A 55,992-nucleotide genomic window follows, 5' to 3' on the forward strand; every position below is an offset into this window, starting at 1 on the left:
GATGCGCTGCAGCGGGTCACCAAAGAGATCGTGGCGCCGAACCTGCCGGCCTTCAAGGCCGAGCGCACGTACAGCTACGCCCTGTGCGCCACCGACCAGGACCAGGCCGGGCAAACACGCACCGATGTTCAGGGCGTTGAGACCTACACCAGGTTCGACGGGCTGAATCGGGTTGTGGACGAGAAGCGCCAGGACAACGACTTCTCGGCCGGCACTGTGCGACAGCTCTATACCACGCTCTACGATGCATTCGGGCAGTTGCTGCAAGACGTAAAGACTGACTGGTTGACTGCGAATACCACCGAAGACCTGACGATGACGACTCAGTACGAGTACGACGACTGGGGCACTCAACGTGTGACGGTGAGCCCGGATGGCGTGCGTAGGGTGAGCGAAACCGATCCGATTGGGACCGCCCGTCACAGGGGCGTCATCATCACGCAGTGGAGCGAGCCACGCAGTGGCAGCCTCAAGACGGGTAGAACCATCGTTGACCAGGACCTGTTTGGCAATCCGGTGCAGATCGAACGCAAAAGAAGCGACGGCACCACCCGTGAGAGCGTGCAGGTGAGCGTGCATGATGGTCTCGGCCGTCTGACCATGAAAACACTGGGCATTGGCTCGCAGGCGCGAATCACTGAATACGGGTACGACGCCTTCGACCGTGTGGTGAAAGAGGTGCTGCCTGACAAGTCCGAGGTCATGCGCGAGTATGCTGCGCACAGCCGCGAGGATCTGCCCGTGAGTATCAAGGTCAAGGATGTGCTCAGTGGCTCGACCTTCGAGCTGGGTACGCAAACGTTCGACGGTCTGGGGCGGATGTCGGAAAGTGTCACTGGCGGGCGCAAGCAGGTCTTCAATTACCAGCCCGGGATGAGCAAGCCTCAGACGGTCACCGTGCACAGTGGCGAAGTGATCACTTATGCATACGAGCCTCGTCACACCGACCAGCCAGTCTCGCGTTTGTTGAGCGGGGATGAAAAACGGCGTGCGCAAGGTGTCAGTTATGAGTACCACGGCCAGACTGCACGCTTGTCCTCCTGCAAGGTCGGCGATGAAGCGCTGCTCGTGCGTGAGTACTACACCAACGGCACGATCAAGAGGGAGGAACGGCCCCAATCCGGACTACCCGCTGTACAGTACGGATACAGCCACCTCGGGCTGTTGACGAGCTTCACCACGGTGCTCGGCCAGGTTCAGACCCATGAGTACGACCTCAGCTCGGGGCAGTTGAAAAAGACCACGATAGGTGGGCTGACAACGACCTTCCTTTACGACCTGCTTGGCCGTCTGCTTTCATTCACGACAGCCGAAGCTGGCCAGTCACTGAGAACGGCCCTGACATACGATGATTTTGGGCGTGAGATCACCCGTACGTTCACTTACGGGGGGGTAACCCAGACGCTGACCCAGACGTATTACGATGACGATGCCCTCAATGCCCGGGAGCTCAAGCAATCTACCACGCCATTGCGCAGCGAGACCTTCGTGTATGACCGGCGCCAGCGCTTGACCGACTACACGTGCACTGGCAGTGAACGCCCGCAGGATCAGTATGGTAATTCGATGAAGAGCCAGAAGTTCGAGTTCGATGGCCTGGACAACTTGCGCAAGGTCACCACCGTTCATGATGCCGGTACGAACGTGGCCGAATATGCATTCGCCGCTGATGGTGGCAAGGAAGGCGACCCAGTACAGCTCATGCTGATCACCAACAGCACTTATCCGGACAGGTCGATTGCGCTGGAATATGACCGCAACGGCAACCTGATCCGCGACGAACAGGGCCGGGTGCTCGAATATGATGGTCTCAATCGGCTGCTGAGCGTTAGCGACCCATCGACCAGGCAGGTACTGGCCAGCTATAGCTACGATCCGCTGGATATCCTCACAGCGACGGAGCAGGGGGCAGACAGCGAGCAGCGCTTCTATCAGGGGAATGAGCTGATCAACAGCGTCGGGAGCGCCGGCAAGCGGACCTTCTTCAAGGCGGGTGCGCAGGTACTTGCCGAGCAGCAAGATCAGTAGCGGGGCAGGCAAGCTGCGGCCTGTGCCATGCGGGCCGCAGCATCCTTGTCAATGACGGGTGTCGGGGGCGCCGCCGTTCAGTAGTTGCTTCTCCAGATGCCAGTCGAATGGCTCGTCATTCTGCTCCGCTTCATAACGTCGCTCTTCCAACTGCTGGTACATCGCCAGTTCCTCGTCGGGCATGAAATGCAGGCAGTCGCCGGCGAAGAACCACAGCAGGTCACGCGGCACCAGGTGCGCGATCTGCGGGTAGCGCTGGATCACCTGGCAGATCAGGTCCTGGCCCAGGTACTGGCTTTCCAGCGGGTCCTGCGGCAGCAGGGTCAGCAGTTCGTCGAAGCGTTCAAGGAACAGGGCGTGGCTTTCCTCCGGTACCTGCTCGGCTTCACCCAGGGCGACCAGGATGGTGCGCAAGTGGTTGAGCAGTTGCAGGTGGTATTCCAGGTGGGGGTTGGCCATGGTGGCGGTCCTCGATGAAGTTGAAACGGGCGCGGAGTATACGCGGTATCAGCGCACCTTGCCTTGCTCGGGGAGCAGTTGCTCCTTGTCGAAGGCATCCACATCGATCACCGCCCGCCGAGCCTTTTCTGCCTCGTGCAGCCGCTGGCCTTCCCCTGGCTGCAGCACGCCGATCTCGACCGCCGCATCGATGGCCGACTGCCCGGGCGCTGGTTGCACCTTGCCGTCCTTGATGGCCTGGTGCAGCGCCTTGTGTAGCGGCACTGCTTCGTCCAGCAAATCGCTGGCCCGTTGCAGCGCCGCCACCGGGTCGCCTTCGGCCTGGGGCCTGAAGCAGCCTGCAAGCAGTTCCTCCAGCGCTGGGTCGCCCTTGCTGCGGCCGATCAGCTGCGCCACCTCGGCATCCAGTTCGTCGCTCGGCCCGGTGTGGCGGCGGCCGAAGGGGAATACCAGTACCCGCAGGGCACAGCCGACGAAGCGATTGGGGAAATTGTCGAGCAGGCGGTCCAGGGCGTTTTCCGCCTGGCCCAGGCTTTCTTCCATGGCCCAACGCAGCAAGGGCTGCATGTGCTCCGGCGAGCCCAGGTCGTGATAACGCTTGAGTGCGGCGGAGGACAGGTACAGGTAACTCAGCACATCCCCCAGGCGCGCGCTCAGTCGTTCGCGGCGCTTGAGGGCGCCACCGAGCAGCATCATCGACAGGTCCGCCAGCAGGGCAAAGGCTGCCGCCTGGCGGTTGAGGGCGCGGAAGTAGCCCTGGCTCAGGGCATCACCCGGCACTTTCTCCAGGTGGCCGAGCCCCAGCCCATACACCAGCGTGCTGGCAGCGTTGCCGGCGGCGAACATGATGTGCTTCATCAGCAGGTCATCGAATTCCTTCAGTGCCTGGTCATGGTCCTCGCGCCCGGCCAGGGCCATTTCCTTGAGCACGAACGGGTGGCAGCGGATCGCGCCCTGGCCAAAGATCATCAGGTTGCGCGAAAGGATGTTGGCGCCTTCAACGGTAATGAAGATCGGCGCACCTTGCCAATTGCGGCCCAGGTAGTTGTTCGGGCCCATGATGATGCCTTTGCCGCCATGCACGTCCATGGCGTGCTGGATGCACTCGCGGCCCCGCTCGGTCAGGTGGTACTTGAGGATCGCCGACAGCACCGAGGGTTTTTCGCCCAGGTCCACGGCCTTGGCGGTCAACAGGCGGGCGCTGTCCATCAGCCAGGCATTGCCGCCGATGCGTGCCAGTGATTCCTGGATACCCTCGAAGGCGGCCAGTGGCACGTTGAACTGCTCGCGTATGTTGGCGTACTGGCCGGTGACCAGGCTGGTGTACTTGGCGGCGCCGGTGCCTACGGCGGGCAAGGAGATGGAGCGGCCCACCGACAGGCAGTTCATCAGCATCATCCAGCCCTTGCCGAGCATCGCCTGGCCGCCGATCAGGAAGTCCAGCGGCACGAACACGTCCTTGCCGCTGTTGGGGCCGTTCATGAAGGCTGCGCCCAGCGGCAGGTGGCGCTTGCCGATATCGACGCCCGGGGTGTCGGTGGGGATCAGCGCAAGGCTGATGCCCAGTTCTTCTTCATCGCCCAGCAGGTGGTCGGGGTCGTAGGCCTTGAACGCCAGGCCCAGCAAGGTGGCGACCGGGCCCAGGGTGATGTAGCGCTTCTCCCAGTTCAGACGCAGGCCGACGACCTCTTCGCCGTTCCACTGGCCTTTGCAGATGACCCCGGTATCGGGCATCGCCCCGGCGTCGGAGCCGGCCAGCGGGCCGGTGAGGGCGAAGCAGGGGATGTCATCACCGCGGGCCAGGCGCGGCAGGTAGTGGTTGCGCTGTTCGTCGGTGCCGTAGTGCAGCAGCAGTTCGGCGGGGCCCAGGGAGTTGGGCACCATGACGGTGGAGGCCAGGTCGCCGCTGCGGGTGGCCAGCTTCATCGCCACCTGGGAGTGAGCGTAGGCGGAGAAACCCTTGCCGCCGTATTCCTTGGGAATGATCAGGGCGAAGAAACCATTCTGTTTGATATGGGCCCAGGCTTCGGGCGGCAGGTCGAGGTCCTGGCCGATCTGCCAGTCACTGACCATGGCACACAGCGCTTCTGTGGGGCCATCAATGAAGGCCTGCTCTTCATCGCTAAGCTTTGGCGCCGGGTAGGCGAGCAGCGTGTGCCAGGCCGGGCGGCCGCTGAACAGCTCACCGTCCCACCAGACGGTGCCAGCGTCGATTGCCTCGCGCTCGGTCTGCGACATCGGTGGCAGGGTGCGCTGGAACCATTTGAACACCGGGCCGGTGAGCACCTTGCGGCGCCATTCCGGCAGCGCCACCAGGGCAACCTTGATTGCCAGCACGGCCCAGATCACAGCCAGCAGCCAGCCAGGGGCGCTGCTGAAAATACCCATCAGCAGCACGTAGGCCGCCATGATGCCCAGAATCTGCAAGGGCGCCAGGCGCCGGTGCGTGAGGTATGCCGCGCCAATCACCAGCACCACCAACCACAACAGCAACATAATCGGTCCTCCTTGGAACCAGGGGCTTGAGCCATCCCACAGAGCTTAGACGCAACGCGTTGAACGGCAGTGTCAGAACAGTGACAGGGTGTGGCGGCAGGAGTTTCAGGCCATTGTTGCCTGCACCGGTTGCTTCGCTGTGGAGTAGACTGTCCACCCTCCGCATTCATAAGGACGTTGCCATGCTGAAGATCTGGGGCCGCAAGAATTCGAGCAATGTGCGCAAGGCATTGTGGGTCGCCCATGAACTGGGCCTGGATTTCGAGTCCATCGACGCCGGTGGCGCCTTCGGCGTGGTCAACGAGCCGCACTATCGCGCGCGCAATCCCAATGGCCTGGTGCCGATGCTCGAAGATGGCGACCTGACCCTGTGGGAATCCAACACCATCGTCCGCTACCTCTGCGCCGAATACGGCCAGGAGCAGGGCTGGTACCTGGACGACCCGCGCCAGCGTGCCCTGGCCGACAAGTGGATGGACTGGACCACGTCGTCCTTCGCCACCCCGTTCCGCCCGTTGTTCTGGGGCCTGCTGCGCACGCCTGAAGACCAGCGCGACTGGGTGGCGATCAACGCCGCGCACAAGCAGTGCGCGCAGTTGCTGGCAATCGCCGATGAAACCCTGGCGCATCAGCCGTACCTGTCCGGTGACCAGATCGGCATGGGCGACATCCCATTGGGTAGCTTCGTCTATGCCTGGTTCGAGATGCCCATCGAACGCCCGGCCATGTACCACCTCGAGGCCTGGTACGAGCGCCTCAAGGCCCGCCCGGCCTACCAGGCGGCGGTGATGACCGCGCTGACCTGATCGCTATTTCGGTTATTTCGAACCGTCATTAATAGCCACTATCAATACACATGACTGTACTTGTGCGGCCAGGCCTTGCACCATTGGCCGCACTCACTGCGCCAGTGACCTGCCCTGGCGTGTCCTGCACCTTTTTCTTCGGTAAGTGACCCGCTATGAGTTCCGCCCTGTCCATCCGGCAGCTGACCAAGACCTACGGCAACGGCTTCCAGGCCCTCAAAGGCATCGACCTCGATGTCGCCGAAGGTGACTTCTTTGCCTTGCTCGGCCCCAATGGCGCCGGCAAATCCACCACCATCGGCATTCTCTCGACCCTGGTCAACAAGACCAGCGGCACGGTGAACGTGTTCGGCCACGACCTCGACCGCGAACCTTCGGCGCTCAAGCGCTGCCTGGGCGTGGTGCCGCAGGAATTCAACTTCAACCAGTTCGAGAAAACCTTCGATATCGTCGTCACCCAGGCCGGCTACTACGGTATCCCGCCCAAGCTGGCCAAGGAGCGCGCCGAGCAGTACCTGACCCAACTGGGGCTGTGGGACAAGCGCGACGTGCAGTCGCGTTCGCTGTCCGGCGGCATGAAGCGCCGGCTGATGATTGCTCGGGCGTTGATCCACGAGCCGCGTCTGCTGATCCTCGATGAGCCGACCGCCGGGGTGGACATCGAACTGCGCCGCTCGATGTGGAGCTTTCTCACCGAGCTGAACCAGAAGGGCATCACCATCATCCTGACTACGCACTACCTCGAAGAGGCCGAGCAACTGTGCCGCAACATCGGCATCATCGATCACGGCACCATCGTCGAGAACACCAGCATGCGCCAGCTGCTGGGCAAGCTGCATGTCGAAACGTTTGTTCTTGACCTCAAGCAGGACCTGCCGGCGGCGCCGGTGCTGCAGGGCTACCCGTGCCGGCTGATCACCCCTCACACCCTGGAAGTGCAGGTGGACAAGGACATCGGCATCACCGCGCTGTTCGGCCAACTGGCGTTGCAGAACATCGAAGTGCAGAGCCTGCGCAACAAGACCAACCGACTCGAGGAGCTGTTCGTGTCCCTGGTGGAAAAAAACCTGTCGAAGGTGGCCGTATGAGTGTGGAACTGCGCACCAACTGGGTCGCCCTGAATACCATCGTCTACCGTGAAGTGCGGCGCTTCTTGCGGATCTGGCCGCAGACCCTGCTGCCACCGGCCATCACCATGGTCCTGTACTTCGTCATCTTCGGTAATCTGATTGGCCGGCAGATCGGCGACATGGGTGGTTTCACCTACATGGAGTACATCGTCCCCGGGCTGATCATGATGTCGGTGATCACCAACTCCTACGGCAACGTGGTGTCGAGCTTCTTCGGTAGCAAGTTCCAGCGTTCGATCGAAGAGCTGATGGTGTCGCCGGTTTCGCCGCACATCATTCTCGTGGGTTATGTGCTGGGCGGTGTGCTGCGTGGCCTGGCGGTGGGCGTGATCGTGACCATCCTGTCGCTGTTCTTCACCCACTTGCAGGTGCATCACCTGGGCGTGACCATCGTCGTGGTGCTGTTGACCGCGACCATTTTCTCGCTGCTGGGCTTCGTTAATGCGGTATTTGCCCGCAATTTTGACGATATCTCGATCATCCCGACCTTCGTGCTGACGCCGCTGACCTACCTCGGTGGGGTGTTCTACTCGATCAACCTGCTGCCGCCGTTCTGGCAGACCGTGTCGCTGGCCAACCCGGTGCTGCACATGGTCAACTCGTTCCGCTATGGCATCCTAGGGGTGTCGGACATCAGCATCGGTACGGCGATCACCTTCATGCTGGTTGCCACCGCAGTGCTCTACACCCTGTGCGTTCGCCTGCTGGTCAGCGGCCGCGGCATGCGTGCCTGAGCACTTCTGTGAACACTTGAGCTTGCGCCGGCGCCACTGTCGGCCAATCCACCAGCGCCAGTACAGCAGGGTGGTGAAGTAGGCTGCGATGCCCAGCACGACACCGCAGACCACCGAGCCCAGTAGGAACGGTTGCCACACGGTCGACAGCTGGTCGGTGATCCATTCGAAGGTGAGGTTGTCGGGTAGCGTGCGGGCCGGCGTCTGCAATAGCCACGCGCCGGTCATGTAGGTGACGAAAAACACCGGTGGCATGGTCAGCGGGTTGGTCAGCCAGACCAGGCTGACGGCGATCGGCAGGTTGCCACGCACCGGGATCGCCAATGCTGCCGCCAGCAGCATCTGCATGGGGATGGGGATCAGCGCAGCGAACAGGCCCACGCCCATGGCCCGCGCCACCGAATGGCGGTTGAGGTGCCAGAGGTTCGGGTCGTGCAGCAGCTTGCCGAAGAAGCGCAGCGACTTGTGTTCCCGAATGCTGGTCGGGTCCGGCATGTAGCGTTTGAAAAGGCGGCGCGGCATGTAGGCTCCCGGAGCGTTGATCGAGGCAGTATGCCTTGATTCCCTCTCAGCCTTGTTCAGAGTTTGTGACAATTGTTGAGCGAGCCTGGGCGGCTTTTCGGCTATGCCTGAATAAGCGATTCCGCTTCTGGAGCTCTACCTCATGCGCACAGGGATGTTTGCGCTCGCGCTCGGGCTGTTGTGCCTGGGCTTCTTTCCGTCATTGCCATCGGTCGGATGGCTGTTGCTGCTGCTTGTGGGCGGGCTGGCTTGCCTGTGCACGCGGCTGTGGCCGATCGGCTGCTTCGCGCTGGGGCTGTGCTGGGCCTGCGGGTCGGCGCAGCAGGCCCTGGACGACCGGCTGGCCCCTGGCCTGGATGGCCGCACCGTATGGCTGGAGGGCCGCGTGGTCGGGTTGCCGACCGCCACCGCGCACGGTGTGCGCTTCACGCTCGAACAGCCGCAATCGCGCCGGGCCGAGTTGCCGCAACGTCTGCTGTTGACCTGGTTCGATGGCCCGCCGGTGCGAGCCGGTGAGCGCTGGCGCCTGGCAGTCACGTTGCAGCGCCCGGCCGGGTTGCTCAACCCCCATGGGCCGGACCGTGAGGCGCAATTGCTGGCGCGGCGGGTCGGCGCGACCGGCACGGTCAAGGCAGGTCATGTGCTGGAAGCGTTCAGCCCGGGCTGGCGGGACGCGCTGCGCCAGCGCCTGCTGGCCGTCGACGCCAATGGCCGAGAGGCAGCACTGGTGGCGCTGGTGCTCGGCGATGGCGCCGGCCTTGCCCGCGAGGACTGGCAGGTGCTGCAGGCCACCGGCACGGTGCACCTGTTGGTGATCTCGGGGCAGCACATCGGCCTGGTTGCCGGTTTGCTCTATGCCCTGGTCGCAGGCCTTGCGCGCTGGGGCTTGTGGCCACCCAGGGTGGCCTGGCTGCCGTGGGCCTGTGGCCTGGCGCTGGCGGCAGCACTGGCCTACGGTTGGCTGGCCGGTGCTGGCGTGCCCGTGCAGCGTGCCTGCCTGATGCTGGCGGTGGTGCTGGCCTGGCGCCTGCGCTTTCGTCATCTGGGGGCAGCATTCCCTTTGTTGCTGGCACTCGATGGGGTGCTCATCATCGAGCCTCTGGCGCCATTGCTGCCAGGTTTCTGGTTGTCGTTTGCCGCGGTGGCGATCCTTGTCTACTGCTTCAGCGCGCGCCTTGGCCGGTGGCGGCCCTGGCAGGCATGGACCCGCGCCCAGTGGGTGATAGCCATCGGCTTGTTGCCGGTGCTGCTGGCCACGGGCTTGCCGATCAGCCTGAGTGCTCCCTTGGCCAACCTGCTGGCGGTGCCGTGGATCAGCCTGGCGGTGTTGCCGCTGGCCTTGCTCGGTACGTTGCTGTTGCCACTGGGCGGCGTGGGGGAGGCGCTGTTATGGCTGGCGGGTGGTTTGCTGGAGGTCCTGTTCCAGCTGCTGGCCCTGGTTGCCGGCTGGCGGCCAGCGTGGTTGCCGCCTGCGCTGCCGGGCTGGGCGTGGCTGCTGGTCGGCTTTGGCGCGCTGCTGGTGTTGCTGCCTGCCGGTGTGCCGCTGCGGGCGCTGGGCGCGGTCATGCTGCTGGCGTTGTGGGTGCCGAGGGCGCTTGTGCCGCAAGGGCAGGTGGAAGTCTGGCAATTGGATGTAGGGCAAGGCCTGGCGCTGTTGTTGCGCACGCCCAATCACAGCCTGCTGTACGACGCCGGGCCGGCGCGGGGCGACAGTGACCTGGGCGAACGGGTGGTGTTGCCGGCGCTGCACAAGCTGGGCGTGCGCCAACTGGACTTGATGCTGATCAGCCATGCCCATGCCGACCATGCGGGCGGAGCGCTTGCGGTTTTTCGCGGGTTACGGGTCGACCGGGTGCTCAGCGGTGAGCCGCAGGACTTGCCGGCGGGCCTGGATGCCCGGCCCTGCACCAGCGGCGAGAGCTGGGAGTGGGATGGCGTGCGCTTTTCACTGTGGCGATGGGCCGAAGGACAGAGCAGCAATGATCGCTCCTGTGTATTGCTGGTCGAGGCAAAGGGTGAGCGGCTGCTGCTGGCCGCAGACCTGGAGGCGGGCGCCGAACGGGCCTGGCTGGCGGCGAACGAGGCGCCGGCGGTCGATTGGTTGCAGGCGCCGCATCACGGCAGCCGTACCTCGTCGACCGAGGCGTTCATCCGTGCGACGGCGCCACGTGGCGTATTGATTTCCCGAGGGCGCAACAATGGCTTTGGTCACCCGCATGCGCAGGTCATCGAGCGTTATCGGCGCCATGCCCTGGCGATCCACGATACGGCGGTGGAAGGGGCGTTGCGGTTGATGCTGGGCAGCCATGGCGAGGTCGAGGGGCTGCGGCTGCAGCGTAAGTTCTGGCGTGACCCTGCACCAGAATCCGGCGATGGCTGAACAATTCCCTGACCTTCGGCAGATGAGCACCCTGCGCGCCTATGTTAGAGTGGCGGCCTTTTTCCAAAGGGGCGTTTACTGTGTGGGAATTGGTCAAGTCCGGTGGTTGGATGATGCTGCCAATCATTCTGAGTTCCATCGCTGCCATGGCTATCGTCGTCGAGCGCCTGTGGACCCTGCGCGCCAGCCGCGTTACCCCGCCGCATCTGCTGGGGCAGGTGTGGATGTGGATCAAGGACAAGCAACTCACCAGTGACAAGCTTAAGGCTTTGCGCGCCGATTCGCCGTTGGGCGAGATCCTTGCGGCAGGCCTTGCCAACTCGCGCCATGGTCGCGAGATCATGAAAGAGTGCATCGAGGAGGCTGCTTCGCGGGTCATCCACGAACTCGAGCGTTACATCAGCACCCTCGGCACCATCGCCGCCATGGCGCCGCTGCTCGGCCTGCTCGGCACCGTGCTGGGCATGATCGACATCTTCAGCGCCTTCATGGGCTCGCAAATGACCGCCAACGCCTCGGTGCTGGCCGGTGGTATCTCCAAGGCGCTGGTCACCACTGCGGCCGGCCTGATGGTCGGCATTCCTGCGGTGTTCTTCCACCGCTTCCTGCTGCGCCGCATCGATGAGCTGGTGGTGGGCATGGAGCAGGAGGCGATCAAGCTGGTGGAAGTGATCCAGGGCGACCGCGAAGTCGAAGTGGCTGGAGACAAGGCGTGAAGTTCCGGCGCAACCGCCAGCGTGAGAACGTCGACATCAACCTGGCGTCGCTGATCGACGTGGTGTTCGTGCTGCTGCTGTTCTTCGTGGTTACCACCACCTTCACCCGCGAGACCCAGCTGCGCGTCGAGCTGCCCGAGGCGGCCAGCGCCGAGCAGCCTTCGGCGGACCAGGACAAGCTGGTGGAGGTCACCATCAGCGCCGACGGTGTGTATTCGGTGAACAACCACCTGCTGCCAAAGAGCGACCTGGCCACCCTGACCGAAGCGATCGAGCGCGAATCCGGCGGTGACAACAAACTGCCGCTGGCGATCAGTGCCGACGGCAAAACCCCGCACCAGGCCGTGATCACTGCGATGGATGCCGCCGGCAAGCTCGGTTTCAGCCACCTGCGCATGACCACCGTCGAGGCTGCCCAGGGGACACCTTGATGGCGCTCGCCGATCGCTTGCTAGCCGCCTGGTACGCCGGGCACCCGGCCTTGGCGCTGCTGCGCCCGCTCGAAGCACTCTACCGCCGCGTGGTGGTGCGCAAGCGCGCGCGTTTTCTCAGTGGCGAGAGTGCCAGCTACCGTGCCCCGGTGCCGGTCATCGTGGTGGGCAACATCACCGTCGGCGGTACCGGCAAGACACCGATGATCCTCTGGCTGATCGAGCATTGTCGGCGCCAGGGGCTGAAGGTCGGTGTAGTCAGCCGGGGTTATGGCGCCAAGCCGCCGCAATTGCCCTGGCGGGTCGAGGCGCAGCACAACGCCGAACAGGCCGGTGACGAGCCCTTGCTGATCGTCCAGCGCACGGGGGTGGCGCTGATGATCGACCCGGATCGCTCCCGTGCTGTTCGGGCCCTGCTGGCCAGTGAGTCGCTGGACCTGATCCTGTGCGACGACGGCATGCAGCACTACCGCCTGGCACGCGACCTTGAACTGGTGCTGATCGATGCGGCACGTGGCCTGGGCAACGGCCGTTGCCTGCCGGCTGGGCCGCTGCGTGAGCCGGCCGAGCGCCTGCAGGCGGCTGACGCGGTGCTGTTCAACGGCGCCAGCGCTGATTGCCCCGAAGGCTTCGGCTTCCGCCTGCAGCCCAGCGCCCTGGTCAACGTGCGCAGCGGTGAGCGCCGCGCGCTCGACCATTTCCCAGCGGGCCAACGCCTGCACGCGGTCGCCGGCATCGGCAACCCGCAACGTTTCTTCAATACCCTGCTAGGGCTAAACTGGCAGCCGATACCGCATCCGTTCGCCGACCACGCGCAGTTCAGCGCGCAAAGCCTGGCTTTCAGCCCGCCGCTGCCGTTGGTGATGACCGAGAAGGATGCGGTGAAATGCCGGGCCTTCGCCGCCGACGACTGGTGGTACCTGGCCGTCGAAGCGCAGCCTACGCCGGCCTTCAGTGACTGGTTCGACAGCCAGCTGCAACGCTTGCTGCCGGGGCATTACAAGCCCTGAGCCCCTTTCCAATTTCTGGCCACCTGGCCTCAAGGACGCTTTCATGGACACCAAACTGCTCGATATCCTCGCTTGCCCGATCACCAAGGGCCCGCTCAAGCTCAGCGCTGACAAGACCGAGCTGATCAGCAAGGGCGCGGGCCTGGCTTACCCGATCCGCGACGGCATCCCGGTGATGCTCGAAAGCGAGGCGCGTACCCTGACCGACGACGAGCGTCTGGACAAATGAGCCTGAACTTCACCGTGGTGATTCCCGCTCGGCTGCGCTCCACGCGCCTGCCGGGCAAGCCGTTGCTGCTGATCGCCGGCAAGCCGATGGTGCAGCACGTCTGGGAGCAAGCGCGCAAAAGCGGCGCCAGCCGTGTGGTCATTGCCACTGACGACGCCAGTATTTTCGAGGCCTGCCAGGCCTTCGGCGGCGAAGTGCTAATGACCCGCGCCGACCATGAATCGGGCACCGACCGCCTGGCCGAAGTGGCCACGCAGCTGGGGTTGGCTGCTGATGAGATCGTGGTCAACGTCCAGGGTGACGAGCCGTTGATTCCACCGGTGATCATTGACCAGGTTGCCGCCAATCTGGCCGCCCATCCTGAAGCCGGTATCGCCACCTTGGCGGAGCCGATCCATGACCCGGAAACCGTGTTCAACCCTAATGCGGTCAAGGTGGTCAGTGACAAGCACGGCTTGGCCCTGACCTTCAGCCGCGCGCCGCTGCCGTGGGCGCGCGATGCCTTCGCCAAGGGCCGCGAGCAACTGCCGGAGAGCGTGCCGTATCGCCGCCACATCGGCATGTATGCCTACCGCGTCGGCTTCCTCCAGGATTTCGTCAGCTGGGGCCCTTGCTGGCTCGAGCAGACCGAAGCGCTGGAGCAGTTGCGCGCACTGTGGCACGGCGTGCGTATTCACGTGGAAGACGCCATCGAGGCGCCTGCCGTCGGTGTCGATACCCCGCAAGACCTTGAGCGCGTGCGGCGCTTGCTGGAGGCCTGATGCGCGTCCTGTTCGTTTGCCTGGGCAATATCTGCCGCTCGCCGACCGCCGAGGGGGTGCTGCGCCATCAGCTGCAAGCCGCTGGTCTGGCTGAGCAGGTCCATGTGGCGTCAGCGGGTACCGGTGACTGGCATGTGGGCAAGGCGCCTGACAGCCGTACCTGCAAGGCGGCGCTGGCGAGGGGCTATGACCTGTCGCAGCAGCGCGCCCAGCAGGTCAAGGCGTCGCATTTTGCCGGGTACGACCTGATCCTGGCCATGGATGAAAGCAACCTCGGGCACCTGCGCGCCCTGCGTCCGCACACCGCAGTCGGCGAACTCGACCTGTTCCTGCGCCGCTATGGCGCCGCCGTGGATGAAGTGCCGGACCCCTACTACGGCGGTACAGAGGGTTTCGAGCAGGTGCTGGACCTGATCGAGGCTGCCTGCCGTGAGCTGGTCGTGGAAATCAAGGGGCGGTTATGACGGCGCACTGGCAGGAGCAGGTATCGCTCAAGCCTTACAACACCTTCGGCATCGACGTGAAAGCCCGCTATTTCACCCAGGCGCACAACGACGAAGACGTGCGCGAGGCGCTTGAGCAAGCGCGCCAGCGTGAGGTCGCGGTGCTGGTGATCGGCGGTGGCAGCAACCTGCTGCTGACCCGTGATATCGACGCGCTGGTGCTGCACGTGGCCAGCCGCGGCCGTCGCGTGCTGAGCGATGAAGCGGGCCGGGTGGTGGTCGAGGCTGAAGCCGGTGAGCCCTGGCACCCGTTTGTGCAATGGTCGCTGCAACAAGGCCTGTGCGGCCTGGAAAACCTCAGTCTTATCCCAGGCACCGTGGGTGCTGCGCCGATGCAGAACGTGGGGGCCTACGGGGTCGAGATCAAGGACGTGTTTGCCGGGCTCACGGCGCTTGACCGCGAGACCGGCGAGCTGCGCGACTTCAGCCTGGAGGAGTGCGCCTTCGGTTACCGTGACAGCCTGTTCAAGCGCAATGCCGGGCGCTGGTTGATCCTGCGCGTGCGTTTTGCCTTGAGCCGCACCTTGCAGCCTCACCTGGACTACGGTCCGGTGCGCCAGCGCTTGGCAGAGCAAAGCGTCCAGGCGCCGACCGCGCAGCAGATCAGCGATGCCATTTGCAGTATTCGCCGTGAAAAGCTGCCCGACCCGGCTGAGCTGGGAAATGCCGGGAGCTTCTTCAAGAACCCTGTGGTGCCTGCTGCGCTGGTGGCGCGAATTCGTGCGCAGTACCCGGGCGTGGTGGCGTATCCCCAGGCGGATGGCCAGGTGAAGCTGGCTGCAGGCTGGTTGATCGAGCAGGCTGCCTGGAAAGGCTATCGCGATGGCGATGCCGGGGTGCACCGCTTGCAGTCCTTGGTGCTGGTCAATTATGGCCAGGCGAGCGGGGCGCAGTTGCACGGCCTGGCGCAGCGCATACAGGCGGATATCCTGGAAAAGTTCGGGGTTGAGCTGGAAATGGAGCCCAACCTGTACTGATTGCTGGGCCTGTGTCCGCGCAGCGATCGACACAAATCACCCGCCAAGAAAAAGCCCCGCCAGTTCGCACTGGCGGGGCTTTTTCATTCAGCCGTGGCTATCAACCGTGATGAGGCTTGTGCTCATCGGCGGTTTCCAGCGCTGGCTCGCCGGCAGCAGCGGCAGCTTCCTGCGCGGCTTTGGCAGCGGCTTCGGCTTCACGCTTGCGGCGACGCACTTCACGTGGGTCGTTAGGTGCGCGGCCGTTAGCCAGCATGACGGTGGCGGCTTCGACTGCTGCCGGTGCTTCCACCGGGGCAGGCTCGACAACCTCAGGTGCTGCTTCGACAGCAACCGGGGCGGCCTCTACAACCGCTTCGGGCTGGGCTTCGACGACAGCGGCAGGCTGCTCGACAACCGGAGCTTCTTCAACGACTGCAGGCACTTTCTCGGCTTCAACTGCCTCGACAACTGGCGCTTCGACAGGTGCCTCGACAGGCGCCTCGGCAACCACTACCGGCTCGGCTGCTGGGGCTGCGTCGGTAACGCGCTGCGGTGCAGCGTCGACGACAGGCTCGGCACTGGCTTCGATCACGGCGACCGGCTCGCTGACTGGCTGCTCGACCACTGGCGCGATTGCAACTTCCTCGGCCTGGGCAACCACTTCAACCTGCTCGGCGGGCTGAGCCGCTTCGCTGTTGTCGGTGACAGCTGTTTCGGCGCTGGCGCGTTCGGCTTGCTGATTGGCTTCAGCTTCGGCGTTGGCGCTGATGTTGCTGCTAGCGACTGCGGCGGTAACGGCCAGGCCGGCGGCCAGTTCTGCACCCAGCTCGGTGGCCTGGTGCTGTTGTGGCTGCTCGTCGCTGCCTTCTTCGTCGCTGCCTTCGATCAGATCGCCATTGGCATTGCGCTGGCGCTCACGACGGTTGCTGCGACGACGTTGACCGCGGGAGCGGCGGCGTGGGCGCTCGTCATCGGAGCCTTCCTGCTCGTCCTGCAGCAACTCTTCGTTCGGCAGTTGCTCTTCGGCGAGCTCGGCAGCCTTCTCGGTGGCCTGTTCGGCTTCCAGTGGCTGGCGCTCTTCGCGCGCTGGGCGTGGCTGGCGTTCTTCGCGAGGCGCACGCTCTTCACGTGGGGCGCGTTCTTCGCGAGGTGCACGCTCTTCACGTGGGGCGCGTTCTTCGCGAGGTGCACGCTCTTCACGTGGGGCGCGCTCTTCGCGAGGTGCACGCTCTTCACGTGGGGCGCGCTCTTCACGCGGTGCGCGTTCTTCACGCGGTGCGCGTTCTTCGCGAGGCGCGCGTTCTTCACGTGGCTGGCGCTCTTCACGGGCTGCCGGTGCCGCATCCAGCGGTTCGCGCAGTTCGCGGACCCGCTCCTCACGGTTGCCGCGACGGTCTTCGCGTGGCTGGCGTGGGGCGCGTTCCTCGCGTGGCGCGCGCTCTTCACGCGGTGCACGCTCTTCGCGTGGTGCACGTTCTTCACGCGGTGCGCGTTCTTCGCGCGGCTGGCGCTCTTCACGCGGGGCGCGCTCGGCGCGCTCTTCGCGTGGCTTGCGCTCTTCGTCGCGGCGGCCGTTACGGTTGCGGCTCTGCTGACGGCCGTTACGACGCTCTTCGTTGCGCTGGGTGCGCTCGGTAGCAGGCTTCTCGGCAGCAACGACTGGCGCGGCTGCAGGCTCTTCCTTGGCGGCGAACAGGCTGACCAGCGACTTCACCAGGCCTTTGAACAGGCTTGGCTCCGGCACGCTTGGTGCTGGCGCTGCAGGCGCGGCGGGCTGCTGCTCTTCGACAGCGCTCGGCACCGGGGCATTGGCGCGGGCCGGCGCGGTCTTGACCGCGGCTTCCTGGCGAACCAGGGTGCGGGTGGCGGTCGGTTGCGGCGCTTCTTCGGTTTCGGTGGCGGCGATCTCGTAGCTGGACTGGTTGTTCAGCACTTCCGGGTTGTCGTCGCGCAGGCGCTGGACTTCGAAATGCGGGGTTTCCAGGTGATCGTTCGGCAGAATGATGATGCGCGCACGGGTGCGCAGTTCGATCTTGGTGATCGAGTTGCGTTTCTCGTTGAGCAGGAATGCGGCCACCGGGATCGGAACCTGGGCGCGCACCTCGGCGGTGCGGTCTTTCAGGGCTTCTTCTTCGATCAGGCGCAGGATGGCCAGCGACAGCGACTCGACGTCACGGATGATGCCGGTGCCCGAGCAGCGAGGGCAGACGATACCGCTGCTTTCGCCCAGCGATGGGCGCAGGCGCTGGCGGGACATCTCCAGCAGGCCGAAGCGCGAGATGCGGCCCACCTGGACGCGGGCGCGGTCGGCCTCGAGGCATTCGCGCACGCGTTCTTCCACGGCGCGCTGGTTCTTCGCCGGGGTCATGTCGATGAAGTCGATGACGATCAGGCCGCCGATGTCACGCAGGCGCAGTTGGCGGGCGATTTCCTCGGCCGCTTCCAGGTTGGTCTGCAGTGCGGTTTCCTCGATGTCGCTGCCCTTGGTGGCGCGCGCCGAGTTGATGTCGATGGAAACCAGGGCCTCGGTCGGGTCGATCACGATCGAGCCGCCGGACGGCAGGTCGACCACGCGCTGGAAGGCGGTCTCGATCTGGCTTTCGATCTGGAAGCGGTTGAACAGCGGCACGCTGTCTTCGTACAGCTTGACCTTGCTGGCGTACTGCGGCATCACCTGGCGGATGAAGGTCAGGGCTTCTTCCTGGGCGTCGATGCTGTCGATCAGCACTTCGCCGATGTCCTGGCGCAGGTAGTCGCGGATAGCGCGGATGATGACGTTGCTTTCCTGATAGATCAGGAACGGAGCGGCGCGGTCCAGGGACGCTTCCTTGATGGCGGTCCACAGCTGCAGCAGGTAGTCGAGGTCCCACTGCATTTCTTCGCTGCTGCGGCCAAGGCCGGCGGTGCGCACGATCAGGCCCATGTCGCCCGGCACGGTCAGGCCGTTGAGGGCTTCGCGCAGTTCGTTGCGCTCTTCGCCTTCGATGCGGCGGGAGATGCCGCCGGCACGCGGGTTGTTCGGCATCAGCACCAGGTAGCGGCCGGCCAGGCTGATGAACGTGGTCAGGGCGGCGCCTTTGTTGCCGCGCTCTTCCTTCTCGACCTGGACGATGACTTCCTGGCCTTCGCTCAGGACTTCCTTGATGTTGACCCGGCCTTCAGGGGCTTTCTTGAAGTATTCGCGGGAGATTTCTTTCAACGGCAGGAAGCCGTGACGTTCGGAGCCGAAGTCGACGAAGGCGGCTTCGAGGCTGGGCTCGATCCGGGTGATCTTGCCTTTGTAGATGTTGGCCTTTTTCTGCTCACGCGCGCCGGACTCGATGTCCAGGTCGTAGAGACGTTGGCCGTCCACCAGGGCTACACGCAACTCTTCGGGTTGAGTTGCGTTAATCAGCATTCTTTTCATGTTGTACCGTCGGTTTCCGGGCTGCCGGAAACGGCGTTCGGCACACACGACGTCTCATGGTCGGTGCCAAGGTGCGCAAAGGGTGGCCGGGCCACCCCCGTGTCGAGCGACGTTCGGCACCAGCCGGTTGCCCAGCCTGCCGTTGTCGCGACGACGCGTCCTGTTTGCTGCGGTGCCAAGAGGCCCCTGCGGTATCTGCAGAGATATCCGAATCGATATCCGAATCAACCCAGCAGGCCTCGTGCACTCAGTCAGGAGGAGGAATCAACCGTCAGCCGTGGACGCCCGAGGGGCATCTGTTCAGGACCTTATCCGCTCGCCGGCCATTCACTGGGCCGGTGGCCGGACGCGGTGCTACACGGTCCGAGGGCTGTGCATCTCCACCCTGCACGTATCCCTGATAATTCGGGTGCTGCCGCGCGCTGAATCCGCAACGGGTTGCATTTTTCGCCAGCGCTGGTTCTGCGCTGACGCCATTCATGTCCAAGGCAGGTATTTCCGAAGCATTCGCCGGGCGTTGCGTGGAAGCGACGGGGCGGGCAGAGGTGCAGCGAAAAGAAGCGGATCAAGCAGATGAAAACACCGCACTTGTCGTTTTTTTTCGGTCTTCTCTACACAGCGCTGGTGGCGATTCCAGGCAATTCGGTAAACTGGCGAAAACCCCGTAGGACGGCCTCGCGTCCTGCAGAATTGCGTTGGTCAGGGACCGGCCAAGGGCCTGGTTTCACTGGCCTGCCGCTTTTGGCGGCGTTCGCGACTATAGCAGCAATGATTAAGTGCTTCAATTCCATAAAAAATTGTTATGATTCCCGCCATGACGACCAATACCCCTCCGACTTCCGGCGTACAGCTGATAGAAGTCGCGCCGGAGCTTGCCGGCCAACGCATCGACAATTTCCTCATCACGGCGCTCAAGGGCGTGCCCAAGACGCTGGTCTATCGCATCCTGCGCAAAGGCGAGGTGCGGGTCAACAAGGGCCGCGTCAAGCCTGAGTACAAGATCCAGGCTGGCGATATCGTGCGCGTGCCGCCTGTCCGCCTGCCGGAGCGCGACGAGCCGGCGCCGGTGGCCCAGGGGCTGCTGCAGCGCCTGGAAGCCGCCATCGTCTACGAAGACAAGGCGCTGATCGTGATGAACAAACCGTCCGGTATTGCCGTGCATGGCGGCAGTGGCCTCAGTTTTGGTGTGATCGAAGCGCTGCGCCAGCTGCGCCCGGACGCCAAGGAACTGGAGCTGGTGCACCGTCTGGACCGTGATACCTCGGGCCTGCTGATGATCGCCAAGAAGCGCAGCATGCTGCGTCACCTGCATGCCGCGCTGCGTGGCGATGGCGTCGACAAGCGTTACATGGCGCTGGTGCGTGGCCATTGGCCGACGGCGAAGAAGCAGGTCAATGCGCCTCTGCTCAAGAGTAACCTGCGCTCGGGTGAGCGCATGGTCGAGGTGAATGACGAGGGCAAGGAAGCGCTGACCCTGTTCCGCGTGCTGCGCCGTTTCGGTGAGTTCGCCACCATTGTCGAGGCGCGCCCGATTACCGGTCGTACCCACCAGATTCGCGTGCATGCCTTGCATGCTGGCCACATGATTGCCGGTGACAGCAAGTACGGTGACGAAGACTTCAGTCGCGAGATTCGCGAGTTGGGTGGCAAGCGCCTGTTCCTGCATGCCTATGCCCTCACCGTGCCGCTGCCCGATGGCGGCGAGCTCAAGCTTGAGGCGCCGGTGGATGAGGTGTGGGCCAAGACAGTGGAGCGGCTCAGTGCGTCGTGAGTATGATTTACTGATCTTCGATTGGGATGGCACCCTGGCCGACTCGATCGGCCGCATCGTCGAGGCGATGAATGCCGCTGCCGAGCGTGCCGGTGAGGCGCCAAGCGCCGAGGATGCGGTCAAGGGCATCATCGGCCTGGCGCTGGATGAGGCTATCTCGACGCTGTATCCGCACCTCGATTGCGTGCAGGTCGAGACGTTCCGCCAGCACTACGCCAACATTTATATGGCGCTTGATCAACAGCCTTCGCCTTTGTTCGACGGTGTGGTCGAGTCGCTGGACGCCTTCCGTGCCCAGGGTTACCGCCTGGCAGTGGCGACCGGCAAGGCGCGTCGTGGGCTCGATCGGGTGCTCAGGGCCAATGGTTGGGAGGCGTTCTTCGATATCACTCGCGCCGCCGACGAGACCCGCGGCAAGCCGCACCCGTTGATGCTCGAGGAAATCCTTCACCATTGCGGTGTCGAGCCCGGGCGTGCGTTGATGGTGGGCGATTCGGCATTCGACCTGCAGATGGCCAGCAATGCAGGCATGCATTCGGTGGCGGTGGGCTATGGTGCCATGTCGCTGCAGGCGTTGGCCGAGTTCGGCCCGCAGGTGTGTATCGATCATTTTTCCCAGTTGCGTGAGTGGCTGGCGGGTTCCGCGCATATCCAATTCCAAGGTAGGTAAGCATGGTTGACGAGTGGAAGGCACCGAGTTCCGAGACTGACGAGGAGCGCCTTGCGCGCGACTGGCAGCTGGAGGATGAGCGTGTAGAGCGTAAAAGCTGGAAGCTGCTCGAGAAGACCATGCTGGCGAATGTCCAGGAGCAGCGTCGGGCGCGGCGCTGGGGGATCTTCTTCAAGCTGCTGACCTTCGCCTACCTGTTCGGCATGCTGGCCCTGTTCCTGCCCTGGGCGGACATGGATAAGGCCGCCACGCGCAGTGCCAGCCATACCGCACTGGTGGAAGTGCGCGGGGTGATTGCCGACCAGGAGGCCGCCAGCGCCGACAACCTGGTCAAGAGCTTGCGCGATGCGTTCAAGGACCCCAAGACCAAGGCCGTGGTGATGCGCATCAACAGCCCGGGCGGCAGCCCGGTGCAGGCCGGTTATGTGTATGACGAGATCCGTCGCCTACGTGCCGAGTATCCAGACATCAAGCTGTACGCGGTAATTGCCGACCTCGGTGCTTCCGGTGCTTACTACATCGCCAGTGCGGCGGACGAAATCTACGCCGACAAGGCCAGCCTGGTGGGCTCCATTGGTGTCACGGCGGCCGGTTATGGTTTCGTCGGCTCGATGGAGAAGCTGGGGGTCGAGCGGCGCACGTATACCGCGGGTGAGCACAAGGCCTTTCTCGATCCGTTCTCGCCAGAAAAGCCGGATGAGCGAGCGTTCTGGCAAGGTGTGCTGAACACCACGCACCAGCAGTTCATCGCCATGGTCAAGCAGGGGCGCGGTGATCGCCTGAAGGACAAGGAGCATCCAGAGCTGTTCAGTGGCCTGGTGTGGTCGGGTGAGCAGGCCAAGGCGCTGGGATTGGTGGATGGCCTGGGCAGTGCCAGCTACGTGGCGCGCGAGATCGTGGGGGAGAAAGAGCTGGTCGACTTCACCGTTCAGGAGTCGCCGTTCGATCGCTTCTCCAAGCGTATCGGTGCTAGCGTGGCCGAGCATCTGGCCCTGTACATGGGCTTCCAGGGGCCTGCCCTGCGCTGATCCGGTTTTTGGGGGCCGCAGGGCGGCCCCGCTATCTCAAGGGATCGCCACGCCTTCCGTGGTCAGCATATCCACCAGCCGAATCAGCGGCAGCCCGATCAGGCTGGTGGCATCGCACCCGTGGGTGCTTTTGAACAAGCTCACCCCCAGCCCTTCGGCCTTGAAGCTGCCTGCGCAATCGAGCGGCTGCTCTGCGGCCACGTAGCGCTCCACGCGCGCTCGATCCAGTTCCCGCATCGTTACCGTGAATGGCACGCAATCGACCTGGCATTGCCCTGTGGCGCTGTTGAGCAGCGCCAGCCCGGTCAGGAAGGTGACCTGCTGCCCGCTGGCCTCCAGCAGTTGCTCGCAGGCGCGCTCGAAGCTGTGGGGCTTGCCGAGGATCTGCTCACCGAGCACGGCCACCTGGTCCGAGCCGATGATCAGGTGCCCCGGGTGGCTGCTTGCCAGCGCCTCGGCCTTTTGCCTGGCCAGGCGCCGCACCAGTTCGGTGGCGGGCTCGTCGGCCAGGCGCCGCTCGTCTAGGTCGGGACTTGCCCAGGTGAAAGGCAGGCGCAGGCGGGTGAGCAGTTCGCGCCGGTAAGGGGAGCTGGAAGCCAGCAACAAAGGCAGCATGGTAGACTCCTGTTCAAGTGAGCCAAATTCTAACATGCAAGATGCCGCCTAATTTCCTTTGACAGGGGCGGGGGGCATCCCTAGAATGCTGCGCCTATGTTGAATGACCCGATTCCACCTCACGTTGACCCGCGCAAATTAGCCGATCGTGGCGTAACCCTTAACGGTTCGCTGCAACTCGCTGATTTGGAAAGACTCTGCGACCCGCTTTCCGACAATGTCGGTACGGTGCAGGCGAAGTTCGATTTTGAACGAGATGAACAGCACGTGGTGGTTCTCCACACCGAGCTGGACGTCGAAGTCAAAATGGTTTGCCAGCGTTGTCTTGAGCTGGTCACCCTGCCGATCCACAGCGAATGTACATACGCCGTGGTGAAGGAGGGTGCGAATACCCAGTCGTTGCCGAAAGGCTATGACGTGCTGGAACTGGGCGAAGATCCTTTGGATCTGCAGGCATTGGTCGAGGAGGAGCTCTTGCTCGCCTTGCCCATCGTGCCTGCTCATCATCCGGAAGAATGCCAGCAGCCGGCGGGCGCAGACGAGCCCGATTCGAGCAAGGACGAGGTATCGCGGTCCAACCCGTTCAGTGTTTTGGCGCAGTTAAAGCGTGACCCAAACGTTTAGGAGTTAATCAATTATGGCTGTTCAGCAGAACAAAAAATCCCGCTCTGCCCGTGACATGCGCCGTTCGCACGACGCCCTGTCGGAAAACGCGCTGTCGGTAGAAAAGACCACCGGTGAAATCCACCTGCGCCACCACGTTTCGCCAGAAGGCGTTTACCGTGGTCGTAAAGTGATCGACAAGGGCGCTGACGAGTAATCCTTGTCCGCTCAGATCATCGCGATCGACGCAATGGGCGGGGACTTCGGTCCCCGCAGCATTGTCCAGGCTAGCATTGCCTGCCTTTCGGCTACACCCTCGCTGCACCTGACCCTCGTCGGTCAACCCTCCCTCCTAGAAGATCTTGTCAGTGGCCTTGCGGCTGCGGATCGCGCGCGTCTGCAGATTGTCGCTGCCAGTGAGGTGATCGGTATGGACGAGCGGCCATCCCAGGCATTGCGTGGCAAACCGGATTCGTCGATGCGCATCGCCCTCGAACAGGTGCGTGACGGCAAGGCGCATGCCTGCGTCAGTGCCGGGAATACCGGGGCGCTGATGGCGCTGTCGCGCTTCGTGCTCAAGACCCTGCCGGGTATCGATCGGCCGGCCATGGTGGCGGCTATCCCGACCCAGGCGGGTTATTGTCAGTTGCTCGACCTGGGTGCCAATGTCGATTGCAGTGCGGAAAATCTCTACCAGTTTGCCGTGATGGGCTCGGTGGCCGCGCAGGCCCTGGGGATTCACCGTCCGCGCGTTGCCTTGTTGAACATCGGTACCGAAGACATCAAGGGTAATCAGCAGGTCAAGCTGGCTGCAACATTGCTGCAAAATGCCCGTGGGCTTAATTATGTAGGCTTTGTAGAAGGTGATGGCCTGTATCGCGGCGAAGCGGATGTGGTGGTGTGCGACGGCTTTGTCGGCAACATCCTGCTCAAGTCCAGCGAAGGCCTGGCGACCATGATTGGCGCGCGGATCGAGCAACTGTTCAAAGGTGGCGTGCTGGCTCGTGCTGCCGGCGCCATGGCGATGCCGTTGCTCAAACGCCTGCAAGCCGACCTGGCACCTGCGCGGCACAACGGTGCAAGCTTTCTGGGGCTGCAGGGCATCGTCATCAAGAGCCACGGCTCGGCGGGCGTGCAGGGCTTCCAGAGCGCCATTCAGCGTGCGCTGATCGAGATTCAGGAAAACCTGCCGCAGCGCCTGCATGGGCGCCTTGAAGACCTGTTGCCTTAGGTATTTCGCCGATGAAGTGCTTAAATGTGACCGGTTGGTCTGCGTTTCCATCCAAGTTTTCAGATTCCGCGTCTAGCCTCGGGCTTGGCGCACCCTATCCGACGACAAGATCATAAGGGCTTGTTCAATGTCTGCATCCCTCGCATTCGTCTTCCCCGGTCAAGGTTCCCAGTCGCTGGGCATGCTCAAGGAACTCGGCGCCGATAAGCCGGTGATCGTCGAGACCTTCAAGGAAGCGTCCGAAGCTTTGGGCTACGACCTGTGGAAACTGGTCCAGGAAGGTCCGGAAGAGCAACTCAATCAAACCGACAAGACCCAGCCTGCGATTCTCACCGCCTCCATCGCGCTGTGGCGCCTGTGGCTGGAAGAGGGTGGTGCGCAGCCGGCCTTCGTTGCCGGCCATAGCCTGGGTGAATACAGTGCCCTGGTCGCCGCTGGCAGCCTGGCATTGAAAGACGCCGTTCGCCTGGTCGAGCGTCGCGGTCAGCTGATGCAGGAAGCCGTGCCGGCCGGTCACGGTGCCATGGCCGCGATCCTCGGCCTGGACGACGCCGTGGTGGTCGAGATCTGTGCCAAGGCGGCCGAAGATGAAGTGGTCAGCGCGGTGAACTTCAACTCGCCGGGCCAGGTTGTGATTGCCGGCAACAAGGCTGCGGTCGACCGTGCCATGGAACTGTGCAAAGAGGCCGGTGCCAAGCGCGCCCTGCCACTGGCGGTCAGCGTACCGTCGCACTGTGCCCTGATGAAGCCGGCTGCCGAGCGTTTCGCCGAGCACGTCAACGCCATCGAGTGGAAGGCGCCGCAGATCCCGGTGGTGCAGAACGTCACCGCTGCCATTGCCGCCGACCTCGATGCGCTCAAGCACGACTTGCTGGCGCAGCTGTACCAACCGGTACGCTGGGTCGAGTGCGTGCAGACCCTCGCCGCAAACGGTGCGGTCAACCTGGTCGAGTGCGGCCCGGGCAAAGTCCTGGCGGGCCTGAACAAGCGTTGCGCCGACGGCGTGACCACCTACAACCTCAATACCCCTGACGCCGTCGCCGCCACCCGCGCGGCGCTGGCCTGAATTGGAGAAGCTTGCATGAGCCTGCAAGGTAAAGTTGCACTGGTTACCGGCGCCAGCCGTGGTATCGGCCAGGCCATCGCCCTCGAGCTGGGCCGCCAGGGCGCGACCGTGATCGGTACCGCGACCTCGGCCTCCGGCGCCGAACGCATCGCCGCTACCCTCAAGGAGCACGGCATCACCGGCACCGGCATGGAGCTGAACGTGACCAGCGCCGAATCCGTCGAAGCAGTACTGGGCGCCATTGGCGAGCAGTTCGGCGCGCCGACCATTCTGGTCAACAATGCCGGCATCACCCGTGACAACCTCATGCTGCGCATGAAGGACGACGAGTGGTTCGACGTGATCGACACCAACCTGAACAGCCTCTACCGTTTGTCCAAGGGCGTGCTGCGTGGCATGACCAAGGCGCGTTGGGGTCGTATCATCAGCATCGGCTCGGTCGTGGGTGCCATGGGCAACGCCGGTCAGGCCAACTACGCGGCCGCCAAGGCCGGCCTGGAAGGCTTCAGCCGCGCCTTGGCGCGTGAGGTGGGCTCGCGTGGCATCACCGTAAACTCGGTGACCCCGGGCTTCATTGATACCGACATGACCCGCGAGCTGCCAGAAGCGCAGCGCGAAGCCCTGCAGACCCAGATTCCGCTGGGGCGCCTGGGCCAGGCGGACGAAATCGCCAAGGTGGTTTCGTTCCTGGCATCCGACGGCGCAGCCTATGTGACCGGCGCCACCGTGCCGGTCAATGGCGGGATGTACATGTAACACTGCAACTCAATGTGACGGATTGCTTAAAAAAAGAGTCATACTCCGAGCCTAAAATCCGTTATAAAGCTGCAACCAGATTCCGGACAGAGGGTCGGGTGACTGAACTGAAGGTGTGTTCCGCTTGAAAAGCGAACGTCTTTCTATAAACTTGGTCACCGGCCAGCTGCCTGACATATGTCCATTAGGAGTGAAAACTAGGTATGAGCACCATCGAAGAACGCGTCAAGAAAATCGTCGCCGAGCAACTGGGCGTCAAGGAAGAGGAAGTGACCAACGAGAAGTCCTTCGTCGATGACCTGGGTGCCGATTCGCTTGACACCGTTGAGCTGGTGATGGCTCTGGAAGAGGAATTCGAGACCGAAATCCCTGACGAAGAAGCCGAGAAGATCACTACCGTTCAAGCTGCAATCGACTACGTCAACAGCCACAAGGCCTAAGACGCTGTAGTCGTCGCTTCTTGACGAGAAAAACCGCACTGCCTTTACCGGCGTGCGGTTTTTTCTTTGCGAAGGCCCTGCTTCGATCCGCGGGCTTCGAGAGCCTGTTGCCATTTCATTCCATTGCCTGAATGCAATGGCAAGAGACTCTGTTATTAGACAAAGGAGAGTACTGTGTCGCGTAGACGCGTCGTGGTCACCGGTATGGGTATGCTGTCGCCACTGGGTACCGATGTACCGAGCACCTGGCAGGGCATTCTGGCTGGCCGCAGTGGCATTGGTCCGATCGAACACACGGACCTGTCTGCCTACTCCACCCGTTTTGGCGGCTCGGTGAAGGGCTTCGAGGTCGAGCAGTACCTGTCGGCCAAGGAAGCTCGCAAACTAGACCTGTTCATTCAGTACGGCCTGGCGGCCGGGTTCCAGGCGGTCCGCAACGCCGGCCTGGAAGTCACCGACGCCAACCGTGAGCGCATCGGCGTGGCCATGGGCTCGGGCATTGGTGGCCTGACCAACATCGAAGAAACCAGCCGCACCCTGCATGAGCAAGGTCCGCGCCGTATTTCGCCATTCTTCGTGCCGGGCTCGATCATCAACATGATCTCCGGTTTCCTGTCGATCCACCTGGGGCTGCAGGGGCCGAACTACGCCATCGCCACGGCGTGTACCACCGGTACTCACTGCATTGGCATGGCCGCGCGCAACATCGCTTACGGTGAAGCCGACGTGATGATCGCCGGCGGTGCCGAAATGGCGGCCTGTGGTCTGGGCATGGGCGGTTTCGGTGCCTCGCGCGCGCTGTCGACCCGCAACGATGAGCCAACCCGTGCCAGCCGTCCGTGGGACAAGGGCAGGGATGGCTTCGTGCTCTCCGACGGCGCCGGTGCGCTGGTGCTCGAAGAGCTGGAGCACGCCCAGGCCCGTGGTGCGACTATCTATGCCGAGCTGGTTGGCTTTGGCATGAGCGGCGACGCCTACCACATGACATCGCCGCCCGACAGCGGTGAAGGCGCGGCCCGCTGCATGGCCAACGCCCTGCGCGATGCTGGCATTCAGCCGAATGAAGTCAGCTACATCAACGCCCACGGCACGTCGACCCCGGCTGGCGACATCGCCGAAGTCGCGGCGATCAAGCGCGTGTTCGGCGAGCACGCCTACACGCTTGCGGTCAGTTCGACCAAGTCGATGACTGGCCACCTGCTGGGTGCGGCCGGTGCGGTAGAGGCAATCTTCAGCGTGCTGGCAATCAACAGCCAGATGGCGCCGCCGACCATCAACCTGGACGAGCCGGACGACGGTTGCGACCTGGACTTCGTGCCGCATGAAGCCCGCAGCATGCCGATCGACGTGGTGCTGTCCAACTCGTTCGGCTTTGGTGGCACCAACGGCTCGCTGGTGTTCCGCCGGTTCGCCGGTTGATGCACAGCTGGATCGACGGCCAGCCTGCGACTGCAGTCAACCTGCAGAACCGCGGCCTGGCCTACGGCGATGGCCTGTTCGAGACCATCGCCGTGCGGGGTGGCCGGCCCAGCTTGCTGGACGGCCACCTGGCGCGCCTGGCGCTGGGTTGCCAGCGCCTGGCAATCGACGCCGACCTGGCGCTGGTCCGCGATGAAATCCTGCGTTATGCGAGCCTGCTGGGTGGCGGTGTCGCCAAGCTCATCCTCACCCGTGGCGACAGCCAGCGGGGCTACGCTCCGGTTGCCGGTGCGGCGCCGCGGCGCATCCTTCAGGGCAGCCCACTGCCCACCTATCCTGTCGAACATGCCGAGCACGGCGTGCGTCTATTTGCGTGCCAGACACGGCTTGGGGAACAACCCTTGCTCGCTGGCCTCAAACACCTCAACCGCCTGGAGCAGGTGCTGGCTCGTGCCGAATGGCAAGACAGCGAACATGCCGAGGGGCTGATGTGTGATGGGCAGGGCAGGGTGGTCGAAGGCGTTTACAGCAACCTTTTCCTGGTGCGCGACGGCGTGCTGCTGACCGCTGACCTGCGCCGCTGCGGCGTTGCCGGGGTCATGCGTGGCGCTTTGCTGGAGCAGGCGCAGGCACTGGGCATCTCGGTGCAGGTGCGTGACGTGCCATTCGACGAGCTGGCGCAGGCGGACGAAGTGTTTGTCTGCAATAGCGTCTATGGTGTCTGGCCTGTGCAAGGCATCCCCGCGCTGAACCTGAACTGGTCGCCGGGCCCGCTCACCCGTAAACTGCAGGCCGTTGCCCGTACGTTACTGGATACCTGAATTCGTGAGACGCAAATTCCTGCTGCTGCTGGAAATCAGTTTGATCCTGGCCGGCCTGGCATTGGGCTGGTCGGCCTGGAAGGTCAACTCGGTGCTCGAGCAGCCCCTGCACGTGACGCAGGAGCGCCTGCTCGACGTGCCCAATGGCACCAACCCCAATCGCATGTTCTACCGCATGCAAAGCGAGGGGTTGCTCGATGACGCCTTCTGGCTGCGTTTGTATTGGCGCTTCAACATGGCCGGCACGCCACTGAAGACCGGCGAATATCGCGTTACGCCCGGCATGACCGTGGAAGACCTGTTCGACGCCTGGCGCCGTGCCGATGTGGTGCAGTACAACCTGACCCTGGTCGAGGGCTGGACCTTCCGCCAAGTGCGTTCAGCGATTGCCAAGCATGAGAAGATCAAGCACACCCTCGACGGCCTTTCCGATTCGGAGGTCATGGACAAGCTGGGCCATACCGGGGTGTTCCCGGAGGGCCGCTTCTTCCCCGACACTTACCGCTTCGTGCGGGGCATGAGTGATGCAGAGTTGCTGCAGCAGGCCTATATGCGCCTGGACGAGGTGCTGGCGAAGGAGTGGGCCGAGCGCACCACCGACCTGCCTTACCGTGACCCTTATCAGGCGCTGATCATGGCCTCGCTGGTCGAGAAAGAGACTGGCATCCCCCAGGAGCGCGGGCAGATCGCTGGCGTATTCGTCCGCCGCCTGCGCCTGGGCATGATGCTGCAGACCGACCCAACGGTCATCTACGGCATGGGCGAGCGCTACAACGGCCGGATCACCCGTGCCGACCTGCGTGAGCCAACCCCCTACAACACCTATACCATCGCCGGCCTGCCGCCGACGCCGATCGCCATGGTTGGGCGCGAAGCAATCCACGCCGCGCTCAACCCGTCCGATGGCACCAGCCTGTACTTTGTCGCCCGAGGCGATGGCAGCCACGTGTTCTCCGACGACCTGGATGATCACAATTCGGCGGTGCGCGAGTTTCAGCTCAAACGGCGCGCGGACTATCGCTCCAGCCCGGCCCCGCAGGCTCAGCCGGATACGCAGGGCGCGCCGTCTGAAGCGTTGCCCGAACCCTCTGTGCAGGACCCGGCGCCGGCCAGCGAACCCGCGCCGGCCGAAACGCCAGCGCCTGACGAACAACATTAAGGACTGCCTGTGAGCGGCTTGTTTATTACCCTGGAAGGCCCCGAAGGCGCGGGCAAAAGCACCAACCGCGATTACCTGGCCGCGCGTCTGCGCGAGCAGGGGCTGGATGTAGTGCTGACGCGCGAGCCCGGCGGCACGCCGCTGGCCGAGAAGGTCCGCGAGCTGCTGCTGGCACCCAGCGATGAAGTGATGGCAGCCGACACCGAGCTGCTGCTGGTATTTGCCGCACGTGCCCAGCACCTGGCGCAGGTCATCCGCCCCGCACTGGCCCGCGGCGCGGTGGTGCTGTGCGATCGTTTCACCGATGCCACGTATGCCTACCAGGGCGGTGGTCGGGGCTTGTCGGTGGAGCGTATCGCCACGCTGGAGCAATTCGTTCAGGGCGACTTGCGCCCCGACCTGACCCTGGTGTTCGACCTGCCGGTGGAAGTCGGCCTGGCCCGGGCAGCCGCACGCGGTCGTCTGGATCGTTTCGAGCAGGAAGGCCAGGCCTTCTTCGAGGCGGTGCGCCAGGCCTATTTGCAGCGCGCCCAGCGCGAGCCGCAGCGCTACGAACTGCTGGACGCCGCGCAGCCGCTGGACGCCGTGCAGCGTGCCATCGATGCGCTGTTGCCACGCATCCTGGAGCGTTGCCGTGGCTGAAGCCTACCCCTGGCAGCAGGCCCTGTGGCAGCAGTTGGCCGGGCGTGCCCAGCATGCCCACGCCTACCTGCTGCACGGGCCGCAGGGTATCGGCAAGCGCGCCCTGGCCGAGCGCCTGATGGCCCGGCTGCTGTGCCAGCAGCCAATGGGGCTGGATGCCTGTGGGCAGTGCAAGTCCTGCATGTTGCTCAGCGCTGGCAGCCACCCGGACAACTTCGTGCTGGAGCCGGAAGAGGCTGAAAAGCCCATCAAGGTCGACCAGGTGCGCGAGCTGGTCTCCTTTGTGGTGCAGACGGCGCAGCTTGGCGGGCGTAAGGTGATTTTGATCGAGCCGGTGGAGGCGATGAACGTCAATGCTTCCAACGCCCTGCTCAAGAGCTTGGAGGAGCCGTCCGGCAATACCGTGCTGCTGCTGGTCAGTCACCAACCCAGCCGTTTGCTGCCGACCATCAAGAGCCGTTGCCAACAAGTCACCTGTCCGCAGCCCCGCCTGGCCGAGAGTCAGGCCTGGCTGGCGACGGCGTTGGCCGACAGTGACGAGGCCGAGCGCGACGAACTGTTGACCCTGGCCGCCGGTTCACCGTTGATGGCGCTGAAGCTGCAGGCCCAGGGCGTGCGCGAGCAGCGAGCGCTGGTGACTGACGGGGTGAAGAAGTTGCTCAAGCAGCAGCAATCGCCCACTCAGTTGGCCGAAGCCTGGGGCAGCGTGCCGTTGTTGCTGTTGTTCGATTGGTTTTGCGACTGGTCGCACCTCATCTTGCGCTATCAGTTGACCCAGGATGAGGACGGGCTAGGCTTGGCCGACATGCGCAAGGTGCTGCAATACCTGGCGCAGAAGAGCCGGCAGGCCAAGGTGCTCGAGGTTCAGGCGTGGATCCTCGCGCAGCGCCAGAAGGTGCTGGGCAAGGCCAACCTCAACCGCGTCCTGTTGCTGGAGGCCTTGCTTGCCCATTGGGTGCAGTTGCCGGGTTCCCGCTGATTTTCCATTTCTTCATGTGTGCCGTCTCCCATGCTCGTAGATTCCCATTGCCACCTCGACCGTCTTGACCTCAGTGCCTACCAGGGCTCCCTCGATGCCGCCCTCCAGGCGGCCCGCGAGCGTGGGGTCGGGCATTTTCTGTGCATTGGCGTGAGCGCCGAGAATGCCGGCGCAGTCAAGGCCCTGAGCGAGCAATACGCTGATGTCGATTGCTCAGTCGGCGTGCACCCCCTCGACCTGGCCCCGGGCGAAACGCCGGCGCTCGAATGGCTGTTGCGCGAACTGGCGCACCCGCATGTCGTCGCGATCGGCGAAACCGGGCTGGACTACCATTACGAGCCGGAGGCCGCGGAGCTGCAGCAGGCATCGTTCCGCCTGCACCTGGAAGCCTCGCGCCAGACCGGCAAGCCGGTGATCGTGCATACCCGTGCGGCCAGGGCCGACACCCTGGCGCTGCTGCGCGAGGCCAATCTGCCCCAGGCCGGTGTGCTGCACTGCTTCACCGAAGACTGGGACATGGCCAAGGCAGCCCTGGACCTGGGCTACTACATCTCGCTCTCCGGCATCGTTACCTTCCGCAATGCCGACGCTTTGCGCGAGGTGGCGCGGCAGGTGCCGGTTGACCGCTTGCTGGTGGAGACCGATTCACCCTACCTGGCGCCGATTCCGTACCGTGGCAAGCCGAACCTGCCGCAGTACGTACGTGAGGTTGCCGAATATGTGGCGTCGCTGCGTGGCGTGAGTTACGCGCAGTTGGCCGAGCAGACCACCGCCAACTTCAAGCGCTTGTTCCCGCTGGCACGCGTTGCCTGAGTAGCCGCCATTGCAGTGTCGAGGGCAAAAAAAACCCGGGTTCTGGGGGAGGAATCCGGGTTAAGACCATTAGGAGTAAAACAAAGGTACGCGGTCCCTGAGCACCTTTATCGGCGCGCCACTGGGGGGGATGCGTCGCGCCAACACTTCAAGTATTGGTCAGGTTTGGCGCAGTGCCAGTGTGTGTTGATCGTTTTTTAAACAGATTTGGAATACGTCAGGGGTCGCATCCTTCCTCAATGCATGGCCAGGCGCCTTATTTGCTGGATAGCTTCGTCGATAAGTCGCTCATCGGTGTAGAAATGCGGTGAGAACCGCACACCTGGCCCGCGCAGTGCGCAAATGGTCCGGTCGGCGATCAAGGTTCGATAGATGTCGGCGCTGTTCAGCCCCGAAATACCGAATGTGACGATGCCCGCGCGGCGCTCTGGCTTGCCCGGGCTGTACAGGTGCACGCCGGGGATACTCGCCAACCCCTGGTGCAGCTGCTCGACGCGCTGCTGCAGCTGCCGGGCAACCTCATCCATGCCGATTTCTTCAAGCAATGACAGGCTCGCCTCCAGTGCGCAGGCGCCGAGCATGTTCGGGCTGCCGCACTCGAAGCGTCGCGCGCTGCGTGCCGGCTGCCATTGGCGGCGCTCGAAGTCACCCAGCCGCTCCAGCATGTGCCAGCCATAAGCATTGAGCCTTAGCTGCGGGCGCAACGCGGCGCGGCAATAGAACAGCCCCAGGCCCTCTGGGCCGAGCATCCACTTGTGGCCGTCAGCCATGGCGAAATCGCACTGAGCGTGCTGCACGTCGAAGGGCAGGGCGCCGATCTGCTGGATGGCATCGACGCAGAAGAGTATGTTGCGCGCCCGGCAGCCTTCGCCGAGGCGCGCCAGGTCCAGGCGCAGGCCGCTGCCGAACTGCACGGCGCTGACCGCCAGTAGGCGTGCACGCGCGCCGCAGGCTGCCAGCAGCGAAGCCTCAGGGTCGGCGCCGGCCAGGCTCGCCTGCACCACCTCGACACCGCGTTCGGCCAAGGCCTCCCACACCACGCGGTTGGAGGGGAACTCCTCATCGCTGATCACCACCTGGTCACCGGCTTGCCAGTCAAGGCCGAATGCGACCAGCGAGAGGGCCTCGGACGTGTTCTTCACCAGCGCGATATCGCCCGAGGAGGGCGCGTTTATCAAGCGTGCCAGCCGTTCACGCAAGCGACGCTCGGTGGCCAGCCAGGTCGGGTACTCGCTGGCGCCCAGGTGCACGTTGTGCTGCGCGAAGCGCGCAACTGCTTCGCAGGCCCGGCGCGGCCAGGGAGCGATAGCCGCGTGGTTCAGGTAGCGCAGCCCCGGGGCCTGGTCGAACTCATCGTGAAACATAGACATGGTTGGATGATCCGTGCAATTTGCTGCAAGTTAGGCATAATAAACCGCTTCAATGTCATCCAGTCCTTCCCATGCAGAAAGAACCTCGTAAGGTCCGTGAGTTTCGCCGTCGCGAACAGGAAATCCTCGATACTGCGCTCAAGCTGTTTCTCGAACAAGGTGAAGACAGCGTCACCGTCGAGATGATCGCTGACGCCGTAGGTATCGGCAAAGGTACGATCTATAAGCACTTCAAGTCCAAGGCGGAGATCTACCTGCGCCTGATGCTCGACTACGAGCGCGACTTGAACGCGCTGTTGCATTCGGCCGATGTCGATCGCGACAAGGAGGCGCTGTCGCGCGCCTATTTCGAGTTCCGCATGCGCGACCCGCAGCGCTACCGGCTGTTCGACCGCCTGGAAGAAAAGGTAGTCAAGGGCAACCAGGTGCCGGAGATGGTCGAGGAGCTGCACAGCATTCGTGCCTCCAACTTCGATCGGCTGACGCAGCTGATCAAGGGCCGCATCAGCGAAGGCAAGCTCGAAGACGTGCCGCCGTACTTCCACTACTGCGCCGCCTGGGCGCTGGTGCACGGTGCCGTGGCGCTGTACCACTCGCCGTTCTGGAGCAACGTGCTGGAGGACCAGGAAGGCTTCTTCCAGTTCCTCATGGACATTGGCGTGCGCATGGGCAACAAGCGCAAACGCGACCCGGAACCCGCGAACTGAAGCGTCTCGGCTTTTTTGGCTGAACACGGCATGAAGGCGGGGCTTGCAAAAACCTGAATTTTGAGTCAGGTTTTGCCAGCCCCGTTTCATCCATGCCGGAGTCATCCATGATCGTCGATCGTCAAGGCAGGCGTTTTCGCAACCTGCGCGTCAGCCTGACGGCTGCCTGTAACTACGCTTGCAGCTACTGCGTGCCCAATGGCAAGCGGTTGGTGGCGGCGCAGGACGAACTGTCGGCAGAGGCGCTGGCCCGTGGCGTTGCTTACCTGATCGAGGCTGCCGGTATCGAGCGGCTGCGCATCACCGGTGGCGAGCCATTGGTCAGCCCCAGGCTGGAGGCGTTTCTGGTCGCAGTGGCCAGGCTCGACCTCGAGGACATCACCCTGACCACCAATGGCCAGTTGCTCTCGCGCAAGCTGCCGCAACTTCAGGCGGCGGGCATTCGCCGCCTGAATGTCTCACTCGATACCCTCGACCCCCAGGCGTTCCGCCGCATCGCCCGCGGTGGCGACCTGGCAAGTGTGCTGGCGGGCATGCAGCAGGCCAGTGCCATGGGCCTGCAGGTCAAGGTGAACATGGTGCCCATGCGTGGGCAGAACCTGGATCAGGTCGTGCCCATGCTCGATTACTGCCTCGCCCGTGGCTACGAGTTGCGCTTCATCGAATTGATGCGCATGGGGCATCTGGCCCGTGACCACAACACCTTCCTGCAGCAATTCGTGGGGCTCGATCAGTTGCTGGGCCTGATTGGCCAGGAACATGGCTATCAGCAGGTCGATGCGCCGCTGGACGCTACCGCGCTGCGTTACCAGGTCCCGGGCAAAGGCCACTTCGGCGTGATCGCCAACGAGAGCGTACCGTTCTGCCGCACCTGCTCGCGCCTTCGCTTGTCTTCCACCGGCTGGTTGCATGGTTGCCTGTCGTCGAGTAATCGTCACTTTGTCGGCGACCTGTTGGAGCAGCCCCGTCACCAGGCGCTGCCCGCCCTGCAGCGGTTGCTGGTGAAGGCCTTGGCCGACAAGCAGGAGCTGGCGTTTGCCGGTGATGTGATGGTGATGAAAGTGATCGGCGGCTGATCTGGCGCAAAAGCTGCATCCGCCGGCTATTCGCCGGTTTTTCGTCACCGGCCACTGGAGGGAAGATGCGTAGCCTGGTCTTGCCGCTGGCGCTGTTGGCGCTGGGCGGCTGCATGAATGTCAGCGATATGGGCGAAGGCGTCCGTTACCACATGAGCGATGCCGGCCTGCTGGATCACAGCGATACGCGCCGCACCCTGTCGATTCGCCTGCAGCCCGATTCGTTCATCTTCATCGGCCAGGGTGCTTTCATGCCGCCGGGCAAAGGGCCTGTGCCGAAACAGAACGTGGTGGCCGAGGAGGCCTTCAAGAGTTTCGTCGAGTACTTCCCGCTGGTGCGTCGCGCCCAGGGCCCGCTGGGCCTTGAAGACGCGCTGGCCGAGGCGCGCTCGGTGGGCGCCGACTACGTGCTGTATACCCGATTCGCGCGCACCGATGACCGCATCGGCAATGGCGATGAGTGGTATGACGAACAGGCGGTCGACCGTCTGGGTTGGGATACCGGCGTCGTGCAGATGATGTTGATTGAAACCAGCACCCGCTACCTGATCGACACTGCACGGATCAAAAGCCGTGGCGGTTTGTTGACGTTTCACGACAACACCCCGCAGGATTTGCTGTCAGCGCCCATGCGCGAGTACGCTCGTAGCCTTCTGGGCATGAGCGAGTGAGGGCAGTGTGATGACGGATTCCGGCAAGGCCAACGATCTTCTGGCGCAGATCCCCAAGCACAAGGGCCTGCCGCCGGTGCATCTGTGGAATCCGGACTTCTGCGGCCACATCGATATGCGCATCGCTCGCGACGGGACCTGGTATTACCTGGGCACGCCGATAGGTCGCAAGCCGATGGTGCGGCTGTTTTCCACGATCATCCGACGCGATGGTGATGACTACTTCCTGATCACGCCGGTGGAGAAGGTAGGTATCCGTGTTGATGATGCGCCATTCGTTGCCGTCACCCTGGACGTGCAAGGCAGTGGTGAGCATCAGGTGCTGACCTTTACCAGCAATGTCGACGACCAGGTAGAGGCGGGCCCGGCGAACCCGTTGCGGGTAGAGATCGATCCGGTCACCCAGGAGCCCTCGCCCTATGTGCTTATGCGCAGCAATCTTGAGGCGTTGATCCATCGCAACGTGTTCTACCAGCTGGTTGAGCTGGCGGTGCCGCGTGAAATCGAGGGAGAGGAGTGGCTCGGGGTGTGGAGCCATGGCCAGTTCTATCTTATCGGGCGCAGCAACTGAAGCGTCGGGGCTGCGAAGCGGCCCCCTGTTTTTTCCCAGAATTGGCCGTTTGTCACCCGCGCCCTTGGGCCTAACCTGCTGGCAGACGCCAATCAGGAGACGCCCGCTATGAAACCCTCGAATCTTTCCGTTGCCCTGCTCGTCAGCGCTGGCCTGCTCATGGGGCAGCCTAGCGCCTGGGCGCATGGGGATGTGGCGGACCAGGTCAAGGTCCTGCAAGAGAAGCAGCCCAGCAATGCCCCCGGCAAGAACGCCGTCATGCTCACCGTCAGCTATGCGCCTGGCCAGGCATCGCCTGCTCACCAGCATCCCGGTGCCGTGATGGCGTATGTGCTTGAGGGCGCGGTGGTGTCGAAGCTCAATGATGAGCAGGAAAAGACCTACAAGGCCGGTGAATACTGGTACGAAGCGCCAGGCACCGTGCACCGCGTCTCGCGTAATGCCAGCAAGACCAAGCCTGCCAAGTTGCTGGTCTGGAGCCTGGTGGATGAAGGCACGCCAGTGACCGAGCCGCTGCACAAATAATCAGGCAGGCATAAAAAAACCTCCAGTGCTTGCGCATCTGGAGGTTTTTCAGAATTTGGCTCCGCGACCTGGACTCGAACCAGGGACCCAATGATTAACAGTCATTTGCTCTACCGACTGAGCTATCGCGGAATCTGCGTATATCTTACTGATTGCCAAGGGCAAGTCAACCCACCCCTGGAAAATCAGCCAGCCAAATCAAGCAGTTACAGTACTTCGACGATGGCCTTGGTGACCACGTGAATGTTGCTCTGGTTCAGCGCGGCAACGGCAATGCGGCCGGTGTCCAGCGCGTAGATGCCGAACTCGTTCTTCAGGCGCGCCACCTGCTCGACGGTCAAGCCCGAGTAGGAGAACATGCCGGCCTGGCGGCCAACGAAGCTGAAGTCGCGCTTGGCGCCATATTCGGCCAGCAGGCTGACCATCTGCTGGCGCATGCCGTGGATCCGCTGGCGCATCTCGCCCAGCTCGGCTTCCCACATCTGGCGCAGTTCGGCGCTGTTGAGCACGGTGGCGACGATGGTCGCGCCGTGGGTCGGCGGGTTGGAGTAGGTGGTGCGGATCACACGCTTGACTTGCGACAGCACGCGGGTGCTTTCGTCCTTGTTGCCGGTGACGATCGATAGCGCGCCGACGCGCTCGCCGTACAGCGAGAACGACTTGGAGAACGAGCTGGAGACGAAGAAGTCCAGGCCCGATTCGGCGAACAGGCGCACGGCGAAGGCGTCTTCGGCGATGCCGTCACCGAAGCCCTGGTAGGCCATGTCGAGGAACGGCACGTGGCCCTTGGCCTTGACCACTTCCAGGACGTTTTTCCAGTCGTCCAGGCCCAAGTCGACGCCTGTCGGGTTGTGGCAGCAGGCGTGCAGGACGACGATCGAGCCGGACGGCAGGGCGTTCAGGTCTTCGAGCATGCCAGCGCGGTTGACGTCGTTGCTCGGGGCATCGTAGTAGCGGTAGGTCTGTACCGGGAAGCCAGCGGTCTCGAACAGCGCGCGGTGGTTTTCCCAGCTCGGGTCGCTGATGGCAACCACGGCGTCGGGCGACAGGCGCTTGAGGAAGTCGGCGCCAATCTTCAGTGCACCGGTGCCGCCAACGGCCTGCACGGTGACCACGCGGCCGGCGGCCAGCAGTGGCGACTCGGCGCCGAAGATCAGTTTCTGTACAGCCTGGTCGTAGGTGGCGATGCCGTCGATCGGCAGGTAGCCGCGCGAAGCGTGCTGTGCGGCACGCTGGGTTTCGGCTTCGATCACGGCGCGCAGCAGCGGAATGCGGCCTTCCTCATTGCAGTACACGCCCACGCCCAGGTTGACCTTGTCGGTACGTGGGTCGGCGTTGAATGCTTCGTTGAGGCCCAGAATAGGGTCGCGGGGTGCCAGCTCGACAGCGGAAAACAGGCTCATTGTTACCTTGGCTCTGAATGGAGAGTGATAGGGCGTACACGCTCCAGCCGAATGCACTGAAGCGGTGCACAAACGGGGAGTCAGTATAGTGATACCGAACGGTCACTGCGACAGTGTGGCGCAGCTTTTCCGGCGATTTGCGCAAATATTTTTCGACCATTGGTCGAATTGCCGGGTCCACCGCAATGAGCGTTCACACCTCTGCCTTGAATCCGCCCCCGGGCGGGCGCATTTGGGTATAGACTACTGGCTAAATTTACAGTTGCTGCGTTACCGCGAGGTCCGACATGTCCGAGTTCCAGCTCGTCACCCGTTTCCAGCCGGCCGGCGACCAGCCCGAGGCCATCCGTCAGATGGTCGAGGGGATCGAAGCGGGCCTGTCGCACCAAACCCTCCTCGGGGTGACCGGTTCGGGCAAAACATTCAGCATCGCCAATGTCATCCAGCAGGTGCAGCGCCCGACCATGGTGCTGGCGCCGAACAAGACCCTCGCAGCGCAGCTGTATGGCGAGTTCAAGGCGTTTTTCCCGAACAACGCGGTGGAGTATTTCGTCTCCTATTACGACTACTACCAGCCCGAAGCCTACGTGCCATCGTCGGACACGTTCATCGAGAAGGACGCTTCGATCAACGATCACATCGAACAGATGCGCCTGTCCGCGACCAAGGCGCTGCTGGAACGGCGCGATGCGATCATCGTCACCACGGTGTCGTGCATCTACGGCCTGGGTAGCCCCGAAACCTACTTGAAGATGGTCCTTCACGTCGATCGCGGCGACAAGCTCGACCAGCGCGCGTTGCTGCGTCGTCTGGCCGATCTGCAGTACACCCGCAACGAGATGGACTTCGCCCGTGCCACCTTCCGCGTGCGCGGCGATGTGATCGATGTGTTCCCGGCCGAATCCGACCTTGAAGCAATCCGCATCGAACTGTTCGACGATGAAGTGGAGAACATTGCCGCCTTCGACCCGCTGACCGGCGAGGTCTTCCGCAAGTTGCCGCGCTTCACGTTCTACCCCAAGAGCCATTACGTCACCCCGCGTGAAACCCTGCTCGACGCGGTCGAAGGCATCAAGGAGGAGCTCAAGGAGCGCCTCGAGTACCTGCACAAGGCCAACAAGCTGGTGGAGGCCCAGCGCCTGGAGCAACGTACGCGCTTCGACCTGGAGATGATCCTTGAGCTGGGCTACTGCAACGGTATCGAAAACTACTCGCGCTACCTGTCCGGGCGCCCGGCCGGGGCGCCGCCGCCGACCCTTTACGATTACCTGCCGGCGGATGCATTGCTGGTGATCGACGAGTCCCACGTCAGCGTTCCCCAGGTGGGGGCGATGTACAAGGGCGACCGTTCGCGCAAGGAAACCCTGGTCGAATACGGCTTCCGCATGCCCTCGGCGCTGGACAACCGGCCGATGCGCTTTGACGAGTGGGAGTCGGTCAGCCCGCAGACCATTTTCGTGTCCGCCACCCCGGGGCCCTATGAGGCCGAGCATGCAGGGCGTGTCGTGGAGCAGGTGGTGCGCCCCACTGGCCTGGTCGACCCTCAGGTCGAGATTCGCCCGGCGTTGACCCAGGTCGACGACCTGCTGTCGGAGATCCGCAAGCGCGTGGCGGTGGGCGAGCGGGTACTGGCCACCACGCTGACCAAGCGCATGGCCGAGGACCTCAGCGATTACCTGGCCGATCACGATGTGCGGGTGCGCTACCTGCACTCGGACATCGACACCGTGGAGCGGGTTGAAATCATCCGTGACCTGCGTCTGGGCACCTTTGATGTGCTGGTGGGCATCAACCTGCTGCGCGAGGGCCTGGACATGCCTGAAGTGTCGCTGGTGGCGATCCTTGACGCCGACAAGGAAGGCTTCCTGCGGTCGGAGCGTTCATTGATCCAGACCATCGGCCGTGCTGCGCGTAACCTCAACGGCCGGGCCATCCTTTATGCCGACCAGATAACCGGTTCCATGCAGCGGGCCATCGACGAGACCGAGCGCCGCCGCGAGAAGCAGGTTGCCTTCAACGAAGCCAACGGCATCGTGCCCAAGGGCGTCGTCAAGGACATCACCGACATCATGGAAGGCGCCACCGTGCCCGGTGCGCGCAGCAAGAAGCGCAAGGGCATGGCTAAAGCCGCGGAGGAGAGCGCCCGCTACGAGGCCGAGCTGCGTACGCCGGGTGAGATCACCAAGCTTATCAAACAGCTGGAGGAGAAAATGATGCAGTTTGCACGCGACCTGGAGTTCGAGGCTGCGGCGCAATTGCGTGACGAGATCACCCAGCTTCGGGAGCGGTTGATTACCAGCTGATTATCACTAGCCTGCACTGGCCTCATCGCGGGCTTGTCCCGCGAAGAGGCCAGTACAGCCAGCATCAACTCAATGAGCCTCTCCAGCCTTCAGCCCTTCTGGTAATTTGCGGGTCAGCAATACCGCCACCATGCTCACCGCCAACCCAATGCCGACAAAATGGAAGGCATCGTTGTAGGCCATGATCTGCGCCTGCTGGTGGGTAATTTCGCTCAACTTGCCCAGTGCCGCATTGTCATTGCCCAGCCGCTCCGCCAGCTGCGCCAGCCGCTCGGCCACCTGCGGGTTGCTCGGCACCACCGCTTCGCGCAGGTAGTCGAAATACACCTTGGTGCGTGCATCCAGCAGAGTGGCGAGCAAGGCGATGCCAATGGCGCCCCCCAGGTTGCGCAGGATGTTGAACAGGCTCGACGCCGACCCGGCATCCTGCTGCTGGATGTAGGCTGTGGCAATCAGCGAAATGGTCACCATGATCATCGGTTGCCCCAGCGCACGAATGATCTGGATATGGTTGAACTGGGGGCCGGCAAAGTCTGGGTTGAGTACCCCCGAACCGAAGCTCGCTGCACCGAACAGGCAAAAGCCCAAGGCACACAGGATCTTGGGTGATATCACCTTCATCAGTTGCGGCACCAACGGAATCAGGAACAGTTGTGGCACCCCCATCCACATGATGACCTCACCGATTTGCAAGGCGTTGTAGCCCTGGATCTGCGCGAGGTACAGCGGCAACAGGTAGATCGACCCATACAGCCCGACGCCCATGCCCAGGCTGGCGATGCTCGACAGGCCAAAGTTGCGGTTGCCGAGGATGCGCAGGTTGATCAGCGGATGGGGCTTGGAAAACTGCAGGATGACAAAGGTGATCAGGCTGACCAGGGCGATGCTGCCCAAGGCGACGATCAGGTTGGATTCCAGCCAGTCCTTGCGGTGGCCTTCCTCCAGAAACACCTGCAGGCAACCCAGGCCAACGCCCAGCGTGACGATGCCGGCGTAGTCGGTGCTTTTGAGCAGCTCCCAGTGCGCTTCTTTTTTCTCCAGCCCATACATTAGCCCGGCAATCATCACCAGGCCCGGCGGGATATTGATGTAGAAAATATATTCCCAGCCCCAGTTTTCGGTCAGCCAACCACCCAGGGTCGGGCCGATGGAGGGGGCAAAGGTGGCCGTCATGGCGAACATGGCCATGCCCTTGGCGCGGTGGTGTTCCGGCAGTTTGATCAGGGTCAGGGTGAATGCCAGCGGGATCAGCGCGCCGCCGGTGAAGCCCTGCAAGGCCCGGAACAGGATCATGCTCTCCAGGTTCCAGGCCATCGAGCAAAGCAGCGACGACAGCAGGAAGCCGACCGATACCCACACCGCCAGGCGGCGGGCCGACAGTAACTGCACCAGCCAGGCCGTCAGCGGGATCATGATGATCTCGGCCACCAGGTAGGACGTGGAGATCCACGAGCCTTCTTCCAGGGTGGCTGATAGCGCGCCCTGGATGTCCTTGAGCGAAGAATTGGTGATCTGGATATCCAGCACCGCCATGAAGGCGCCGAGCATCACGCTCATCACCGCGATCCAGTCGCGCCGGGAAGGCTCCGCGGTTGGCCTCAGCAGCTGATCACCGGCCATCGTGGCCTTCATCTTCTGCGCGCAGGTCGACGGTGGCGTTCACCGACATGCCCGGGCGAATACGGCCATGCAGCGGGTTGTCGGCGGCGAAGGTCAGTTTCACCGGGATGCGCTGCACCACCTTGGTGAAGTTGCCGGTGGCGTTATCGGGGGGCAGCAGGCTGAACTGCGCGCCGGAGGCAGCGAACAGGCTGTCGACGCGGCCTTCGATCGGCGTGTCGGGGTAGCTGTCAAACAGCAGTTCGGCGCGCTGGCCGGGCTGCATGTGGCCGATCTGGGTTTCCTTGAAGTTGGCCTGTACCCAGATGTCTTCGTCGGGCACGATCGACAGCAGGTAGGCGCCGGCCTGCACCACCTGGCCATTACGGGCGTTGCGCTGGCCGATGATGCCGTTGATCGGGGCGCGGATCTCGCAGCGGGTCAGGTTAAGTTCGGCCTGGGCCAGTTCGGCGCGGGCGTTGGCGATCTGTGCATCCAGGCGCTTGAGGTCGGCGCTGAGTGCATTGACCTGCTGGCGCTGGCTTTGCAGGTCAGCGCGGGCCTTGTCCACCTGGGAGCCGGCAACGTGGCTTTCCGCCGAAAGGGTGGTGACTTGCTGCTCGGAAACGAACCCCGGTTTGCGCAGTTTCTCGACGCGGTTGAGGTCCAGGCGCGAGCGGTCGAACGTTGCCTGATTGGCCGCGACTTGGGCCTGGCCGGCGGCGATCAGGCTGCCCTGTTGGGTCAGGCGGCTTTGCGCTTGCACGTGCTCGGCTTCACGGGTGGCCAGGGCGGCGCGGGCGCGTTCCACGGCCAGTTCGAAGTCGGCAGCTTCCAGGCGCACCAACAGATCGCCCTTGCGCACAGGCTGGTTGTCCTCCACGCGCACCTCGTCGATCCGTGCGCCGAGCTGGCTGGAAATGCGCGTGATCTCGCCCTGGACATAGGCGTTGTCGGTGCTTTCGTAGAAACGACCCTTGAAATACCAATGGGCGAAGAAGGCGAGGGCGATGATCGCTACCAAGGTGAAGAAGATCAGCAGGCGGCGTTTGAGTTGAGCGGGCATGGGGACTATCGTTCCAGAAATGTAAGCAAATTTAACAGCGACACACGGCCCTCCCACAAGTGTCGTTCGCGCCATTGCTGGAGCCCGGTGCCTGCTCCCTGCTAACATCCCGCCTTTGTTTCATCTTTCGCTCGAGACTCTCCATGACCACCGTACGCACGCGTATCGCGCCATCGCCCACTGGCGACCCCCATGTCGGCACCGCCTACATCGCCCTGTTCAACTACTGCTTTGCCAAGCAGCACGGCGGTGAGTTCATCCTGCGCATCGAAGACACCGACCAGCTGCGCTCGACCCGCGAATCGGAGCAGCAGATCTTCGACGCCCTGCGCTGGCTCGGCATCGAATGGAACGAAGGCCCGGATGTTGGTGGCCCGCACGGCCCATACCGGCAGAGCGAGCGTGGCGAAATCTACGCCAAGTATGCCAAGCAGCTGGTTGATGCCGGCCACGCCTTCTACTGCTTCTGCACCGCCGAAGAGCTTGAGCAGATGCGCGCCGAGCAGATGGCCCGCGGCGAAACCCCGCGCTATGACGGCCGCGCGCTGCTGCTGAGCGACGAGGAAGTGCAGCGCCGCCTGGCCGCTGGCGAGCCCCACGTGATCCGCATGAAGGTGCCGAGCGAAGGCATCTGCGTGGTCCCCGACATGCTCCGTGGCGATGTCGAGATCCCGTGGGACCGCATGGACATGCAGGTGCTGATGAAGAACGACGGCCTGCCGACGTACTTCCTGGCCAACGTGGTCGACGACCACCTGATGGGCATCACCCACGTGCTGCGCGGCGAAGAGTGGCTGCCGTCGGCGCCTAAGCTGATCAAGCTGTACGAATACTTCGGCTGGGAGCAGCCCAAGCTGTGCTACATGCCGCTGCTGCGTAACCCGGACAAGAGCAAGCTGTCCAAGCGCAAGAACCCGACCTCGGTGACCTTCTACGAGCGTATGGGCTTCATGCCCGAGGCGATGCTCAACTACCTGGGCCGCATGGGCTGGTCGATGCCGGACGAGCGCGAGAAGTTCTCCCTGGCCGAGATGGTCGAGCACTTCGACCTGTCGCGTATTTCGCTGGGTGGCCCGATCTTCGACATCGAGAAGCTGTCCTGGCTCAACGGCCAGTGGCTGCGTGAGCTGCCGGTGGAAGAGTTCGCTGCGCGCGTGCAGAAGTGGGCGTTCAACAGCGACTACATGATGAAGATCGCCCCGCACGTGCAGGGCCGGGTCGAAACCTTCAGCCAGGTCGCCCCGCTGGGTGGGTTCTTCTTCGAAGGTGCGTTGAAGCTGGACGCCAAGCTGTTCGAGAGCAAGAAGCTGTCTGCCGACCAGGTGCGTCAGGTAGTGCAGTTGATCCTGTGGAAGCTGGAAAGCCTGCGTCAGTGGGAAAAAGAGCGCATCACCGGCTGCATCCAGGCGGTGGTCGAAGCGCTGGAGTTGAAGCTGCGTGATGCCATGCCGCTGATGTTCGCCGCCATCACTGGCCAGGCCAGCTCGGTATCGGTGCTCGATGCCATGGAAATCCTCGGCCCTGACCTGACCCGCTACCGCCTGCGTCAGGCGCTGGACCTGCTGGGTGGTGTGTCGAAGAAAGAAAACAAAGAGTGGGAAAAGCTGCTGGCGAACATCGCCTGATTCAGGTTTGCACCTAGCCTGTGGGGCGGGCAAGCCCGCTCCCACAGGTCCAGCTAACCCCGAAGAACCGGGGCAGGGCGGTAAGTGGTTGTTATCTGTGAAAAAACTTTTGAATATTTTCAAAATTTCGTTTGACAGCTTTGCAATCCGATCTTAATATGCGCCCCGTCCACAGCGATGAACGAAACGAAGCGCCAGGCACCCAGCCGGTGATTCAGTTCAAAGCGACATTGTGGGGCTATAGCTCAGCTGGGAGAGCGCCTGCATGGCATGCAGGAGGTCAGCGGTTCGATCCCGCTTAGCTCCACCAAATTCCGCTTGGCAGCCAAGGCTGTCGAGCAAGATCGGGTCCAGCAACCGGGTCTTGAAGGTAAGAAGGTTCGTCCCCTTCGTCTAGTGGCCTAGGACACCGCCCTTTCACGGCGGTAACAGGGGTTCGAGTCCCCTAGGGGACGCCAGTTTCGCACAAGCGATGCTTTATGATGTCGCTGGGCCGAGAGGCTAGAAATCCGGGGCTATAGCTCAGCTGGGAGAGCGCCTGCATGGCATGCAGGAGGTCAGCGGTTCGATCCCGCTTAGCTCCACCAATTTTAGCCAGGGTTCACTTCGGTGAATCTTCGCGAAGGTTACGTCCCCTTCGTCTAGTGGCCTAGGACACCGCCCTTTCACGGCGGTAACAGGGGTTCGAGTCCCCTAGGGGACGCCACTTTTACCCGCGTTTTGCGGGGCTTAAAGAGGCTCATTCGCATATTGGATGAGCCTTTTGTTTTCGGGGCTATAGCTCAGCTGGGAGAGCGCCTGCATGGCATGCAGGAGGTCAGCGGTTCGATCCCGCTTAGCTCCACCAATTTAGCCAGGGTTCACATCAGTGAACCTTCGCGAAGGTTACGTCCCCTTCGTCTAGTGGCCTAGGACACCGCCCTTTCACGGCGGTAACAGGGGTTCGAGTCCCCTAGGGGACGCCACGTTTACCCGCGTTTTGCGGGACTTTAAAGGCTCATTCGCTTATTGAATGGGCCTTTTGTTTTTCTCCCCCTTCATAAAATGCACGCCGATAAACGGTTGCAAATGGTGCTTGCCAAAAAATATGATGAGAATAATATTTCAATCATCATATTTTGCCGGCGAGCCGTCCATGAGTGACAAGAAAACCAGAACGCGCGAACGCATTCTCGAAGCCGCCCGTAGCGCGTTGATCCAGCACGGCCCCGCCGAGCCGAGCGTCAGCCAGGTCATGGGGGCTGCTGGCCTTACCGTCGGTGGTTTCTACGCGCACTTCGACAGCAAGGACGAGCTCATGCTGGAGGCATTCCGGCAGCTGCTCAGCGAGCGCCGGGCCTTGCTGGCCCAAGTTGATCCGAGCCTGGACGGGGAGGCGCGGCGGGCACTGGTGAGTGCCTTCTACCTGTCGCGCAAGCACCGTGATGCCGAAGTGCATGCCTGCCCGCTGCCCAATTCGATTGGCGAGATGCAGCGCCTGCCGGAGGTGTTTCGTGAGGTGCTGGCCGAGCATGTCGAGCTGATGACTGCGGCGATGGTTGATCGCCCCGAAGATGCCGACAAGGCCCTGGCCGACCTGGCTCTGATGATTGGTGGTCTGGCGCTGGCCCGTGCGCTGGGCACTGGCGAGTTGTCCGACCGTATTCTGCGCGCCGCCAAGTCGGCGGTTATCTAAGCCTCAGACCCTGGAGCAAGGCGATGACTACCCTGAGCTGGATTCGTGGTGTGAATGGCACCCTCGGCCGACTGGCCCCCGAGCATGTCGCCGGCAAGATGCGCCGTGCCTTCATGACCCCGCGCAACCTGCCGCCAAGGCAGTGGGAATTACCCCTGTTGGCGAGCGCCGAGCGCATCACCTTGCGTTTTGGGTTGTCCGCCTTGCGTTGGGGCAAAGGCCCGACCGTGCTGTTGATGCACGGCTGGGAAGGGCGCCCGACCCAGTTTGCCGCGCTGATCGAAACCCTGGTGAAGGCCGGGCACACCGTGGTCTCGCTGGAAGGCCCCGGCCACGGGCGCTCGCCCGGGCAACAGGCGCATGTGGTGCTGTTTGCCCGTGCCCTGCTCGAGGCTGCCGCCGAACTGCCGCCGCTGCGCGCCGTGATCGGCCACTCCATGGGCGGTGCCAGTGTCATGCTGGCGCTGCAGATGGGGCTGCGCGCCGAAGCGGCGGTGAGCATCGCCGCGCCGGCGCAGCTGCTCGGCGTGCTGCGCGGCTTCGCCCGGCACCTGGGGCTGCCGGCACGGGCCAGGGCGGCGTTCATCCGCCAGGTCGAAAGGGACGTCGGTATGCAGATCAACCGCCTGGATGTCAGTGGTTATCAGCTGGAGCTGCCGGGGCTGGTGGTGCACGCCGCCGATGATGCGCTGGTGGCCGCCAGCGAAGCCGAGGTCATCCACAAGGCCTGGTTCGATAGCCGCCTGCTGCGGCTGGAGGAGGGTGGCCACCAGCGTGTGCTGGCCGACCCGCGGCTGAGCGAGGCGGTGCTCGAATTGCTCGAGCGTGCCAGCACACCCGCGCGGCAAAGCGCCTGAACATCCGATACACTCTGCCCGTTCACTGACATTGGGAGCGGGCATGAGCTGGGACCTGGCAACGCCATTCATCATCGACCTGCGCGTCGGCAGCGAGGACATCGACGGCCTCGGCCACGCCAACAACGCGGTATATGTCACCTGGCTGGAGCGTTGCGCCTGGCGCCATTCCCAGCGCCTGGGCCTGGACCTGGCCGAATACCGGCGCCTGGACCGGGCCATGGCAGTGGTGCGCCATGAAATCGACTACCTCGCCGCCGCCTATGAGGACGACGAGCTGCAGCTGGCGACCTGGATCATCGACTGGGACCAGCGCTTGCGCATGACCCGGCGCTTCCAGCTCAAGCGCCCGCGTGATGGCGTGACCCTGCTGCGGGCGCAGACCACCTTCGCCTGCATCGAGCTGTCCAGCGGCAAGCCCAAGCGCATGCCGGCGGAATTCGTCGACGGGTATGGTCCGGCGCTGATCGGCGCCTGAACTGCCGGTTTTTTTTGCTAGACTGCCGCCTTTTCCCGGCGAGACCCCGAAATGCAAATTGCCCTGGCCCCGATGGAGGGGCTGGTCGACAACATCCTGCGCGACGTCCTGACCCGAGTGGGCGGCATCGATTGGTGCGTCACCGAGTTCATCCGCGTGTGCGACCGCCTGCTGCCAGCCTCCTCGTTCGACAAGCTCGCGCCTGAGCTGCGCCAGGGCGCGCGCACGGCTGCCGGCGTGCCCATGCGTGTGCAGTTGCTGGGGTCCGATCCGGTCTGCCTGGCCGAAAACGCGGCGTTGGCCTGTGAGTTGGGCGCGCCGGTGATCGACCTGAACTTCGGCTGCCCAGCCAAGACCGTGAACAAGTCGCGCGGCGGCGCGGTGCTGCTCAAGGAGCCGGAGTTGCTGCATGCCATCGTGCGTGAAGTGCGCCGCGCCGTGCCGGCGCACATTCCGGTCACCTCGAAGATGCGCCTGGGCTTCGACAGCCCGGACGGTGCGCTGGAGTGCGCCACGGCCCTGGCCGAAGGGGGCTCGGCGCATCTGGTGGTGCATGCCCGCACCAAGGTCGAAGGGTACAAGCCGCCGGCCCATTGGGAATGGGTGGCGCGGGTGCAGGACGTGGTCAAGGTGCCGGTGTTCGCCAATGGCGAGATCTGGACCGTGGACGACTGGCGGCGTTGCCGTGAGGTCAGCGGCGCCGAGGACATCATGCTCGGGCGAGGGCTGGTGTCGCGGCCGGACCTCGCGTTGCAGATCGCTGCCGCGCGTGACGGGCATGAGTACCAGCCGATGAGTTGGGAAGCGCTGTTGCCGTTGCTGCGCGAATTCTGGCGCCAGGCCCAGGCCAAGCTGTCGCCGCGCTATGCGCCCGGGCGTATGAAGCAGTGGCTGGCGATGCTGACGCGCAGCTATCCGGAGGCGGTGGTGCTGTTTGCCGAGCTGCGGCGCGAGGATGATTGCCAGCGCATCAGCCGGTTGCTTGGCGTGCAGGTGCAGGCATTTGAGGCATGCGTTGCCTGATCTGGCCTCTTCGCGGGCCTTTCCCACAAAAAGGGCCGTTGAAGTCAGCGCAAAATTTTTTTCTTGCCACCCTTGAAAGCGATTTCCTGAACCTCATTTATTCAGTACGCGATGCCGAAGTCGGGTCGCGTAATGACTTACTTGCTGAATTTCAGGAGTTTATGACCATGACCAGCGCTTTCTCTCTCGCACCCCTTTTCCGCCACTCCGTCGGCTTCGACCGGTTCAATGACCTTTTCGAGTCTGCGGCACGTAACGAGGCGGGTAGCAGCTACCCTCCCTACAACGTTGAAAAACATGGCGATGACCACTATCGCATCGTGGTTGCCGCAGCCGGTTTCCAGGAGCAGGACCTCGACCTTCAGGTCGAAAAAGGCGTCCTGACGGTGATCGGCGGCAAGCGCGAAAACGCCGCCGCAGAGGTGACCTACCTGCACCAGGGCATTGCCCAGCGCGCGTTCAAGCTGTCGTTCCGCCTGGCTGACCATATCGAGGTCAAATCCGCCGGCCTGGCCAATGGCCTGCTCAGCATCGACCTGCTGCGCATCGTGCCGGAAGAAGCCAAGGCCAAGCGCATCCCGATCAATGGCGAAAAGCCTGTGCTGAACTGAGTTCGGCGGGATGAACAAAAGGGCACCTTCGGGTGCCCTTTTTCGTGGTCAATAGTCCGCCGGCGCCTCCAGCAGCATCTGCCTGAACTCTGGTAGCGGCAGCGGCCGGCTGTGCAGGTAGCCCTGGTACAGGTGGCACCCCAGCCGTTCGAGAAACTCCAGCTGCTCAGTCAGCTCCACGCCCTCGGCGATCACTGCCAGGTCGAGGCTGCGGGCCATGGCGACGATGGCGCGGACAATCTCGGCGTCATTGGGGTCCACCGGGGCGTCGCGAACGAAGGTCTGGTCGATCTTCAGCGCGTCCACGGGCAAGCGCTTGAGGTAGGTGAGCGAGGAATAGCCGGTGCCGAAATCGTCCATGGCGAAGCTCACCCCGTAGCGTTTCAACTCGCGCATCTTGCTGATGGTGTCTTCCAGGTTCTGGATCACGATGCCTTCGGTGATCTCCAGCTTGAGCATGTGCCGTGGCAGGCGGTAGTCGTCCAGGCTGCGCAATACCCGCTCGACGAAGTCGTTCTGGCGGAACTGCCGCGGGCTGATGTTCACGCACAAGCTGAAATCGCCGGCGTCGATCAGCCCGTCTTCTAGCATGTGCGCACAGGCATCACAGGCTTCGTCGAGTATCCAGCTGCCAACTTCGAGGATCAGGCCGCTTTCTTCCAATACCTGAATGAACTGCGCCGGCGGCTGCTGGCCCAGTTGCGGGTGGTGCCAGCGCAACAGGACTTCGGCGCCGACGATGCGGTTGTCGCGGGCATCCACCTGGGGTTGGAAGTGCAACGCCAGTTCGCCGCGGGCCAGGGCCAGGCGCAGGTCGTTTTCCATGCGCAGGCGCTCGCTGGCGGCCTTCTGCATGGTGGTGTGGAACAACTGGGTGGTGTTGCGGCCCGAGTCTTTGGCCCGGTACAAGGCGATGTCGGCGCGTTTGAGCAGGTCGGCCGGTGTGGCGCCGTGGTCGGGGATCAGTGCCACGCCGATGCTTGGTGTTACCTGCAGGCGCTGGCCGTCCAGCGACATCGGTTCGGCGAGCAGCTCGCGCAGGGTGTCGGCCAGCTCGCGGACCTTGTGCTCAACTGCCTCGCGGCTGCCTTCCAGGCCACTGAGCAGCACCACGAACTCATCGCCGCCCAGGCGCGCCACGGTGTCTTCCAGGCGCACGCTGGCTTCGAGGCGGGCGGTGATGATCTTCAGCACCGTGTCGCCGACCGGGTGCCCAAGCGAGTCGTTGATGTGCTTGAAGTGGTCAAGGTCGAGGAACAGCAGGGCGCCGCGCAGGTTGTGCCGGCGCAACAGGGCGATCTGCTGGCTCAGGCGGTCCATCAGTAGCGCGCGGTTGGGCAGGTTGGTCAGCGGGTCGTGGTAGGCCAGGTGGCGGATCTGCGCCTGGGCGTTCTTCAGCTGGCTGACATCGCGGGCGGTAAGCAGCAGGCAGTCGACCTCGTTGAGGCTGATGGGCTCGACCGACACTTCCACGGTCAGGATGTCGCCACGCTTGTTGCGCCCGAGCATTTCGCGGTGGTGCACGCGGCCACGCTCCTTGAGTTCGGCGAGCAGGGCGTTGCGCTGTTTGTCATCGGCCCAGATGCCCAGGTCGTAGACGCTGCGGCCGATCACCTCGGCGTTGCTGTAGCCGGTCAGCCGGCAGAAGCCGTCGTTGACCTCCACGTAACGCCCGCTGCGGCGTTCGCTGATGGTGATGGCGTCAGGGCTGGAGTGAAACGCCTTGGCGAACTTCTCTTCACTGGACTTGAGCGCCGCCTCGGAGCGTTGCTGCTGGGTGATGTCGCGCAGCGTGGTGACGCTGCAGGGCTGGTTGTCGACGCTGATCAGGCGGCTGGATATCACGCAGGTCAGCGGTGAACCGTTGCGGTGGTTGACCACCACGGCAACGTTGCTCAAGGCCTGCTCGCGGATCACCCGCTCGATGCGTTGGGCGCGCTCGATCGACTCGGCCCACAGGCCGATTTCTTCGGCAGTACGGCCGATCACCTGCTCCGCGCTCCAGCCGAAAGTATGGGTAAATGCCGGGTTGATCTCGATGAACTGGCCGGAGTCCTGGCGCGTCACGCAGATCGGATCGGGGCTGACCTGGAACAGGCTCGCGAACTTCTCCTCCGACGCGCTCAGGCGCAGTTCGCGCTCCACTTGCTCGGTGATGTCGAGCAAGGTGCCGGCCATGCGCAGCGGCTTGCCGAGGTCGTCGCGGTACAGGCGTGCGCGGCTCTCGATGTAGCGCGAGGCGCCGTTATCCAGCTGTACGCGGTAGGTGATCTGGTAGTTGCCCGCCGGGCCTTCGCGCAGGCTGCGGTAAGCCTGGCGCATTGAATCGCGTTCTTCTTCCGGTACGCCCTCGAAGAAGGCGTCGAAGGATTCATGAAAGGGCATCGGCTCCAGCCCGTGCAACTGCGCGGCGCGGGCCGAGCCGTAGAGCATGCCGCTGGGGATGTGCCAGTCCCAGGTACCCAGTTGCGCCGAGTCCAGGGCCAGGTCGAGGCGTTCCTGGCTGTCCTTGAGCGCCTGTTCGGCGCGTTTGCGCTCGGAGGTGTCGACGAAGGTGCTGAGCAGGAAGGTCACGCCTTCCAGCTCGATCGCCTGGGTGCACAGGATGCCGTCGTGGACCTTGCCGGTGCTGGCGCGGAACTGCACTTCCATGATCGCCGGGCCGCCGCTGGCGCGGATCGTTTCGAGCACCTGGTAGCGTTGCTCGGGGTTCACCCACAGGCCCAGTTCCAGGCTGGTCTTGCCGATCACCTGGTCGCCGGGCCAGCCGAAGATGTCTTCGAAGTGCTGGTTGACCTCGAAGATCATGCCGTCGTTGCGGCGCGTGAGCAGGATCGCGTTGGGGCTCAGGTGAAACAGCGTGGCGAAGCGCTTTTCCGAGTTGATCAGCGCGGTTTCCCGTTCGCGCTGGCGAGTGATCTCGCGGATCACCCCGATCATCTGCGGTCGGCCCTGGCGGTCGTGGGTCAGGCTGCCGTTGATTTCCAGCCAGTGCAGGCTGCCGTCCGGCCAGCGGATGCGATGGCGCATGGCTTTCTCGGCAGGTTCGCCGTTGACCACTGCCTGGAACAGCTGGCGGGTGCGGGCGCGGTCTTCTTCGGGCAGCAGGTCGAGGTAGTCGATGTCGTTGGGCAAGGGGCGCTGCGGGTCGAAGCCGAACAGGGCCTGGGTGCCACGTGACCAACTCACCCGGCCACTGTCGATGTCCCAGAGCCAGGCCCCCAGGCGTGCGCCGTTGAGCGCGGCCAGCAGCTGCGGGGCGTTCTGCCAGGCCTGTTCCGACTCCTGAGGGTCGGCCGCAGGGATACGCGGCAGGCGCGGAAAGCGGTTTGCTGATTTGGGCATTGGTACCAGACCTTTGGCGGTTGACGCGTCCTTGAGTTGGAAGTGCCGGGCTGACGACCGGTCAGGCGGACCCTGCATGACTGTCGAGCAGGGCCATGAAGGCCCTGGCCGCGTTCGACAGCGTTCGCTCGGTATGCAGTATGTAGCCTAGCTGGCGTGACAGCTGTATGCCGGGTAAAGCGATGGGTGCAACCTGATCGTCGAGCATGGTGCGCGGCAGCACGCTCCAGGCCAGGCCGATGGAGACCATCATCTTTATGGTTTCCAGGTAGTTGGTGCTCATGGCGATGTTCGGGGTCAGGCCTTGGCTTTCGAACAGGCGCTGGACGATATGGTGGGTAAATGTGTTGCCGCCGGGGAACACCGCCGGGTGGCGCGCAACGTCGGCAAGGCTGACCTCGGTATTGCTGGCCAGCGGGTGCTCGGGGGCGGCGACGAAATCCAGGGCGTCATCCCACACCGCAACGGCCTTGACCAGCTGGTGGGGCTCGGGTGCCAGGGTAATCACGGCTATTTCGGCGCGGCCATGGAGTATTTCGTCGTAGGCCGCTTCTGAATCGAGGAACTGAATATCCAATGCTACCGCCGGGTACTGCCGGGTAAACGCCCGCAGCAGCGGGGGCAGGCGGTGCAGGCCGATGTGGTGACTGGTGGCGAGGGTCAGGCGACCGCTCACTTCCCCAGTCAAATTGGTCAGTGCGCGTCGAGTATCATCTAGAACGTTGAGGATCTGATAAGCACGCGGCAACAGTGCCCGGCCAGCTTCGGTCAAGGTCACTTCCCGGCCAAGGCGATCGAACAGGCGCACGCCCAGTTGTTGCTCCAACCCGGCGATGCGCTTGCTGATGGCCGGCTGTGTCAGGAACAGGCGCTCGCCAGCGCCGGAAAAGCTGCCTGTTTCGGCAATGGCGATGAATGCACTCAGGTTGGCCAGGTCCACAGCTTGAATTCCTTTTGGTTATCCAAAGCATAAAAATTATGAATTTGAGTAATTCAATCTAAACCCATAGCATCGTCCGTACAAGCCAAGGGGTCTTTGGCATAGAAAGACGCTGATGAGGAACAGTCTGATGGCTGGCAAAACGCTCTACGACAAACTCTGGGAAGCCCATGAGGTCAAGCGCCGTGATGACGGCTCCTCCTTGATCTACATCGACCGCCATATCATCCACGAAGTGACGTCGCCCCAGGCTTTCGAAGGCCTGCGTCTGGCCCAGCGCAAACCGTGGCGCATCGATGCCAACATCGCCACGCCCGACCACAACGTGCCGACCACGCCGGAACGCAAGGGCGGAATCGAAGCCATCGTCGACCAGGTGTCGCGCCTGCAGGTGCAGACCCTCGATGAGAACTGTGACGAATACGGCATCGTCGAATTCAAGATGAATGACGTGCGTCAGGGCATCGTCCATGTCATCAGCCCGGAGCAGGGTGCCACCTTGCCGGGCATGACCGTGGTCTGCGGCGACTCGCACACCTCTACCCATGGCGCCTTCGGTGCCTTGGCCCATGGCATCGGCACTTCCGAGGTCGAGCACGTGCTCGCTACCCAGTGCCTGGTCGCCAAGAAGATGAAGAACATGCTGGTACGCGTCGAAGGCACCCTGCCTGCCGGCGTCACTGCCAAGGACATCGTGCTTGCCGTGATCGGCAAGATCGGTACCGCCGGTGGCAACGGCCACGCCATGGAATTTGCCGGCAGCGCCATCCGTGAACTGTCCATGGAAGGCCGCATGACCATCTGCAACATGTCCATCGAGGCCGGTGCGCGGGTTGGCCTGGTCGCCACCGATGCCACCACCGTCGCGTATGTCGAAGGCCGTCCGTACGCGCCGAAAGGCGAGCAGTGGGAGCGCGCAGTCGAGTCGTGGAAAGACCTGGTCTCCGATGACGATGCAGTGTTCGACACCGTGGTCGAGCTCGATGCAGCCGAAATCAAGCCGCAGGTCAGCTGGGGCACCTCGCCCGAGATGGTCCTGGCCGTCGACCAGCGCGTGCCGGACCCGGCTGCCGAGGCCGACCTGGTCAAGCGTGGTTCGATCGAACGTGCCTTGAAGTACATGGGCCTGAGCGCCAACCAGGCGATCACCGATATCCACCTGGACCGCGTGTTCATCGGCTCGTGCACCAACTCGCGCATCGAAGACCTGCGCGCCGCGGCCCAAATCGCCAAGGGCCGCAAGGTGGCTGCCACCGTCAAGCAGGCCATCGTCGTGCCGGGCTCCGGCCTGGTCAAGGCGCAGGCCGAGCGTGAAGGCCTCGACAAGATCTTCCTCGAGGCGGGTTTCGAATGGCGTGAGCCGGGCTGCTCGATGTGCCTGGCAATGAACCCGGACCGCCTCGAAAGCGGCGAACACTGTGCGTCCACCTCCAACCGCAACTTCGAAGGCCGTCAGGGCGCTGGTGGCCGTACCCACCTGGTCAGCCCGGCCATGGCCGCCGCCGCTGCGGTGACCGGCCACTTCATCGATGTCCGCGAGTTGATCCAAGGGAGCGCAGCATGA

Annotated in this window: 51 protein-coding genes, 7 tRNA genes and 1 pseudogene (1 of these 59 only partly in view); 47 read left to right on the plus strand and 12 right to left on the minus strand. The window is 63.3% G+C overall.

What is annotated here, in order from left to right; all coding sequences use genetic code 11:
- A pseudogene (locus ACIPIJ_RS05270) lies at window positions 1-2,028 on the plus strand (sugar-binding protein); the annotation flags it as partial.
- Window positions 2,029-2,076: 48 nt separating this feature from the next.
- Here the strand turns inward: ACIPIJ_RS05270 and ACIPIJ_RS05275 are convergent.
- Window positions 2,077-2,487: a PA2817 family protein gene (locus ACIPIJ_RS05275; RefSeq protein WP_401073463.1), complete on the minus strand. Its 411-nt coding sequence runs from the start codon at window positions 2,485-2,487 to the stop codon at window positions 2,077-2,079.
- Window positions 2,488-2,535: 48 nt separating this feature from the next.
- Window positions 2,536-4,983: an acyl-CoA dehydrogenase gene (locus ACIPIJ_RS05280; protein ID WP_401073465.1), complete on the minus strand. Its 2,448-nt coding sequence runs from the start codon at window positions 4,981-4,983 to the stop codon at window positions 2,536-2,538.
- 182 nt (window positions 4,984-5,165) lie between these two features.
- Here ACIPIJ_RS05280 and ACIPIJ_RS05285 point away from each other — a divergent pair, with 182 nt between their 5' ends.
- From ACIPIJ_RS05285 to ACIPIJ_RS05295, 3 genes are all read left to right on the plus strand, one after another.
- Window positions 5,166-5,789, plus strand: a complete 624-nt coding sequence (locus ACIPIJ_RS05285) for a glutathione S-transferase (protein WP_401073467.1) — start codon at window positions 5,166-5,168, stop codon at window positions 5,787-5,789.
- 155 nt (window positions 5,790-5,944) lie between these two features.
- Window positions 5,945-6,877: an ABC transporter ATP-binding protein gene (locus ACIPIJ_RS05290; RefSeq protein ID WP_401073470.1), complete on the plus strand. Its 933-nt coding sequence runs from the start codon at window positions 5,945-5,947 to the stop codon at window positions 6,875-6,877.
- Window positions 6,874-7,653, plus strand: coding sequence for an ABC transporter permease (locus ACIPIJ_RS05295; RefSeq protein WP_401073473.1), 780 nt, complete (start codon window positions 6,874-6,876; stop codon window positions 7,651-7,653). Before ACIPIJ_RS05290 ends, ACIPIJ_RS05295 begins: the two co-directional genes overlap by 4 nt.
- Here the strand turns inward: ACIPIJ_RS05295 and ACIPIJ_RS05300 are convergent.
- On the minus strand, window positions 7,537-8,175 hold the full coding sequence (locus ACIPIJ_RS05300; RefSeq protein WP_401073474.1) for a DUF2062 domain-containing protein: 639 nt from the start codon (window positions 8,173-8,175) through the stop codon (window positions 7,537-7,539). The genes ACIPIJ_RS05295 and ACIPIJ_RS05300 overlap by 117 nt on opposite strands.
- A gap of 142 nt (window positions 8,176-8,317) precedes the next feature.
- On the opposite strand from ACIPIJ_RS05300, the gene ACIPIJ_RS05305 reads away from it, so the two are divergent.
- The 8 genes from ACIPIJ_RS05305 (at window position 8,318) to murB (ending at window position 15,182) form a co-directional block, all read left to right on the plus strand.
- The gene (locus ACIPIJ_RS05305; protein ID WP_401073477.1) at window positions 8,318-10,555 is read left to right on the plus strand and encodes a DNA internalization-related competence protein ComEC/Rec2; all 2,238 of its coding nucleotides are present in this window, start codon (window positions 8,318-8,320) and stop codon (window positions 10,553-10,555) included.
- 80 nt (window positions 10,556-10,635) lie between these two features.
- On the plus strand, window positions 10,636-11,271 hold the full coding sequence (locus ACIPIJ_RS05310) for a MotA/TolQ/ExbB proton channel family protein (RefSeq protein WP_401073480.1): 636 nt from the start codon (window positions 10,636-10,638) through the stop codon (window positions 11,269-11,271).
- Window positions 11,268-11,702: a biopolymer transporter ExbD gene (locus tag ACIPIJ_RS05315; RefSeq protein WP_346613709.1), complete on the plus strand. Its 435-nt coding sequence runs from the start codon at window positions 11,268-11,270 to the stop codon at window positions 11,700-11,702. The genes ACIPIJ_RS05310 and ACIPIJ_RS05315 overlap by 4 nt, the downstream gene beginning before the upstream one ends.
- Window positions 11,702-12,712: a tetraacyldisaccharide 4'-kinase gene (gene lpxK, locus ACIPIJ_RS05320; protein WP_401073484.1), complete on the plus strand. Its 1,011-nt coding sequence runs from the start codon at window positions 11,702-11,704 to the stop codon at window positions 12,710-12,712. Before ACIPIJ_RS05315 ends, lpxK begins: the two co-directional genes overlap by 1 nt.
- A 43-nt stretch (window positions 12,713-12,755) precedes the next feature.
- The gene (locus ACIPIJ_RS05325) at window positions 12,756-12,941 is read left to right on the plus strand and encodes a Trm112 family protein (protein WP_003247142.1); all 186 of its coding nucleotides are present in this window, start codon (window positions 12,756-12,758) and stop codon (window positions 12,939-12,941) included.
- A complete protein-coding gene (gene kdsB, locus ACIPIJ_RS05330; protein WP_401073487.1) occupies window positions 12,938-13,702 on the plus strand; it encodes a 3-deoxy-manno-octulosonate cytidylyltransferase in 765 nt (254 codons plus the stop codon). Before ACIPIJ_RS05325 ends, kdsB begins: the two co-directional genes overlap by 4 nt.
- The gene (locus ACIPIJ_RS05335; RefSeq protein WP_401073490.1) at window positions 13,702-14,166 is read left to right on the plus strand and encodes a low molecular weight protein-tyrosine-phosphatase; all 465 of its coding nucleotides are present in this window, start codon (window positions 13,702-13,704) and stop codon (window positions 14,164-14,166) included. The genes kdsB and ACIPIJ_RS05335 overlap by 1 nt, the downstream gene beginning before the upstream one ends.
- Entirely contained in the window at window positions 14,163-15,182 is a 1,020-nt protein-coding gene (gene murB, locus ACIPIJ_RS05340) for a UDP-N-acetylmuramate dehydrogenase (protein ID WP_401073492.1), read from the plus strand. Before ACIPIJ_RS05335 ends, murB begins: the two co-directional genes overlap by 4 nt.
- Window positions 15,183-15,282: 100 nt before the next feature.
- Here murB and rne read toward each other — a convergent pair whose 3' ends face one another.
- The gene (gene rne, locus ACIPIJ_RS05345) at window positions 15,283-18,570 is read right to left on the minus strand and encodes a ribonuclease E (protein WP_401073495.1); all 3,288 of its coding nucleotides are present in this window, start codon (window positions 18,568-18,570) and stop codon (window positions 15,283-15,285) included.
- Window positions 18,571-19,384: 814 nt separating this feature from the next.
- On the opposite strand from rne, the gene rluC reads away from it, so the two are divergent.
- Genes rluC through ACIPIJ_RS05360 form a run of 3 tightly spaced genes read left to right on the plus strand, consistent with a single transcriptional unit; the run spans window position 19,385 to window position 22,039 of the window.
- Window positions 19,385-20,341, plus strand: a complete 957-nt coding sequence (gene rluC / locus ACIPIJ_RS05350; protein WP_401073497.1) for a 23S rRNA pseudouridine(955/2504/2580) synthase RluC — start codon at window positions 19,385-19,387, stop codon at window positions 20,339-20,341.
- The gene (locus tag ACIPIJ_RS05355; RefSeq protein WP_401073500.1) at window positions 20,298-21,011 is read left to right on the plus strand and encodes an HAD family hydrolase; all 714 of its coding nucleotides are present in this window, start codon (window positions 20,298-20,300) and stop codon (window positions 21,009-21,011) included. Before rluC ends, ACIPIJ_RS05355 begins: the two co-directional genes overlap by 44 nt.
- Before the next feature lie 2 nt (window positions 21,012-21,013).
- On the plus strand, window positions 21,014-22,039 hold the full coding sequence (locus ACIPIJ_RS05360; RefSeq protein ID WP_401073503.1) for a S49 family peptidase: 1,026 nt from the start codon (window positions 21,014-21,016) through the stop codon (window positions 22,037-22,039).
- Window positions 22,040-22,075: 36 nt separating this feature from the next.
- On the opposite strand, the gene ACIPIJ_RS05365 is transcribed toward ACIPIJ_RS05360, so the two are convergent.
- Window positions 22,076-22,654, minus strand: a complete 579-nt coding sequence (locus ACIPIJ_RS05365) for a Maf family protein (protein ID WP_401073506.1) — start codon at window positions 22,652-22,654, stop codon at window positions 22,076-22,078.
- Window positions 22,655-22,750: 96 nt separating this feature from the next.
- On the opposite strand from ACIPIJ_RS05365, the gene ACIPIJ_RS05370 reads away from it, so the two are divergent.
- The 12 genes from ACIPIJ_RS05370 (at window position 22,751) to ACIPIJ_RS05425 (ending at window position 32,583) form a co-directional block, all read left to right on the plus strand.
- Window positions 22,751-23,278, plus strand: a complete 528-nt coding sequence (locus ACIPIJ_RS05370) for a YceD family protein (protein ID WP_401073509.1) — start codon at window positions 22,751-22,753, stop codon at window positions 23,276-23,278.
- 13 nt (window positions 23,279-23,291) lie between these two features.
- Window positions 23,292-23,474 (plus strand): 50S ribosomal protein L32, encoded by a 183-nt coding sequence (gene rpmF / locus ACIPIJ_RS05375; RefSeq protein WP_016485486.1) that lies wholly within the window; start codon window positions 23,292-23,294, stop codon window positions 23,472-23,474.
- Window positions 23,475-23,477: 3 nt separating this feature from the next.
- A complete protein-coding gene (gene plsX, locus ACIPIJ_RS05380) occupies window positions 23,478-24,488 on the plus strand; it encodes a phosphate acyltransferase PlsX (RefSeq protein ID WP_401073512.1) in 1,011 nt (336 codons plus the stop codon).
- Between the two features lie 127 nt (window positions 24,489-24,615).
- The gene (gene fabD, locus ACIPIJ_RS05385; RefSeq protein ID WP_401073515.1) at window positions 24,616-25,554 is read left to right on the plus strand and encodes an ACP S-malonyltransferase; all 939 of its coding nucleotides are present in this window, start codon (window positions 24,616-24,618) and stop codon (window positions 25,552-25,554) included.
- Between the two features lie 15 nt (window positions 25,555-25,569).
- A complete protein-coding gene (gene fabG, locus ACIPIJ_RS05390; protein WP_387527323.1) occupies window positions 25,570-26,310 on the plus strand; it encodes a 3-oxoacyl-ACP reductase FabG in 741 nt (246 codons plus the stop codon).
- A 203-nt stretch (window positions 26,311-26,513) separates the two neighbouring features.
- Window positions 26,514-26,750 (plus strand): acyl carrier protein, encoded by a 237-nt coding sequence (acpP, locus tag ACIPIJ_RS05395; protein WP_008096410.1) that lies wholly within the window; start codon window positions 26,514-26,516, stop codon window positions 26,748-26,750.
- 174 nt (window positions 26,751-26,924) lie between these two features.
- On the plus strand, window positions 26,925-28,169 hold the full coding sequence (gene fabF, locus ACIPIJ_RS05400; RefSeq protein WP_401073517.1) for a beta-ketoacyl-ACP synthase II: 1,245 nt from the start codon (window positions 26,925-26,927) through the stop codon (window positions 28,167-28,169).
- A complete protein-coding gene (gene pabC / locus ACIPIJ_RS05405; RefSeq protein ID WP_401073520.1) occupies window positions 28,169-28,990 on the plus strand; it encodes an aminodeoxychorismate lyase in 822 nt (273 codons plus the stop codon). The genes fabF and pabC overlap by 1 nt, the downstream gene beginning before the upstream one ends.
- A gap of 4 nt (window positions 28,991-28,994) precedes the next feature.
- Entirely contained in the window at window positions 28,995-30,149 is a 1,155-nt protein-coding gene (gene mltG, locus ACIPIJ_RS05410) for an endolytic transglycosylase MltG (protein ID WP_401073522.1), read from the plus strand.
- 9 nt (window positions 30,150-30,158) lie between these two features.
- Entirely contained in the window at window positions 30,159-30,791 is a 633-nt protein-coding gene (tmk, locus tag ACIPIJ_RS05415) for a dTMP kinase (RefSeq protein WP_401073525.1), read from the plus strand.
- Entirely contained in the window at window positions 30,784-31,770 is a 987-nt protein-coding gene (locus ACIPIJ_RS05420; RefSeq protein WP_401073527.1) for a DNA polymerase III subunit delta', read from the plus strand. Before tmk ends, ACIPIJ_RS05420 begins: the two co-directional genes overlap by 8 nt.
- A gap of 30 nt (window positions 31,771-31,800) precedes the next feature.
- Complete coding sequence (locus ACIPIJ_RS05425) at window positions 31,801-32,583, plus strand: TatD family hydrolase (protein ID WP_401073530.1); 783 nt, start codon at window positions 31,801-31,803, stop codon at window positions 32,581-32,583.
- A 236-nt stretch (window positions 32,584-32,819) separates the two neighbouring features.
- On the opposite strand, the gene ACIPIJ_RS05430 is transcribed toward ACIPIJ_RS05425, so the two are convergent.
- The gene (locus tag ACIPIJ_RS05430; RefSeq protein WP_401073533.1) at window positions 32,820-33,953 is read right to left on the minus strand and encodes an aminotransferase class V-fold PLP-dependent enzyme; all 1,134 of its coding nucleotides are present in this window, start codon (window positions 33,951-33,953) and stop codon (window positions 32,820-32,822) included.
- A 71-nt stretch (window positions 33,954-34,024) separates the two neighbouring features.
- Here ACIPIJ_RS05430 and ACIPIJ_RS05435 point away from each other — a divergent pair, with 71 nt between their 5' ends.
- The 5 genes from ACIPIJ_RS05435 to ACIPIJ_RS05455 all read left to right on the plus strand — a co-directional run bounded on the left by ACIPIJ_RS05435 (window position 34,025) and on the right by ACIPIJ_RS05455 (window position 37,503).
- A complete protein-coding gene (locus ACIPIJ_RS05435) occupies window positions 34,025-34,660 on the plus strand; it encodes a TetR/AcrR family transcriptional regulator (protein ID WP_046786550.1) in 636 nt (211 codons plus the stop codon).
- 107 nt (window positions 34,661-34,767) lie between these two features.
- On the plus strand, window positions 34,768-35,736 hold the full coding sequence (locus ACIPIJ_RS05440; protein WP_401073536.1) for a GTP 3',8-cyclase MoaA: 969 nt from the start codon (window positions 34,768-34,770) through the stop codon (window positions 35,734-35,736).
- A 65-nt stretch (window positions 35,737-35,801) separates the two neighbouring features.
- Window positions 35,802-36,407 (plus strand): DUF4823 domain-containing protein, encoded by a 606-nt coding sequence (locus ACIPIJ_RS05445; RefSeq protein WP_401073539.1) that lies wholly within the window; start codon window positions 35,802-35,804, stop codon window positions 36,405-36,407.
- A gap of 10 nt (window positions 36,408-36,417) precedes the next feature.
- Window positions 36,418-36,978, plus strand: a complete 561-nt coding sequence (locus ACIPIJ_RS05450; RefSeq protein ID WP_401073541.1) for a DUF1285 domain-containing protein — start codon at window positions 36,418-36,420, stop codon at window positions 36,976-36,978.
- Between the two features lie 108 nt (window positions 36,979-37,086).
- Window positions 37,087-37,503 carry a cupin domain-containing protein gene (locus ACIPIJ_RS05455; RefSeq protein ID WP_401073543.1) on the plus strand — a complete coding sequence of 139 codons (417 nt, stop codon included), beginning with the start codon at window positions 37,087-37,089 and terminating at the stop codon, window positions 37,501-37,503.
- 56 nt (window positions 37,504-37,559) lie between these two features.
- Here ACIPIJ_RS05455 and ACIPIJ_RS05460 read toward each other — a convergent pair.
- Window positions 37,560-37,635, minus strand: a tRNA-Asn gene (locus ACIPIJ_RS05460).
- Between the two features lie 74 nt (window positions 37,636-37,709).
- Complete coding sequence (locus ACIPIJ_RS05465; protein WP_401073546.1) at window positions 37,710-38,906, minus strand: amino acid aminotransferase; 1,197 nt, start codon at window positions 38,904-38,906, stop codon at window positions 37,710-37,712.
- A gap of 287 nt (window positions 38,907-39,193) precedes the next feature.
- Here ACIPIJ_RS05465 and uvrB point away from each other — a divergent pair, with 287 nt between their 5' ends.
- Complete coding sequence (uvrB, locus tag ACIPIJ_RS05470; RefSeq protein ID WP_401073549.1) at window positions 39,194-41,209, plus strand: excinuclease ABC subunit UvrB; 2,016 nt, start codon at window positions 39,194-39,196, stop codon at window positions 41,207-41,209.
- Window positions 41,210-41,278: 69 nt separating this feature from the next.
- Here the strand turns inward: uvrB and ACIPIJ_RS05475 are convergent, their stop codons facing one another.
- Together ACIPIJ_RS05475 and ACIPIJ_RS05480 are read right to left on the minus strand one after the other, a co-directional pair.
- Window positions 41,279-42,769: an MDR family MFS transporter gene (locus ACIPIJ_RS05475; protein ID WP_401075688.1), complete on the minus strand. Its 1,491-nt coding sequence runs from the start codon at window positions 42,767-42,769 to the stop codon at window positions 41,279-41,281.
- 49 nt (window positions 42,770-42,818) lie between these two features.
- Window positions 42,819-43,874, minus strand: a complete 1,056-nt coding sequence (locus ACIPIJ_RS05480) for an HlyD family secretion protein (protein WP_401073552.1) — start codon at window positions 43,872-43,874, stop codon at window positions 42,819-42,821.
- A 143-nt stretch (window positions 43,875-44,017) separates the two neighbouring features.
- Between ACIPIJ_RS05480 and gltX the strand changes: the two genes are divergently transcribed.
- The 12 genes from gltX (at window position 44,018) to ACIPIJ_RS05540 (ending at window position 50,143) form a co-directional block, all read left to right on the plus strand.
- The gene (gene gltX, locus ACIPIJ_RS05485) at window positions 44,018-45,499 is read left to right on the plus strand and encodes a glutamate--tRNA ligase (RefSeq protein WP_401073554.1); all 1,482 of its coding nucleotides are present in this window, start codon (window positions 44,018-44,020) and stop codon (window positions 45,497-45,499) included.
- A gap of 234 nt (window positions 45,500-45,733) precedes the next feature.
- Window positions 45,734-45,809: transfer RNA gene (locus tag ACIPIJ_RS05490), tRNA-Ala, on the plus strand.
- 72 nt (window positions 45,810-45,881) lie between these two features.
- Window positions 45,882-45,957 (plus strand) — tRNA-Glu (locus tag ACIPIJ_RS05495).
- 53 nt (window positions 45,958-46,010) lie between these two features.
- A tRNA-Ala gene (locus ACIPIJ_RS05500) sits at window positions 46,011-46,086 on the plus strand.
- A gap of 43 nt (window positions 46,087-46,129) precedes the next feature.
- Window positions 46,130-46,205 (plus strand) — tRNA-Glu (locus tag ACIPIJ_RS05505).
- A 65-nt stretch (window positions 46,206-46,270) separates the two neighbouring features.
- A tRNA-Ala gene (locus ACIPIJ_RS05510) sits at window positions 46,271-46,346 on the plus strand.
- Between the two features lie 42 nt (window positions 46,347-46,388).
- Window positions 46,389-46,464, plus strand: a tRNA-Glu gene (locus tag ACIPIJ_RS05515).
- A 170-nt stretch (window positions 46,465-46,634) separates the two neighbouring features.
- Window positions 46,635-47,174, plus strand: coding sequence for a TetR/AcrR family transcriptional regulator (locus ACIPIJ_RS05520; RefSeq protein WP_401073556.1), 540 nt, complete (start codon window positions 46,635-46,637; stop codon window positions 47,172-47,174).
- A gap of 23 nt (window positions 47,175-47,197) precedes the next feature.
- On the plus strand, window positions 47,198-48,031 hold the full coding sequence (locus ACIPIJ_RS05525; RefSeq protein WP_401073559.1) for an alpha/beta fold hydrolase: 834 nt from the start codon (window positions 47,198-47,200) through the stop codon (window positions 48,029-48,031).
- Window positions 48,032-48,074: 43 nt separating this feature from the next.
- Window positions 48,075-48,509, plus strand: coding sequence for an acyl-CoA thioesterase (locus ACIPIJ_RS05530; RefSeq protein WP_400799044.1), 435 nt, complete (start codon window positions 48,075-48,077; stop codon window positions 48,507-48,509).
- A gap of 51 nt (window positions 48,510-48,560) precedes the next feature.
- Window positions 48,561-49,532 carry a tRNA dihydrouridine synthase gene (locus ACIPIJ_RS05535; protein WP_401073562.1) on the plus strand — a complete coding sequence of 324 codons (972 nt, stop codon included), beginning with the start codon at window positions 48,561-48,563 and terminating at the stop codon, window positions 49,530-49,532.
- Window positions 49,533-49,699: 167 nt separating this feature from the next.
- Window positions 49,700-50,143, plus strand: coding sequence for an Hsp20 family protein (locus tag ACIPIJ_RS05540; protein WP_401075689.1), 444 nt, complete (start codon window positions 49,700-49,702; stop codon window positions 50,141-50,143).
- Window positions 50,144-50,191: 48 nt separating this feature from the next.
- On the opposite strand, the gene ACIPIJ_RS05545 is transcribed toward ACIPIJ_RS05540, so the two are convergent.
- On the minus strand, window positions 50,192-53,488 hold the full coding sequence (locus ACIPIJ_RS05545) for a PAS domain S-box protein (RefSeq protein ID WP_401073565.1): 3,297 nt from the start codon (window positions 53,486-53,488) through the stop codon (window positions 50,192-50,194).
- A 61-nt stretch (window positions 53,489-53,549) separates the two neighbouring features.
- Window positions 53,550-54,428 carry a LysR family transcriptional regulator gene (locus tag ACIPIJ_RS05550; RefSeq protein WP_401073568.1) on the minus strand — a complete coding sequence of 293 codons (879 nt, stop codon included), beginning with the start codon at window positions 54,426-54,428 and terminating at the stop codon, window positions 53,550-53,552.
- Window positions 54,429-54,558: 130 nt separating this feature from the next.
- Here ACIPIJ_RS05550 and leuC point away from each other — a divergent pair, with 130 nt between their 5' ends.
- The gene (gene leuC / locus ACIPIJ_RS05555) at window positions 54,559-55,992 is read left to right on the plus strand and encodes a 3-isopropylmalate dehydratase large subunit (RefSeq protein ID WP_401073571.1); all 1,434 of its coding nucleotides are present in this window, start codon (window positions 54,559-54,561) and stop codon (window positions 55,990-55,992) included.
- Window positions 55,989-55,992 carry the beginning of a 3-isopropylmalate dehydratase small subunit gene (gene leuD / locus ACIPIJ_RS05560; protein ID WP_401073574.1) on the plus strand. The gene runs 641 nt beyond the window's last position, so only the first 4 of its 645 coding nucleotides appear in the window; its start codon is at window positions 55,989-55,991; its stop codon lies beyond the right edge, outside the window. Before leuC ends, leuD begins: the two co-directional genes overlap by 4 nt.

The organism is Pseudomonas sp. NPDC087185 (genome assembly GCF_044744955.1).
In the GTDB taxonomy this organism is placed as follows: Bacteria; Pseudomonadota; Gammaproteobacteria; order Pseudomonadales; family Pseudomonadaceae; genus Aquipseudomonas.

Coding starts and splice junctions, on each gene's coding strand:
- ACIPIJ_RS05275 (WP_401073463.1), bottom strand. CDS start 2,487: ATGGCCAACCCCCACCTGGAATACCACCTGCAACTGCTCAACCACTTG.
- ACIPIJ_RS05280 (WP_401073465.1), bottom strand. CDS start 4,983: ATGTTGCTGTTGTGGTTGGTGGTGCTGGTGATTGGCGCGGCATACCTC.
- ACIPIJ_RS05285 (WP_401073467.1), top strand. CDS start 5,166: ATGCTGAAGATCTGGGGCCGCAAGAATTCGAGCAATGTGCGCAAGGCA.
- ACIPIJ_RS05290 (WP_401073470.1), top strand. CDS start 5,945: ATGAGTTCCGCCCTGTCCATCCGGCAGCTGACCAAGACCTACGGCAAC.
- ACIPIJ_RS05295 (WP_401073473.1), top strand. CDS start 6,874: ATGAGTGTGGAACTGCGCACCAACTGGGTCGCCCTGAATACCATCGTC.
- ACIPIJ_RS05300 (WP_401073474.1), bottom strand. CDS start 8,175: ATGCCGCGCCGCCTTTTCAAACGCTACATGCCGGACCCGACCAGCATT.
- ACIPIJ_RS05305 (WP_401073477.1), top strand. CDS start 8,318: ATGCGCACAGGGATGTTTGCGCTCGCGCTCGGGCTGTTGTGCCTGGGC.
- lpxK (WP_401073484.1), top strand. CDS start 11,702: ATGGCGCTCGCCGATCGCTTGCTAGCCGCCTGGTACGCCGGGCACCCG.
- ACIPIJ_RS05325 (WP_003247142.1), top strand. CDS start 12,756: ATGGACACCAAACTGCTCGATATCCTCGCTTGCCCGATCACCAAGGGC.
- kdsB (WP_401073487.1), top strand. CDS start 12,938: ATGAGCCTGAACTTCACCGTGGTGATTCCCGCTCGGCTGCGCTCCACG.
- ACIPIJ_RS05335 (WP_401073490.1), top strand. CDS start 13,702: ATGCGCGTCCTGTTCGTTTGCCTGGGCAATATCTGCCGCTCGCCGACC.
- murB (WP_401073492.1), top strand. CDS start 14,163: ATGACGGCGCACTGGCAGGAGCAGGTATCGCTCAAGCCTTACAACACC.
- rne (WP_401073495.1), bottom strand. CDS start 18,570: ATGAAAAGAATGCTGATTAACGCAACTCAACCCGAAGAGTTGCGTGTA.
- rluC (WP_401073497.1), top strand. CDS start 19,385: ATGACGACCAATACCCCTCCGACTTCCGGCGTACAGCTGATAGAAGTC.
- ACIPIJ_RS05355 (WP_401073500.1), top strand. CDS start 20,298: ATGAGGTGTGGGCCAAGACAGTGGAGCGGCTCAGTGCGTCGTGAGTAT.
- ACIPIJ_RS05360 (WP_401073503.1), top strand. CDS start 21,014: ATGGTTGACGAGTGGAAGGCACCGAGTTCCGAGACTGACGAGGAGCGC.
- ACIPIJ_RS05365 (WP_401073506.1), bottom strand. CDS start 22,654: ATGCTGCCTTTGTTGCTGGCTTCCAGCTCCCCTTACCGGCGCGAACTG.
- ACIPIJ_RS05370 (WP_401073509.1), top strand. CDS start 22,751: ATGTTGAATGACCCGATTCCACCTCACGTTGACCCGCGCAAATTAGCC.
- rpmF (WP_016485486.1), top strand. CDS start 23,292: ATGGCTGTTCAGCAGAACAAAAAATCCCGCTCTGCCCGTGACATGCGC.
- fabD (WP_401073515.1), top strand. CDS start 24,616: ATGTCTGCATCCCTCGCATTCGTCTTCCCCGGTCAAGGTTCCCAGTCG.
- fabG (WP_387527323.1), top strand. CDS start 25,570: ATGAGCCTGCAAGGTAAAGTTGCACTGGTTACCGGCGCCAGCCGTGGT.
- acpP (WP_008096410.1), top strand. CDS start 26,514: ATGAGCACCATCGAAGAACGCGTCAAGAAAATCGTCGCCGAGCAACTG.
- pabC (WP_401073520.1), top strand. CDS start 28,169: ATGCACAGCTGGATCGACGGCCAGCCTGCGACTGCAGTCAACCTGCAG.
- ACIPIJ_RS05425 (WP_401073530.1), top strand. CDS start 31,801: ATGCTCGTAGATTCCCATTGCCACCTCGACCGTCTTGACCTCAGTGCC.
- ACIPIJ_RS05430 (WP_401073533.1), bottom strand. CDS start 33,953: ATGTCTATGTTTCACGATGAGTTCGACCAGGCCCCGGGGCTGCGCTAC.
- ACIPIJ_RS05435 (WP_046786550.1), top strand. CDS start 34,025: ATGCAGAAAGAACCTCGTAAGGTCCGTGAGTTTCGCCGTCGCGAACAG.
- ACIPIJ_RS05440 (WP_401073536.1), top strand. CDS start 34,768: ATGATCGTCGATCGTCAAGGCAGGCGTTTTCGCAACCTGCGCGTCAGC.
- ACIPIJ_RS05445 (WP_401073539.1), top strand. CDS start 35,802: ATGCGTAGCCTGGTCTTGCCGCTGGCGCTGTTGGCGCTGGGCGGCTGC.
- ACIPIJ_RS05450 (WP_401073541.1), top strand. CDS start 36,418: ATGACGGATTCCGGCAAGGCCAACGATCTTCTGGCGCAGATCCCCAAG.
- ACIPIJ_RS05455 (WP_401073543.1), top strand. CDS start 37,087: ATGAAACCCTCGAATCTTTCCGTTGCCCTGCTCGTCAGCGCTGGCCTG.
- ACIPIJ_RS05465 (WP_401073546.1), bottom strand. CDS start 38,906: ATGAGCCTGTTTTCCGCTGTCGAGCTGGCACCCCGCGACCCTATTCTG.
- uvrB (WP_401073549.1), top strand. CDS start 39,194: ATGTCCGAGTTCCAGCTCGTCACCCGTTTCCAGCCGGCCGGCGACCAG.
- ACIPIJ_RS05480 (WP_401073552.1), bottom strand. CDS start 43,874: ATGCCCGCTCAACTCAAACGCCGCCTGCTGATCTTCTTCACCTTGGTA.
- gltX (WP_401073554.1), top strand. CDS start 44,018: ATGACCACCGTACGCACGCGTATCGCGCCATCGCCCACTGGCGACCCC.
- ACIPIJ_RS05520 (WP_401073556.1), top strand. CDS start 46,635: ATGAGTGACAAGAAAACCAGAACGCGCGAACGCATTCTCGAAGCCGCC.
- ACIPIJ_RS05525 (WP_401073559.1), top strand. CDS start 47,198: ATGACTACCCTGAGCTGGATTCGTGGTGTGAATGGCACCCTCGGCCGA.
- ACIPIJ_RS05530 (WP_400799044.1), top strand. CDS start 48,075: ATGAGCTGGGACCTGGCAACGCCATTCATCATCGACCTGCGCGTCGGC.
- ACIPIJ_RS05535 (WP_401073562.1), top strand. CDS start 48,561: ATGCAAATTGCCCTGGCCCCGATGGAGGGGCTGGTCGACAACATCCTG.
- ACIPIJ_RS05540 (WP_401075689.1), top strand. CDS start 49,700: ATGACCAGCGCTTTCTCTCTCGCACCCCTTTTCCGCCACTCCGTCGGC.
- ACIPIJ_RS05545 (WP_401073565.1), bottom strand. CDS start 53,488: ATGCCCAAATCAGCAAACCGCTTTCCGCGCCTGCCGCGTATCCCTGCG.
- leuC (WP_401073571.1), top strand. CDS start 54,559: ATGGCTGGCAAAACGCTCTACGACAAACTCTGGGAAGCCCATGAGGTC.